A 55,301-nucleotide genomic window follows, 5' to 3' on the forward strand; every position below is an offset into this window, starting at 1 on the left:
TGCCGCTGTAGCCGTAGATTTTGATGTAGGCCCGGCCTGCGGGCAGGAACGTGCCTTGGCTGGCGAGCCAGGTGCCGTCGGCGTTGTTGCCGGTGAGGTCGAAGTTGTAGAGGGTGGTGCCGTTGGCGCTGAGGATGCTGAGTGTGTAGGCGGATCCGGCTCCGAGTCCGGTGGGGAATTTGAAGTTCAGCCCTGCCCTGCCTGCTTTGGGCAGGTCGACAGCGTAGTAGTCGGTGTCGGAGGAGTTTGCGCTGAGGGTTGACCCGGAGATTGTGGTTGCCAAGGGAACCACCGTGGCAGTCGACATGCTGCTGTTGGGCTCAGTCTCCGTCGTCGCAGCCAGAGCCGGTGCAGGCACAAGAAGTGAGAAAAGCACCACAATGAGTGCTGTGAACGCTATGCGGGCCGGACTGAAAACGCGGTCCAAAGCGATGCCCCTATTTGATGCCAATTTATCCCCTGGAATTGTGTGTACACCATATGCAGTCGCCAAAGTATATGGAGCGCTTCCCCGCAGGAAAACGAAGTTCCCGAACTGTCATGAATGCTTTGTCTTAATGACGTGGGTAGTCACTTCAAAACAAAGTCCGTCATGAATATTCGCCCGCAATATCGAGCGGGAACGGACCAGCCGGAAGCAGTCGAGGAATTCCTTTGGGATCTCACCCTCCCGCCAGGCATTAAACGCAGCGAACCCCGTCCCTGACGGGACGGGGTTCGCTGTGAAGAACCGGTTCACTGCCGTGCTGAAGTAAATTCAGCGGGCAGGTGCCGGTCCAATGCACCGGGTGGTGGTGGGTTAGACCTTGTTGGCTGCTTCGGCGTCGGATTCGACCTGGCCGGCGCCGAGGTTGGCGCGGAGTTTGGCGCCGAGTTCGGTGTCGACGTTGGTCCAGTACTGGATGGCGCGTTCCTTGATGCCGGGGTTTTTCACGCCGCTGACTGCTCCGGTGATGGTTTCGAGGAGGCGTGCCTTGGCGCCGTCGTCGTAGACCTCGCGGTAGAGCGCGCCGGCCTGGACGAAGTCGCTGTCCTCGGTGTGGAGGGTGTGCGCGGCGAGGGTCAGTTCGCCGTCGTTCTCCCAGCCACCTGCGGGGGAGGCGGGCTCAACTGCTGCCGGGCCACCCACGGAGTTGGGGGCGTAGACCGGGACGGTCGGGGCGTTGAAGTGGTACCGGCCTGCCCCGTCCTGGCTGTAGTTGTTGACCTGGTTTTTGGGCAGGTTCACCGGGATCTGGGCGTGGTTGGTGCCTACCCGGTAGCGGTGCGCGTCGGCGTAGGAGAAGATGCGGGCCTGGAGCATCTTGTCCGGGGACGCGGCGATGCCGGGCACGAAGTTCGAGGGCGCGAAGGTGGCCTGTTCGATCTGCGCGAAGTAGTTCTCCGGGTTTTTGTTCAGCTCCATGGTGCCGACGTGGATCAGCGGGTAATCGCTGTGCGGCCAGACCTTGGTGAGGTCGAACGGGTTGAACCGGTAGGTTTTGGCGTCCTCGTAGGGCATGACCTGGACGTGCAGTTCCCAGGACGGGAAGTTCCCGGCGCCGATGTTTTCCTGCAGGTCGCGGATGTAGAAGTCCGCGTCGGAACCGGCGAGCTGTTCGGCCTGGTCCCCGGACATGGACTGCACACCCTGGTTGGACTTGAAGTGGTACTTGACCCAGAACCGTTCGCCTTCGGCGTTGATCCACTGGTAGGTGTGTGAGCCGTAGCCCTGCATTTCGCGCCAGGAGGCGGGCAGACCGCGGTCGCCCATGAGCCAGGTGACCTGGTGGGCGGACTCGGGGGACAGGGTCCAGAAGTCCCACTGCATGTCCGCGTCACGCAGGTGCGTGCCCGGCAGGCGCTTCTGGGAGTGGATGAAGTCGGGGAACTTGATCCCGTCGCGGATGAAGAAGACCGGGGTGTTGTTGCCCACGAGGTCGTAGTTGCCCTCGGAGGTGTAGAACTTCACGGCGAACCCGCGCGGGTCCCGCCAGGTGTCCGGGGAGCCGCTCTCGCCGGCGACCGAGGAGAACCGGATCAGCATCTCGGTCTCAACACCGGGCTGCAGGAACGCGGCCTTGGTGTACTTGGAGATATCCGAGGTGGTCTTGAACGTACCGAACGCGCCGCCGCCCTTGGCATGCACTACACGCTCCGGCACGCGCTCACGGTTGAACTGGGCCAGCTTCTCGATCAGGTAGTGATCGGTCAGGATGATGGCACCATCGGCACCAACTGACTGGGAATGCGCGTCGGACGTAACCGGTGCACCTGACTGGGTGGTCGAAATGGCAGTCATTGTTCTCCTATTTCTTTATTTCTGGTGAGGGACGTTCAGAAGGAAGTTGTTGGGACTGCTGGCAGTCCTGGCAGATGCCTTGGTACATCACATCGGCGATCTGGATGGTCATCGGCTTGGCGCCGTCGTTCCAGTGCGGGGTGAGGCAGGGGGCATGTCCGACGGCGCAATCGACGTCCTCCACGCGGCCGCAGCTGATGCAGATGGCATGGTGGTGGTTGTCGCCAACGCGGGTTTCGTACAGCGCCGGGGAGTGGGGCGGCTCGAACCGACGGAGCATGTGCAGGTCCGTCAAGTCGCCCAGCACCACATAAACGGACTGTGCCGTCAGTTCAGGCAGCTCGGCACGCGCAGCCGCGAGGATGCTTTCGGCCGGCGAGTGGGGATGGTTCTCCACGGCTGACAGCACCGCAAGGCGCTGTTTGGTCACGCGGCGGCCATGCGCGCGCAGGGACGCTGCCCATGCGTTGTGGCCATCCAGGTGCTCCGTCATGGCTCCATTGAACCACTTATTATGAACATCTCACAATAAGGCTCCACTTACCTTGCACCCCGCCGGGTTGAGGGGGCGGGAAGCCCCATTAGGGTTGCAAGGTGGGGAAAATACTGGCAGACATCACTCCGTTGCGGGAAAGCCCTGCCTTCCGTCGGCTGTGGCTGGGGTCAGCCGTGTCCGCTGTCGGCAGCCAGCTCACACTCGTCGCCGTCAGCCTGGAGGTCTACCGGCTGACCCAGGACAGCTTCTACGTCGGCCTGCTGGGGATTTTTGCCCTCGTGCCCCTGGTGGTGGGCGGGCTGCTGGGCGGTTCCATCGCTGACTCCCACGACCGCCGCAGGGTTGCCCTGCTGGCCAGCTCCGTCCTGTGGTTGACCACGGGACTGATCGCCCTGCAGTCCTGGTTCCAGCTGGGCAACGTGTGGGTCCTCTACCTGCTGGTGGCGTTGCAGAGCGGCGCCCAGGCCATCAACCAGCCCGCCCGCAGCGCCATTATCCCCATGCTGATCCGCAAGGAACTCCTCCCCGCCGCCAACGCCCTGAGCATGATGTCGTTCGGCCTGGCCATGACCGCCGGGCCGCTGCTGGCGGGCGTGCTGGTGGCCTGGGTGGGGTTTGGCTGGACGTACACCATTGACTTTGCGTCCTTCGCGTTTGTGGTGTGGGCCGTGTACCGGCTCCCGCCCATGCGCCCCGCCGGTGGCAGCGGGAAAGCGGGCCTCCGGTCCGTAGTTGAGGGCTTCAGGTTCCTGCGCACCCGCCCCAACCTGCGCATGACCTTTGTGATCGACCTGGTTGCCATGATCCTTGCCCAACCCCGGGCCCTTCTGCCGGCAATCGGCGCCATCATGATCGGCGGCGGCGAATCCACCGTGGGCATCCTGCTCGCGGCAACCGCCGTCGGAGCGTTCCTGGCCGGGCTGTTCTCCGGCCCGCTGGGTGGCGTCCGCAGGCAGGGCAGCGCCGTGGTCTTTTCGATCATGGGCTGGGGCGCCTCCATCGCCGCATTCGGGCTGGTGGTGCTGCTGGCCGGCCCCTCCCCGGACGGCCGCGTGACACTGTGGCTGGTGCCCGCCGTGCTGTGCTGCATCCTGGCAGGCATCACCGACTCCGTCAGCAGCGTCTTCCGCAACACCATCCTCCAGGCCGCCACCCCGGACCACCTGCGCGGCCGGCTGCAGGGCGTGTTCATCGTGGTGGTGGCGGGCGGACCCAGGGTGGGCGACCTCCTGGCCGGTGGCGGCACTAAGCTTTTGAGTGAGGGCTGGGTCCTGCTGCTGGGCGGCGTGCTGTGCATCGCGGGAGCCTGGCTGGCGTCCGCACTGCAGCCGGGGTTCCGGAAGTACGACTCCCACCACCCGGTCCCGTAGGCCACGAAGGGAAGCGACCATGCACAAACACCATAACGGGATGAAAACGGCGGCTCTTTTTGGTGTGCTCTGGGCCGTACTCCTGGTGCTCGGCGCGCTGATCGGCGCAGGAACCCGCAGCACGGCGCCCATCTGGATCATGGCGCTGGTCGGGGTGGCCACCACCGCCTACGGTTACTGGAACTCGGACAAGATCGCCATCCGCTCCATGCAGGCTTTCCCGGTCACGGAGTCCCAGGCGCCACAACTGCACCAGATTGTCCGGGAGCTGTCCACCCGCGCCAACCAGCCCATGCCGCGCATCTACGTCTCGCCCACCATGAATCCCAATGCCTTCGCCACCGGCCGCAACCCGAAAAACGCCGCCGTGTGCTGCACCGAGGGGATCCTGCAGCTGCTGGATGCCCGCGAGCTCCGCGGTGTGCTGGGCCACGAACTGATGCACGTCTACAACCGGGACATCCTGACCTCCTCCGTGGCAGCTGCCGTGGCCGGTGTAATCACCTCCGTGGGCCAGATGCTGCTGTTTTTCGGCGGCGACCGGCGCAACTCCAACCCGCTGGCCATGATCGCCATGGCCCTGCTGGCCCCGTTTGCGGCCTCCCTGATCCAGATGGCCATCTCCCGGACCAGGGAGTACGACGCCGACGAGGACGGTTCGGAGCTGACGGGAGATCCGCTGGCCCTAGCCTCAGCCCTGCGCAAGATCGAGCAGGGCGTCACCATGGTTCCGCTGCCGCCGGACCAGAACCTGGTCAACGCCTCGCACCTGATGATCGCCAACCCGTTCCGCGGCGGGGCCATGAACAAGCTGTTCGCCACGCATCCGCCCATGCGCGACCGGATTGCCCGGCTGGAACGGATGGCCGGCCGGCCCCTGCAGTAACCCTTCCGGGCGGGTGCAGCCGGGTGGTTAGCTGAACAGGCCGGAGCCCAGGTAGCCGCCCGGCTGGACCCCGCCGGGAACAGCGAACAGGCCCGAGCCGGTGTGCTCCAGGTACTCCACGGCCAGGGTGTCTGTTTTGGCCATGGCCATCTGCATGGGGACGTAGTGGGTTCGGGGGTCGTTGACAAAGGCGATGAAGAACAGCCCGGCATCCAGGTGGCCCAGCCCGTCGGAACCGTCCGTGTAGTTGTAGCCCCGGCGCAGCATCCTGACCCCGCCGTTTTGTGCCGGATGGGCAATGCGCACATGGGCGTCCAAAGGAATCAGCGGCTTGTCCGCACGCCCCGTCAGGGCAAAGTCCGGGTCGGTGAACTCCCCGCCGCCGGACAGCGGCGCCCCGGTGCCCTTGGTGCGGCCGATCAGGCCTTCCTGCTCGCCCAGGGACGTCCGGTCCCAGATTTCGATGTGCATCCGGATCCGCCGGGCCACCAGGTAGCTGCCGCCGGCCAGCCACGCATCCTGCGGCCGGGTGGAGTCCGCCCACACGTGCTCGTCCAGCAGCTGTGCGTCCTCGACCTTGAGGTTGTTGGTGCCGTCCTTGAAACCAAACAGGTTCCGGGGCGTTTGCTGGGCCCGTGACGTGGAGGATGTCCGGCCGAAGCCCAGCTGCGACCAGCGGACACGGGCCCTACCGAACCCGATCCGGGCCAGGTTGCGGATGGCATGGACCGCCACCTGCGGGTCGTCCGCGCAGGCCTGGACCACCAGGTCACCGCCGCTGCGGGCCGGGTCCAGGTCGTCGCCGGGGAAATGGGGCAGGTCGATCAGGGCCTCCGGCCGCCGGCCGTCCAGGCCAAAGCGGGCCACGCCGTCCTTTTCGAAGAGGCTGGCGCCGAACCCGAAGGTCAGGGTCAGCCGGCCTGCGTTGAGGTCCAGCGCCTCGCCGGTGTCCTCGGGCGGGGCGCCGTAGGGTCCGTCGACGGCGCCGGTGGCGCCGGCCGGCAGGCCCTTGGTGAGGGCCTCAGCCGCTTCGGTCCAGTCCTTCAGCAGCGCAATGAGGTCTTCGCGCTTGGTGGTGGTCACGTCGAAGGCCGCCATGTGCAGCCGGTCCTGGGCCGCGGTGGTGATGCCGGCCTGGTGGTCGCCGTGGAACGGCACCACTGAATCGTCCGCGGGCGCGGGGGTGGTGTCAGCGGCCATGGCTGCCACGGTGTCGTGCCCGAAGAAGCCGGCGGCCAGACCTGCTGCTGCGCCGCCCACGCCTGCCAGGCTCAGGAGGTTCCGCCGGCTCAGGCGCGAGGCGGGCAGGTCAGCAGGGGCTGAGTCAGGCCCGGTGGGCGGGTGCCCGCCCATGGGGCAGCCGCTCACAGGACCACGGCCGCGGTGAGTTTGGACAGCGGCTCGCCCAGGGCATCCACCAGCCCGGCGAGGCGCTGGATCTGGTCTTCGCTGAGCTGGTCGTAGTAGGTGAAGCCGTCGCCCTGGGCATGCGTGGCCAGCTCGGCCTGGAGCGCGGCGAACTGTTCGTCGAGGCTTCCGGCGAGGGCAGCGTCTTTTTGGAGCAACGCGGGCTTGAGGTTCTCGAAGGCGATCCGGGCGCCGTCCACGTTGGCCTGGAAGTCCCAGAGGTCGGTGTGGGACCAGATTTCCTCTTCGCCGGTGACCTTGCCGGTGGCCACCTCGTCCAGCAGTTCCTTGGCGCCGTTGCCCAGTTTGTCGGCAGTGAACTCCAGGGTCCGGGTACGTTCCAGCAGGTCCTTGGTGTCAGCCACCATGCGGTCGGCGATGGTGGTCCGCTCGGCGGCGGTCAAGGCGGTGTATTCCGCCGGCGGGTACAGGTCCTTCTCCGCGCGGTGCCAGCCGGTCCACTCCTGGCCGGGCTCAAGGTCCGCCTCGCGGGCGTCCAGCTGTGGGTCCAGGTCGCCGAAGGATTCTGCGACGGGTTCGATGCGTTCCCAGTGCAGCCGCGTGGCGGCGTACAGCGAGCGGGCCTTGTCCGCGTCCCCGGCGGCGAAGGCAGCCGCGAATTCCTCCGTGCCGGCCAGGAGCTGCTCGGTCTGGTCCTTGACGTACGCGGAGTACTGCGCCGTGGCGGTGTCCAGGAGCTGCTGGAAGTCCGCATCCGCTGAGGGTTCGTTGCCGGACTGAGTCACTTCCAGGTCTGCCCGGATCCCGTCGCCCTGCATGCCCGGCTTGCAGGCGGTGGTGTAGGACCCTGCCGGTGCGGTGACCACCAGGTTGCGGGTCAGGCCCGGACCGATGTTTTCCACTTCGCCCAGGATGCGGAGCCCGTCGGACGCCAGCAGGTAGAACTCGGTGACCTGGTCGCCGTCGTTCTTTACGGCGAAGTTCAGGTTTCCGCTGGGCACGCTGCCAACCGAGACCCTGCACTCTGTGCTGGAGCTGACCACCTGGATCACGCCGGAGGCGTCGTCCGCGGCTTTGGTGTTATCGGTGCAGCCGGCCAGCAGCAGCGGGACGGTTACGGCTGCGGCCAGCAGGCCCAGGGGAGTGAAGCGGCGTGCGGATTTAGGCAGGGGGAAGCCGGACATGGTGTTCCTGTTCGTGAAAGGGCAGTGGGGGTTCAGAAAGCCGTGGTGGCTGGGGTGGGGATGGTGCGGGGCGCCGCGGGCGCCGCGGGCGCTGCCGGTCTGCGGTTGACCTTCAGGTAGAGGACCAGCACCGGCACCACGTAGAGCAGCCAGGCGGCAGCTTCCAGCCATGTGGTGGCAGGGGAAAAGTTTAGGGTGCCCTTCAGGAGGGTGCCGTACCAGGACGACGGCGGGATGGCGCCGCTGACGTCGAAAGCCAGCGAGTTCAGCCCCGGCAGGATCCCGGCCTCCTGGAGGTCGTGGATGCCGTAGGCCAGGACTCCGCCGGCGATAACGACCAGGGTGGCGCCGGTCCAGGTGAAGAACCTGGCGAGATTGACTTTGAGGACCCCGCGGTGGAGGAGGTAGCCCAGGACCGCTGCGGTGGCCAGGCCCAGCAGCGCGCCAACAAGGGGCTGCGTGGTTTGGCCGGTGGCCTGTGCTGCGGCCCAGAGGAACAGCGCGGTTTCGAGGCCTTCCCGGCCCACTGCCACCGCGGCCACAACCACCAAACCCCAGCCTGCACCGCCGCTGAATTTGTCGACTTTGGACTTCAGGTCGGTGCCCAGGGTGCGGGCAGTGCGCGCCATCCAGAAAATCATCCAGGTCACCAGGCCGACGGCGACAATCGACAAGGAACCGCCGATCGCCTCCTGCGCCTCAAAGGTCAGCCCGCGCGGGCCAAATGTCAGGAGGGCGCCAAACCCGATGGAGACGGCCACTGCCGCGGCGACGCCGGCCCAGAGGCGGGGGATGAGGTGCCGGCGGTCAGTTTTGACCAGGTACGCCATCAGGAGGACCACCACCAGGGTGGCTTCGAGGCCCTCGCGCAGGCCGATCAGATAGTTGGCTGTCATGGATTTCTTTCGCTTAGGGCGCTGTATGTTAGGCAGGCCTAAGGAAGAGGGTACCGCGGGCAGGCAATTACGCAAACCAAATATGCGCTAATGCGTGCAGGTTACGCCATGACGGCCCGGGGGGTTCCCGGGGCCGTCATGGGCGCAGAATCAGCTGCGGAAGTTCACAAACTGCAGGTCGGCCTCGTCGAAGTCCTTCAGCAACGCCATAACGGCCTGGAGGTCGTCGCGGGATTTGGAGGAAACGCGGAGCTCGTCGCCCTGGATCTGGGACTTGACGCCCTTGGGGCCTTCGTCGCGGATCTTTTTGTTGATTTTTTTGGCCAGGTCCTGCTCGATGCCTTCCTTGATGGAGGCTTCCAGACGGAATTCCTTTCCGGAGGGGAAAGGCTCTCCGGTGTCCAGGGACTTCAGTGAGATGCCGCGGCGGATGAGCTTGGACTGCAGGACATCCAGGACTGCCAGGACGCGTTCCTCGGAGTTGGCCTTCATCAGGATCTTCTCACCGCTGAAATCCACCTCCGCGCCGACGCCCTTGAAGTCGTAGCGCTGCACCAGTTCCTTCTGCGCCTGGTTCAGCGCGTTGGCCACTTCCTGCTTGTCCACTTTGCTTACGACGTCGAACGTTGACTCGCCTGCCATGACTCTCCTTTTGATGGTTATCACCCTGCGCACAGGGCACGGAACTCTGCCAGCAAGCCTAGTACGGATGGTCCTGCCGAGGGGGTGGGCTTTTCACAGTTCCCTCACAGCGGACGCAGGGCGGGAACGAAGCCGGCGCGGACAGAGTTGGACTCATTGGGAAGTTTGCTCGAAGGGAACACCATGCACCGCAAGGCCGTCGCCTATGTCACCCGCACCACTTCGGCTGCCGTAGGCGCAGCCGCAACCTCAGTGGCTGCCGCCGCTATTGCCGCGTCCGTCATTTTCACCCCGGTGGCGGATGCCTCCGCCCGCATGAGCGGTGTGAGCGATGACCTGCTGCGGGCCGTCCAGTTGAACCAGATCACCGAGGAACAGGCCGTCAAGTTCGAGGCCCGGCTCGCCGGCCGGATCCTGGGCGGAGCCTGACCCGCCCCACCCTGGGTCGCCGGGCGGTGGATCGCTTGCCGTTTTTCCCGCCGTTCCGCGGGTTTTCTGCCCGCGCCGCGCCCGATTCGATTCTTCGGCGGAAGTTCTGTAAAGTTGTCTTGCCCGCGGTTACTGGGAGCGGAACGGTTCACGCCGGTCCACAAGCTGCAGCCGGGGGTGATCTTCTTTTGAAGTTCGGCAGATTACCCGAGCGGCCAAAGGGGGCTGACTGTAAATCAGCTGGCAACGCCTACGGGGGTTCGAATCCCTCATCTGCCACATTTTGAAGAAAAACACCCTGGTCTTCGGACCGGGGTGTTTTTCTTTGCCCTGATTACCATGGGCTTTTTCCTGCAGATATGACCAAGGACCGGACGGGACAGGTCCTGGCCTTGTCCGCAGATCCCACCCAGGCCGGGTCCGGATCCGCGGACAAGCTGGGGATGCTTCAGTTCAGCGCAATCAGCAGCATCTGGCTGGTTCCCGGGATGCAGGTCTGCAGGATGGCCCGGGGGAAGCCGCCGAAGACGTTGACCACATCGTTGGTGGTGCCTGGATTCGGTACCTGCCCGCGCCCGGTCACCGTGTACGTGCCGTAGCCGGGAATGCTCACGGTTTCTCCTACGCTGATGCCGGAGAACCGGCCCCAGCCGCCGCAGAAGTCATGTTCGGTGATGAACAGCGAGTAGCCGTCATTCGGGGTGAAGTGGATGGGGCCGATGCAGGCATCCACCATTGACTGCCCGCCGGCGCCGGCCACGTAGATGGTCCGCACAGCGGGAGCGGGTGCCGGAGCCGGGGCGGCCGCGGGTGCAGGGGCGGAAACGGCGGCGGTGAATTGCGCCGCTGGGGGAGCGCCCGGGGCCTGGATAACCACCGGAGCCTCCGGGACCGGCAAGGCGGGGCCGGTGAGGAGCAGTGTCTGGCCTGGAACGATGAGGCTGTAGGCGGCAAGGCCGTTGGCCGCGAGCATGGCATTCATGTCCACGCCGTGGCCGGCGGCAATCGCACCGACCGTGTCGCCGGGCCGGACGGTGTACAGGTTGGGGTCGCCCGCAGGAGCGGGTGCCGCCTCCACTGGTGCCGGTTCCGCAGCCACTGGTTCAACCGGCGCAGCTTCAACCGGTGTGGGAACGTCGGCCGCCGGGACGTCGGCAGCCGGCGCGTCAGCGGCGGGAACGTCGACTGCGGGTCCCGCCGGGTCCGCCCCCGGACCGGTGTCGTTCGTCCCGGCACCGGCCGCCGCATCAGCGGCCGGTACGTCGGAAACGGTAGCCGCCGCCGTCGTGCGTTCCGGGAACCACGTGGGGGCGTTGAGGGCCCCAACGCCCACCACCGCCATCACGGCGGCGGTGGCGACGCCGGCCCATAATTTCCGGTGACCGGCAGGTTTGCTGGAAATCAGGTCGGTCCGGGGTTCGTCGGTGACGAAGCTCCGGCTTTCGGCGTCGGGGACGGCGGGGTTTGGCTGGTTCATGTGGTGTGTCCATCCGGGTCCAGTCCTGCACGGCACCGCGGACGCGGGGCAGCCAAAACGGAGAATCATGTGATGCGCCGCCGGGCGCCGGTGCACGCCGGATGCCAGATGGTGCGGGATGGAGCATCCGCAACCCAGAAAAATACGGAGGCCCTGCAGGGAGGCGGGACCGCGGGGAGCCAACCCGGGGGACCCGCCAGCGCGTCAATCGGTCCTAGGAATCCCGAGTCTAGGAACCGGGCGCGGGGACCAGCACCAGTAGGAATTACCCGACTTTCGGCGGGGACTACTGGTGTTGGCTACTCAGGCGGCGGCGTTGCACTACCTGACCTGCGGACTTTGCTACGGCGTGGGGTCATCCCGCAGGCCGGCAATTTCGCGGCGGAGCAGGGCGATCTGGGCCGTCAGGTCGGCAACCTCGGCCCGCAGCGGCTCCTCAACGGCGTTGGCGGCGGTTTCCGCGGTGTCCTCCACACGCTGCACCAGCCAGGACGCGATCGATGCGGTGACCACGCCCAGCACGGCGATGCCGCTCATCATCAGCGCGGCGGCCACCATCCTGCCGATGGGGGTGACCGGGTACAGGTCGCCGTAGCCCACCGTGGTGATGGTGGTGATGGCCCACCACAGCGCGTCGCCAAACGTCACGATCTTGGCGTCCGGCGCGGACTGCTCAACGTCCAGCACGGCGAGCGAGCCCACAAAAACCAGCAGGGCGGCGGAGCCTGCCACATACGTGACCACCCGGCCGCGGAGGGTTTCACCCACGGTCCGGTGCAGGACGGACAGCAGCGTCACCAGGCGGAGCAGGCGCAGGGGGCGGAAGAACGGCAGCGCCACAATGATCAGCTCGTGCAGGTTGCGGAAGAACCAGCGGCGGCGGTCCGGCGCGAGCCGGAGGTTTGCGGCGTAGTCCAGGGCGAAGACGACCCAGGTGGCCCACATAAGGGCCTCGAGCCAGGCGGCGCCACTGCCTTCGACGCGCCCGATCACCTGCCATGCGTACGCTGCCAGGAACACCAGGGCCGTCGCCATCAGCGGCCACTCCGCAAGGTCCCGGTAGCGTTGTTGCGTCATGCAGGAATCCTACGCGGCGCTGCGCGCAACAACGGGCACGCGATGTTACCGGCGGGTAGCATTGTGGCATGCACCTGCTTCTGAGGACCCTGCTCCTGCTGCTCCGTTCCACCCGACGGCCGCCGCTCACCGTGTGGGACGCCGGCTCGCTGAACCTCCGGGTCCTGCCCACGGACATCGACATTGCGCTGCACGTCAACAACGGCATGTACCTGTCGCTGATGGACCTGGGCCGGTTCGACCTGATGGTCCGCAGCCGGGTGTGGAAGCGGATGCGCCGCCGCGGCTGGGGCCCGGTGGTGGCCAGCGAAACCATCACCTTCCGCCGCTCCCTGCAGCTGTGGCAGCGGTACAGCATCGAAACCCGCATCATCGGACTGGACGCCAAGGCCATCTACTTCGAACAGCGGATGGTGGCCGACGGCGAAATTTACGCCAGTGCCTACATCGCCACCCGGCTGGTCACCAGGGGCGGCCCCGTCAGCCAGGAAGAGATCCTGAAGGAATTCGGCGAACCTCCCGCAGACCTGGTCCTCCCCGAATGGATTCCCGCATGGCGGGCCGCCAGCGCACTGCCAGGGGCCCGCACCCCGGCCCCGCACGCCTGGGCAGGCCGGGACTAAGCGCCCACGTCGCGGCGGTCCAGCGCGACGGCGGCCAGTGCCACCAGGGCAGCGGAAAGGCCCCACAGCAGGCCGGCAGCACCCCAGTCCGCGCCGTTGGTGACCGGCGAGTTCCCGTAGGCCCAGTGGTACGGGCTCAGGGTCAGCAGCCACTCCACGTCCGGTGACTGACGGCCCACGGCATTAAAGACATAGCCCAGCACCCCCACGGCGGCACCTGCGGCCAGGCCGTAGGTCCGGCGCCCCGACACGGCGCCCGCGCACAGGGCTGCCGTCCCGCTCAGCAACGCCAGCCCGGCGAACAGGACCGCCGCCCCGGCCACGTTGCCGGCGTCGATCCCCAGCTGGGCCGGCCCGTTCAGCCCCAGCACCAGCAGCAGGACCAGGACGGCCAGCAGCACCACGCGCAGCAGCAGCGCCAGGGCCCGTTCCAGGACCACCTGGATCCGCCGGACGCCGTGGGCCAGGGTGAGTTCCAGCTGGCCGGACTCCTCATCCCCGCCCACGGCCGCCGCGCCCCAGCCCACCGACGCGATGGTCATCAGGAGGAAGCCGAGCAGGCCGAACAAGGTGGCCTGCGTATACCCGGGACCGGTGGCAATCTGGTCGTAGTTGAGGGCCTTTGTCATTTCGGCGGGAAGCGCGTTGATCATGTCCTGCATCTGGGCGCTGCCGCCGATGGAGGGGTACAGCGGCAGGTACAGCAGCGCCGCCCCCGTCAGGCCTGCCGCCCAGGCCAGGGTGGAACGCCATGAATCGAAGAAGGCGCGGCGGAACAGGGGGAGCGTTGTCACCGCGGCTCCTCCTGTCCGCCTTCGTAGAGTTTCAGCACGGCTTCCTCCAGGTCCGGTTCCCCGATCACCAGGTCCGTCAGCGGAAGCTGCCCCAGCGTCCGGACCAGCGGCTGGATGGCCCCCTCCAGGACGGCGGCGAGCGTCACCCCGCCGTCCGACTCCAGCACCTGCACCTGCCCAACCCCGGGCACTCCCGCCAGCAGCGCCACGGCGTCGTCCGCTGTAAGGCCCGACGCCGTGCTGGCGGTGAGCCGGATCCGTCGGATTGCCCCTGCCTGGAGGCCGCCCACGGATTCCACCGCGATGATGCGCCCGTCCCGCAGGATGCCCACGGTGTCCGCCGTCTGCTGGATTTCGCTGAGCACATGGGAGCTGAGGAAGATGGTCTGGCCGCGGTGCCGGGCCTCCCGGACCATGCCGTGGAACTCCTGCTGCACCAGCGGGTCCAGGCCGCTGGTGGGCTCGTCGAGGATCAGCAGCTCCGGCTGGTGCATAAAAGCCTGCACCAGGCCGAGCTTCTGCTTGTTGCCCTTGGAGAGCTTGCGGGTGTGCCGGTCAAGGTCAAGGCCCAGGCGTTCCGCGAGCGCATCGATCCGGCCCGGCGGGACCGGCCCGCTGATGGCCTGGTAATGCGCCAGCAGTTTCCGGCCCGTGACCCGGCCCTCCAGGAACAGTTCACCGGGCAGGTAGCCGATGCGGCGCCGGAGCCCCGGACCGCCCGTCCTCGGGTCCACCCCCAGTACCCGGACCTGGCCGCTGCTGGGCCGGATGATATCCAGCAGGCAGCGCATGGTGGTGGTTTTGCCCGCGCCGTTGGGCCCGATCACGCCGAACACTGACCCGGCAGCCACCGAGAAGTCCACACCGTGCAGGACCTCCCGGCGGCCGAAACTCTTGGTCAGGGACTGCGCCGAAACCGCCACGGACATGGGCCCTCCTGGGTGCGCTCAACTGCGCTGCTGACCCCAAGGGTAGGCGCCGGAAGTGCTTATGTATACGGTGGTGGGCACGTTATTCCCGATCACGCGGGGAGCGAACAACAGGGGGCCCGCCGCGACGCGCACGCCCATCGCGCGTACCGTAGTTCCATGGCTACCCTTGACATCACCGGAGAACAGTTCGCATCCACCATTGAGGGCAACGACATTGTCCTGGTAGATTTCTGGGCCGAATGGTGCGGCCCGTGCAAGCAGTTCGGCCCCACGTACTCGTCCGTCTCGGAGAAGCACCCGGATGTCCTCTTCACCAAGGTGGACACCGAGGCTGAGCAGCAGCTCGCCGCCGAGGCCGGCATCTCCTCCATCCCCACCCTGATGGCGTTCCGCGAAAAGGTGCTGGTCTTCTCCCAGCCCGGTGCCCTGAACGCCCAGCAGCTGGAACAGGTGGTGGACGCGGTGAAGGCCCTGGACATGGACGAGGTGCACGCCCACGTGGCGCGCTCGCAGGCCGAGGCCGAGGCCGGCAACCAGGCCGGCACCACCCAGTCGGGCCCCCAGGACGGATCGCAGATCCCGGGCGCCTAAGCCGCCAGCATTGACAAAGCCTCCCCCTCCACCGGAATCCGGTGGGTGGGGGAGGCTTTTTTTGCTGACTGTGGGCTGGCTAGATGCGTTCCACCTTGGCGGGTTCGGCCAGCAATGCGCTGAGGGACTCATTGAGGTCCTGGACCGCAATGCCCTTGGAGTGCTTCGCCAGGTCCTCCTCGGAAGCCCACTGCTCCGTCAGGACCAGCTTCTCCTCCGTGGCTTCGGTGAGTTCGTACCGGATGCAGCCCGGTTCGGTCACCACCTCGTCAATGGCGATTTCCAGGGCCAGCTTCACGCGGAAGAACTCGCCCTCGTTGGGGATGAACGTTGCCTGCAGGTCGATCGGTGCACTCATGCTGCCCACATTACCGGCCGCGGCAGCTGGCCGTGTTCTGTTGCGCCGCGCACCGCCTTGCGAAACGGGCCGGATGCTTTCAAAGCCGCAGGCCTGTTGGTAGCGTGCCATCATGCGCGCTTACACAGCCGGGGACACTGACGTTCCGCTGCTTGAGGAAACCATCGGCCAGCAGTTCGAGGGCGTGGTGGCCAGGTTCCCCTATCACGACGCGCTGATTGAGGCCGCGCCGGTGCCGGGCGCGGACGCCCGCCGCTGGAGCTACGCCAAAATGAATGACGACGTCGACCGGCTGGCGCGTGCGCTCCTCGCCCTGGGCATCGCCCGAGGGGACCGGGTGGGGATCTGGAGCCCCAACTGTGCCGAGTGGACGCTGCTGCAGTATGCCACCGCCAAAGCCGGGGCCATCCTGGTGAACGTCAACCCCGCGTACCGCAGCCACGAACTGGAGTTTGTGGTCCGGCAGAATGGGATGCGGCTGCTGGTGACCGCACCCTCGGACCGGACCAGCGACTTTGTGGCCATGGCCCGGCAGGCGCTGGCCGGCTGCCCGGACCTTGAGCAGCTGGTTTTCCTGCCCGCCCCCGGCGGCGACGGACCTGATTCGGTGGCCCCGCTCAGCGACGCGGAACTGACCTACGCCGAACTGCTCAAGCGCGCGGACGCCGTCGGGCATTCCGCCTTGAAAGCCAGAATGGCGGAACTGGACCCGCACGATCCCATCAACCTGCAATACACCTCAGGTACCACGGGCTTCCCCAAAGGCGCCACCCTTACGCACCACAACATCCTCAACAACGGCTACGCCATCGGGGAGTTGCTGGGCTACACCGAGCACGACAGGGTGGTGATCCCGGTGCCGTTCTACCACTGCTTCGGCATGGTGATAGGCAACTTGAACGCGCTCAGCCACGGTGCTGCCACGATCATTCCCGGCCGCGGATTCTCACCGGCGGCGGCGCTCGAGGCAGTGCAGGACTTCGGCGGGACGTCCCTGTACGGGGTCCCCACCATGTTCATCGCCGAACTGGCCCTGCCCGACTTCGCCTCCTACGACCTGTCCACCCTGCGCACCGGGGTCATGGCAGGGTCAGTGTGCCCCATCGAGGTGATGAACCGGGTGATCACCGACATGAACATGGTGGACGTGGCCATTTGCTACGGCATGACCGAAACGTCGCCGGTGTCCACCATGACGCGGCACGGCGACACGCTGCAGCACCGCACGGAAACCGTGGGCCGGACCATGCCGCACCTGGAGAACCGCATCACCGACCCCGTCACCGGGGCAGACCTGGACCGCGGCGGGATCGGCGAGCTGTGCACGCGGGGCTACTCCGTGATGTCCGGGTACTGGGGCCTGCCCGGGGAAACCGCCGAAGCCATCGACGCCGACGGCTGGATGCACACCGGCGACCTGGCCCGGATGGATGCCGAGGGGTACGTAGCCATCGAGGGCCGGATCAAGGACATGGTGATCCGGGGCGGCGAGAACGTGTATCCCCGCGAAATCGAGGATTTCCTTTTCACCCATCCCTCGGTGCAGGACGTCCAGGTGATCGGCGTCCCGGACCCGCGCTACGGCGAAGAGCTGATGGCGTGCATCATCCTCAAGCCCGGCGCCGCGCCCCTCGACGAAGCCGGGGTGGCCGAGTTTTGCCGCGGCCACCTGGCCCACTACAAGATCCCTCGGTACGTCGATGTCCGGGACAGTTTCCCCATGACAGTTTCCGGGAAGGTCCGTAAGGTCCAGATGCGGGAGGAAGCGGCCTCCCGGCTGGGCCTGTAGCTACGCCAGGTGCCGGCTGAGGGACAGGTTTCAGTGCCCCCGGTGGTCCTGGATGGTCATCCGCGGACCGAACGTGGGCTTCCTGTAACCGGTGCTCTTGATCATCCGGACCACCCGTTGCCGGTGCCCCCGCCACGGTTCGAGCAGCCGGATCATGCCGTCGTCGTCCGTCCGGCGGCCGGTGAGGGCCGCGCCCACGTAGGCGGCCAGGTGATAGTCGCCCACCGCGATGGAGTCAGGGCAGCCGTGTGTCCGCTGCACCACTTCCGCGGCGGTCCACACCCCGATCCCGGGGATGGTCTGCATCTTCAGGCCGGCCTCCGCTGCGGGCAGCGCGGCGAGGCGCTCCAGCGCGGCGGCGGACCGCAGCGCCCGCATCACGGTGGCGGACCGCTGCGGGCCCACTCCCGCCCGGTGCCATTCCCAGCTGGGGACCTGCAGCCACTGCGCGGCGGTGGGTGCCACGGTCAGTCCCGGGGGCGTGGCTGCGCCGGCCTGCGGGGCGGGTGAGCCGAAGCGGTGCATCAGGTAGCGGTAGGCGCGCCGGGCCTCAATGACAGTGACTTTCTGCTCCAGGATGATGGGCACCAGTTGGTCCACCATCCGCCCGCTGGCAGGCAGCCGGAGGGACAGGTTGCGGCGCCGCGCCTCCCGGACCATGTCCGGCAGCGTCGCGGAAAAGCCGGGCTCGTCAAAACCGGACCAGTCGTCGTCCACGCCCAGCAGCCGCGGAACCGTGGCCAGGGCAGCTGCCGCCCCCGGACCCCACGCCTGGACGTCCACCAGGGGTTCCGTCGCGGTGCCACCGGCCGGGCTGAACCGGAGCGTCGCAGGGCCTTCCGTGGTGGTGAAGGCGTTCCAGATGTCGTTGCCCTGGCTGCTGAAGGAGGGGTCGCTGGCACCCCTGAGCAGCGGCCCGAGCGTCCGGGCAAGGCTGTACGGGCCGCCCGGATACCAGCGCAGGGCTGCGTCCGCCGCGGCGGCGAGCCGGGGGGAAGCCTCTGCGATGGTCATGCCTTCCATGGTCCCACGCTCCGCCGACACCGCCCTGCGCCCCCTCCCAACTAGGTCGCAGTTGTTGTCGTTTTGAGGGCTCATAACGACAACAACTGCGACCTAGTTGGGCCGGGAGGGGCGGCGGGTCAGTGCTTCGGCGGGTCCTGCGGCACTGGGGGTTGGATGGCCGCCGGGGGCATGAGCCGCGTGCGCGGCCGCAAGGCACCCCGGAGGAGGGCCGTCGTGATGAGGCTGGCCCGGTTGCGGACGTTCCAGGTGCGCATCGCGCGGCCCAGATGCCACTTGACCGCGTGCGGGCTGTACGCGGTGGCCTGGGCGATTTCCTCGTTCGAGCGGCCCTGCGCAGCCAGCAGCACCATGTCGAGGTCGGCGTCGTCCAGATGTCCCGGCACCGCGACGAGGTCCGGGACGTGCACTTCAGTGTCCGCACCGGCAGGAACGCCGGCTGCCGGCTCCGACGATCCTGCGGTGGACGCGGCGGTGGACGCGGCACGGGACGGTGCGCTGGACCAGGCGTGGGCCCAGCAGGCGCCCAGTTCCGTGGCCACCACTGACGCCCGCCCCAGGATCGACGCCAGCTCGGCGCTGGTGAGCCGCGAATGATGCGGTTGCAGGAACGCGGCAAACACCCGTAGGGCAGGAATTCCGCCATGAAGGACAGTGTGCAGCGGCACGCGGCCGGCCAGGATTCCCTCCGCCGAGGTCCGCACTGCCGCCACGCTGCGCGGGGCGAGCGGCTCCCCGGTGTCCAGGCAGTGGAGCACATCAGGCAGGATCACGGGGACGATCTCCCGGTAGCGTTCCGCCAGCCATTGTCCGCTCGGGGATGGCTCAAAATTCTGCGGGTGCAGGAGTGAGGATTCCAGTTCACTGCAGTGTTCGACCAGGAAGCCCATCGCTGCGTTGCCTGCCTTCAGTTAGTCCGTCCCCCGGCACGAGTCTAGGGCGGGGCCGGGATGTTAGCCATCCGGCTAACCCTTCACCGCAGCCGTTGCCGGACCAACCCGAGGCGGGGAAGAGTGGTGGCAGTGCCAGAGGGTACGCAGGAATGACTAATGGGGAGTTGAAGAGCATGTCCAATCGAATGAAGAAGATCGGCTCACGAACCGGAATCATCACCGCAGCGGCGCTGCTGGGCGTCGGGTTCCTCGGACCCGTTTCGCCGGCCCAGGCCGAGGATCGGCCGCCGACCATTGAGGAGCTGCAGGGCGACTGCGACGGAACTGCCTACCTCCCGGACGGTCACACCACGGGCAACACCATGGCCCTGGACGGTTGCACGTTCGAAGAGGAAAGCAGCAACACCTTCCTTGACTGGAAGGCCGTGGGCGAGACTGTCACCAACTGCACCTCCGACAGGGGAGTGATTGACCAGGCTCTCACAGGCAGCGAATCGTGGTCATCAGGCGGTTCGATCGGCGGCACCGCCAGCGCGGTCAAGAGCTTCTTCACCGGCGGGCTGTCCGGCGAATACAACTGGAGCCATACCGTCACCGAATCAAACGCCTCCACCATCCACATCGAGCCGGGCCGCAAGGCCACGCTGACCGCTGGTGCCGAGATCCACGAGAAGAAGGGCCGGATCCGGGTCAACTACTCATCCCAGCTGGCCGGGCACTACATCTGGTACATCAACGATGTCACCATCAGCACCCCCACCGGCTACACCGAAAGGGGCCAGGACAACAAGGACTGCAGCGAAACCCTGCTCAACGGGCGCTGAGCACCCAAAAAGCCCCTGCGGCGGACCAGGACGGTCCGCCGGCAGGGGCTTTTGTGCCGGGCCTGGCCGGTGCAAAACGTCAGCTGGGGCCGGTGAGTGACGCGGTGGCCAGCAACGCGGCAGCGGGACCGCCGGCCCAGGCGCCGGTGAGGGCTGCGCCGAGATGCGTGCCGTCGTCGTCCGCCAGGGACCGGACCACGGCGATGCTGAGGCCACCCGAGCGGATGGTGGTCACCCCGCCAACGGTATGCGCGGTGACGGACTGGACGGCCGGGACGGCTGTCCCCAGGGTTCCGGTGCTGGTGAGCGTGATGGTGGCCGGCAGCGGGATCCGTTCTTCGCCGCGGTGCTCCACCTGGTTGGCCTGCGGGTCCCCGGCCAGCACGGCGCCGGCAAGGGCTGCCGCATAGAGGGGATCCCCGGTGGCGTCGTACACCCAGCGCGTACCCAGCACCGAGTGCAGAGTGGTGCCCAGCAGGAAATCTTCCGCACCTGCCAGCGGTTCGTTCCGGTACGCCAGCGGCACCTGGTACGTGTGCGCACCGGAGCGGATCAGCAGCGTCTCCATCCCCACCTGCCCGGCAGGATCGTCAAAGCGGAAGGATGCCACCCGCTCCAGTGCCAGCGGCTCCGTGCCGGTGAACCAGTCCTGCTGCGGCAGCCACGCCGCCATCATGTCCAGCTTGGACGGGGTAATGGTCGCTTCGTAAATGATTGACATGGGCCAAGCCTAAAGGCGTCGCCTGCCCCTTATCCTGGCGCCGTGCCGGGACTAGACTCCTTGCTGTGGCGCGGAACCGCCGCGCTGGACACACGGAGGGCCAGGTCAGGCGATGGGCGCAGTGGTGCATTTCGAAATTCCGGCGGACGACGGCGAGCGCGCCAGGGCGTTCTACGAACAGGCGCTCGGCTGGAGGATCGATCCGGTTCCCGGGATGGACTACAGCGCAATGGTCACCACGCCCATGGACGAAAAAACGGGCCAGCCCACCGTCCCCGGTGCCATCAACGGCGGCATGATGACCCGGGCCCAGGACCTCCAGCACCCCGTCATCACCGTGGACGTCCCGGACATCGACGCCACCCTCCACAGCGTGGAAGCCGCGGGCGGCTCCGTGGTGCGGGTCAAGGAAACCATCCCCGGAATGGGTGCCTTCGCGTACTTCCGCGACACGGAGGGTAACGTCATGGGCCTCTGGGAGAACCTGCCGGCGGAAGAGTCCGGGCCCGCGGACGGATAGGGCCGTCACAAAGCGGTAGTTTGGTGGTTATGAAGTATGCCCAGTCCATCCTGGACCTCATCGGCAACACGCCGCTTATCAAACTCAACCACGTCACGGGTGACACCAAGGCCACCGTCCTGGTCAAACTCGAGTACCTGAACCCCGGCGGCTCCATCAAGGACCGCATCGCCGCCCAGATGATCGAGGACGCCGAGCGGGACGGCAAACTCCAGCCTGGGGCCACCATCGTGGAACCCACGTCCGGCAACACCGGGGTGGGACTGGCGCTGGTAGCCCAGCAAAAGGGCTACAAGTGCGTTTTTGTAGTCCCGGACAAGGTGGGCGAGGACAAGCGCGCCGTGCTGCGCGCCTACGGGGCCGAGGTGGTGGTCACGCCCACCGCCGTGCCGCCCGACAGCCCGCAAAGCTACTACGGCGTCTCGGACCGGATCGTGCGCGAGACCCCCGGCGCCTACAAGCCGGACCAGTTCTCCAACCCCGCAGCCCCGGAGAGCCACTACCGCACCACCGGGCCCGAAATCTGGAACGATACGGACGGCCGCGTCACCCACTGCGTGATCGGCGCCGGCACCGGCGGTACCATCACGGGCACCGGCCGGTACCTCAAGGAAGTCTCGGCGGACCGGGCAGCGGCCGACGGCGGCCGGGTCAGGATAATCGGCGCGGACCCGGAAGGTTCGGTCTACTCGGGCGGTACCGGACGGCCGTATTTCGTCGAAGGCGTGGGGGAGGACATGTGGCCCGGAAACTATGACAAGTCCATCCCGGACCAGGTGATCGCCGTCAGCGATGCCGACTCGTTCGACATGACCCGCCGGCTGGCCCGGGAGGAAGGCCTGCTGGTGGGCGGCTCCTCGGGCATGGCTGTGGTGGCCGCGCTGAAAGCCGCGAAGGACCTGCCCGAGTCTGCCGTCGTCGTCGTGATCCTGCCCGACTCCGGCCGCGGCTACCTGGCGAAAATCTTCAACGACCAGTGGATGCGCTCCTACGGCTTCCTCTCCGGCGGCGAGGAAACCTCCGTGGGCGAGGTCATCAAAACCAAAAACGGCGAACTGCCTGACCTGGTGCACATCCATCCCAACGAATCCGTCCGCGATGTCATCAACATCATGAACGAGTTCGGCGTCAGCCACATCCCCGTCCTGTCGCAGGAACCGCCGGTGGTGATGGGCGAGGTCCTCGGTGCCGTGGACGAACGGACCCTTACCGCCAAGCTGTTCCGCGGCGAGGCGAAGCTCGCGGACAAGATCTCCCAGCACATGGGCCCCAAACTGCCGGTGATCGGGTCCCTGGAAACCATCTCCGCGGCCAGGGAGATGCTCTCCGACGTGGATACGGTCATGGTCACGTTTGTGGGCGCGCCGGTGGGCATCCTCACCCGGCACGACCTCCTGGCCTATCTCAGCAACTGACCTGCACCCGAAAAGGAGCAACATGTCCCTCCCGGAAAACCAAGGCTTCAACACCCGCGCCGTGCACGCCGGCCAGGCTTTCGAGCCGCGCACCGGCGCCGTGGTCCCGCCCCTGCACTTCAGCTCGACCTATGCGCAGGACGGCATCGGCGGCCTCCGCGCCGGCTACGAATACGGCCGCGGCGGCAACCCCACCCGCGACGCCCTCCAGGAACAGCTCGCTGCCCTGGAACGCGGCACGCACGCGTACAGCTTCAGCTCAGGGCTCGCCGCAGAGGACTCCCTGATCCGTGCCCTCACCCGCCCTGGCGACCATATTGTGCTCGGAAACGACGCCTACGGGGGCACCTACCGGCTCATCAGCCGGGTGTTGGGCGACTGGGGAATCGGAAACACCCCGGTGGACATGGCCAACCTGGACGCCGTCCGGCAGGCCGTCGAAGCCAACAACACCCGGCTCCTCTGGGTGGAGACGCCGTCGAACCCCATGATGAAGATCACGGACATCGCCGCGCTCGCAGAGATCGCCCATGCCGCGGGGATCCTGCTGGTGGTGGACAACACGTTCGCGTCCCCCTACCTGCAGACCCCGCTGGACCTGGGGGCTGACGTGGTGGTCCACTCCACCACCAAGTACATCGGCGGCCACTCGGACGTGGTGGGCGGTGCGCTGGTGGTGAAGGATGCGGAGCTGGCGGAAAAGATCGGTTTTGTGCAGTTTGCCGTGGGCGCGGTGTCCGGACCCATGGATGCCTTCCTCACCACGCGCGGGCTCAAAACCCTGGGCGTCAGGATGGACCGGCACAGCGACAACGGCCAGGCCGTGGCCGAGTGGCTGCTGGGCCGGCCCGAGGTGGAGGCGGTCCTGTACCCGGGCCTGCCGGACCACCCAGGGCACGAGCTGGCCCGGAAACAGATGCGGAAGTTCGGCGGCATGGTTTCGGTGCAGTTCAAGGGCGGCGAGGCGGCGGCGCGGAAAGTGGCCGAGTCCACGTCCGTCTTCACCCTCGCCGAGTCCCTGGGTGGCATCGAGTCGCTGATGAACTACCCGTCCGAAATGACGCACGCCTCCGTGAAGGGGACCGAACTTGCCGTCCCGGTCAACCTCCTGCGGCTTTCCTGCGGCATCGAGGACGCCGAGGACCTGATCGCGGACCTGGAACGGGCCTTCGCCACCCTGCGCTGACAACGGGGCCCGCCCGGACCGTCTTGTGATCGACTCTGGCTTTCTTCAAGAAAGTCAGCTACGGTGCCGTCATGGTACTTCGATCCGACCTTTCCGGGCGGGCCTGCAGCATGGCCCGGGGCCTGGACATCCTGGGTGATCCCTGGAGCGTTTTGGTCCTGCGTGAGGTGTTTTTTGGCAACGGCCGCTTCGGCGCCATCAAGGCCAAGGTCCAGGTGGCAGACTCGGTGCTCACCCGGCGTCTGACAGGCCTCGTGGCTGCCGGGCTGCTGGCCAGGCAGGAGTATTCCGACGGCGGCCGCACCAGGACAGAGTACGTCCTCACGCCCATGGGCGAGGACGCCCTCCCGGTGCTGAACGCCGTCGCGATCTGGTCGGAGAAGCACCTTCCGGCGCCGGCTGCCGACGCGCACATGTACGTGGTCCATTCCGGTTGCGGGCAGCGCACCGTATCGGCAGACACCTGCACCGCGTGCGGGGAACCGCTCACGGCCGCCACCACCAGCTGGCACAGCCTGTCCCGGTCCGCTCAGCCCACCGGGCTGGCCACTGCGGCCTCCGGTGCACCCGCGTGAGCACGCCGCCGAAAGACAGGTCCCAACCCGGCGCCGCCGTGGGCAGGCGACAGCTCCATCCGGCCTGGATTGTGGCCGCCGTCGCGTTCCTGGCGCTGGTGGGGGCCGCAGGGTTCCGCGCCGCGCCCGGCGTGCTGATGGTTCCCCTGCAGCAGGAGTTCGGCTGGTCCCTGACCGTCCTGTCCGCAGCGGTCAGCATCAACCTCGTCCTGTTCGGGCTCACGGCCCCTTTTGCCGCTGCGCTGATGGAACGCTTTGGCATCCGGGGCGTCACGGCTACGGCCCTGGTGCTGATCGGCCTCGGCAGTGCCCTGACAGTGTTCGTCAACCAGTCCTGGCAGATCCTGCTGACCTGGGGCGTCCTGATCGGGTTGGGGACCGGCTCCATGGCGCTGGTGTTTGCGGCCACCATCGCCAACACGTGGTTCGTCAAAAGCCGGGGCCTGGTGATTGGCATCCTCACGGCCGGCAGCGCCGCGGGCCAGCTGGTGTTCCTGCCGTTCATTGCCATGCTGGCGCAGGATCCCGGCTGGCGGCAGGCCTCCCTGCTGATTGCCGCCGGAGCCCTGGCCGTGGTGCCCCTGGTGCTGAAGTTCCTGAAGAACTCCCCGGCGGACGCGGGGGTGCTGCCTTACGGCCAGGACCCGGCCGCCGTACAGGAGCCGGCGCCGCAGGACGGGCCACGGGTCAACGCCGCAGTCCGGGCACTGCAGGCACTGCGCCGGGCCAGCAGGGTCCGGACATTCTGGGCGCTGGTGGCTGGCTTCGCCATTTGCGGTGCCACCACCAACGGCCTGATCGGCACCCACTTCATCCCCTCAGCCCATGACCACGGCATGCCGGAAACCACCGCGGCGGGCCTGCTCGCCGTCGTCGGCATCTTTGACATTGTGGGGACCATCGCGTCCGGCTGGCTGACCGACCGGTTCAACCCGCGGGTCCTGCTGGCCGTCTATTACCAGTTCCGCGGAATTGGCCTGCTGGTGCTGCCGCTGCTCCTGAACGCGGAAATCCAGCCCAGCATGATCGTGTTTGTGGTGATCTACGGGCTGGACTGGGTGGCCACCGTGCCGCCCACGGCCGCCATCTGCCGCGAGACGTTCGGCGCGGACGGCAGTGTGGTGTTTGGCTGGGTCTTCGCGGCGCACCAGCTGGGTGCCGCGGCTGCGGCGCTCGGTGCCGGGGCCATCCGCGAAGCCACCGGGCAGTACACCTACGCGTGGCTGGGGGCGGCAGCGATGTGCACGGTGGCTGCGGTCATCAGCGCCACCATCAGGAAGCCTGCGCCCAGCCGGGAGCCCGAGCCCGCCCCCACCCCCTAGTTGCGCTATCACTTATGGTCCCTAAACCGGGGGTTTAGGGACCATAAGTGATAGCGCAACGGGAGGGGAGGGGGGTTACTTGACCGAGCCTTCCGTCAGCCCGCCGCGCCAGAACCGCTGCAGGACCACCATGGCGATGCCCAGCGGGATGATGGACAGCAGGACGCCGCCGGTGGTGAGTTCGTAGAACTCGGGCAGCCTGTCAACCTGGCTGAGCCAGTTGTTCAGTCCCAGGGTGATGGGATAGAGGCCGGAATCGGAGAGCATCACCAGGGGCAGGAAGTAGTTGTTCCAGATGCCCACCAGCTGGAACAGGAACACGGTGACCAGCGCCGGGGTCAGCACCCGCAGGCCGATGGTGTGGAAGATCCGCAGCTCACTGGCCCCGTCCAGCCGGGCGGCTTCGATGAGGGACGTGTCCACAGTGGCTTGGGAGTAGATCCGGCACAGGAACAGCCCGAATGGCGAGACCAGGGAGGGCAGCAGCACGCTCCAGTAGGTATTGGCGATCCCCATCTGGCTGAACAGCAGGAACAACGGCAGTGCGGTGGCCGTTCCCGGGACGAGGACGCCGCCCAGGATGGTGCCGAACACCAGGTTCCGGCCGCGGAATTCGTACTTGGCCAGGGCGTACCCGCCGGCGGCAGCGAAGTAGGTGGCTGCCAGGGCGCCGACGCCGGCATACAGTACCGAGTTCAGGAACCACTGGAGGAAGATGCCGTTGTCGTAGGCCAGGACGCGGGAGATGTTTTCCCACAGGGAGAACGTGGGGGCGAACCAGAAGCCGTTGGTGCCGAACAGATCCTCGGTGGATTTGGTGGCGGCAACCACCACCCAGTACACCGGGACCAGGAAGTAGAGGGCCACCACCACCAGCAGGGAGGTGACGATGATGGTGGAGGATCGCCGCTTGCCGGCGGAACGGTCCGGTGAACTGGCTGGCGCGGTCAGCTTGCGCGGGCGGGTGGCGGTGGTGGTCATGATGACTTCCTGTTCGAGAATTTGAGGAAGGCGAAGGAGAGCGTAAAGGCGGCAATGGCAATCAGGACGGCCTGGGCTGCGGCGACGTTGTAGTCGTTGTAAGCGAAGGCAGTGGTGTAGGCGCTCAGGTTGGGCGTGTACTGGCTGTCAATGGCCGGTGCCACGGTCTTGAGCACCTGGGCTTCGGCGAAGAGCTGCAGGGTGCCGATGATGGAAAACACGGTGGTCAGGACCAGGGCCGGCCGGATCAGGGGCAGCTGGATGCTCAGCGCCACCCGGAGCGTGGAGGCTCCGTCCACTTTGGCGGCTTCGTAGAGTTCCACGGGGATGGACTTGAGCTGGGCCACGATGATCAGCATGTTGTAGCCCGTGTAGCTCCAGATCACGATGTTGGCGATGGACCACAGTACGGTGTCAGGGCCCAGGAAATCCGGTGTGAGCCCAAAGGTTCCGGCAAGGTCCACCAGCGGGCTCAGGCCCGGCACGTAGAGGAAGGACCACAGGATGGTGGCGATCACGCCTGGGACGCCGTACGGGAGGAAGTAGGCCGCCCGGAAGAATCCGGGCCATTTGGCGGAAGCGGATTCCAGCATGAGTGCCAGCACGGTGCAGAGGACAATCATCACCGGGACCTGCACCACGCCGAAGAGCAGCATGCGCCCGATCGAGGCGACGAAGCTTCCATCGGCCAGGGCCTGGGCGTAGTTGCCGAACCCGGCGAAGCTGGTGGTCACACCGGCCTCGCCGAAGAGTCCGCCGCGGGTCACCTTGGTGAAGCTGGACCCTATTGCCACAACGATGGGCAGCAGGAAGGTAAGGATGAACAGGGCGAGGAACGGTGCCAGGAGGAGCCAGGGTGCCCGCGCTGCTGCGCCATTCCGGCGGCCGCGGCTGGGCACGGGCGAGGGGGTGGCTGCCGGGGATGCCCGGCGCTTCTCGGTCTGCGGCGTCGCGGTCATGACGCCTCCTTTCGGATGCTGAGGCCCTTGTTCCGGAAAACGGTCATGATCTGCTGTTCAGCGCTCACCACGGAATCCACCAGGCTGATGCCTGAGGGTTTCCTGCGGAACCCGTCGCTGAGGATGTTGAAGGACTGTTCGGTGACCGGCCACCAGGACCAGTCCTGGTTTTGCCGGGTAGCGGCGGGGAGGAAGACTTCCTCGTTGTAGCGCTGGCCGCTGAAGAACGGCGACGGTTCAAGCCGCGGGCTGCCGATGAAGCCGGGGGAGGGGGACCAGCCGATGCCGCTGTTCTTGATCTCGGCGTCGATGCCTTCCTTGGAGGAGGTCATCCAGACGGCGAATTCCAGTGCCTCCCGGGGGTGCTTGCTGTTGGCGAAGACCGCCGCGGTGGAGCCACCCAGGAAGGTGGAGCCGAACCCTGTGGTGCCCCACGTGGGCATGGGCGCCACCCGCCATTTGCCTTCGCCGCCGCTGACGCCCTGGACCAGGGCATCACCCCAACTGCCGGAGGTGGCCGCAGCGATGGTGCCTTTGGACGCCGCAGCGAACCAGCCGGGAGTGAAGGCGCCGAATCCGGTTTCCACGAGGTCATCCGTGATGGCTTTGTCGAAGAAGCGGGCAGTGTTGAGGGTGGCGTCGTCCGTCATGTTGATGACCCAGCCGTCCTCCTCCGCCCGGAGCCACCTCGCGCCGGCCTGGGTGGCGAACGCGGTGAACACTGACGCGTCGCCCAGCGGGAAGGTTTCCAGGTAGGCGCCGCGGCTGCGCAGTTCACGCGCGACGGCGGCCCACTCGTCCCAGGTGGTGGGCGGCGTGGCACCCACGGTTTCCAGGACGGCCGGCTGGTAAAACGTGGCCATCGGACCGGAGTCCTGCGGGATGCCGAAAACGCCGCCCGCGTAGCTGACCTGGCCCCAGAGGGTGGGGTCGTAGCGGGGAGCGAATTCCTGAGCGCCGTACCGGGAGATGTCCACCAAGCCGTTGACCAGCATAAATTCCGGCAGGGAGCGCAGCTCAACCTGCCCCAGGTCCGGTCCGCCGCCGGCTGCGAGCGCTGAGTACAGCTTCTGGTAGCCGCCCACGTTGCCGCCGGGGATCCATTCCACCTTGACCTGGACGCGGGGGTTGGCGGCATTCCAGATGTCCACAACGTTCTGGATGTCCTTCAACCAGGCCCAGTAGGTCAGGGTGATGGTTTCCCCGGCAGCGGCGGGAATCACCGGCTGGGTGTTCACGGATGCGGTACCCGGTGTTGCGCAGCCAGTGAGGAACGCCATGGTGGCGGTCCCCAGGCCAGCTCCCAGGAGTTGTCGTCGCGATAGTTGTTGCGCCATCTGCCTTCACCTCGTTGTGTCCGAAAAAGGGCCCTCGAGTGTGAAGTGCAGCACCCCCGGTGGCAAGTGGAAGACACGCTAGCACAAATTCGAGTAGCCGCTCGAATTTCGCGGGGCACCTTTTGCTGCGCGCCTGTACACTCGCTTTTTATGAGCACAAAGACGGGCAGCGACCCTGCCCGGCGCGGCCCTTACGCGAAATCCACCCAACGGCGGGAGGCCATCCTCGCCGCCGCCCACTCGGTGTTCGCTGCCCGGGGCTACCGCGGTGGGACCCTGCAGGACGTCGCGGACCGGGCAGGGATGAGCCAGACCAGCCTGCTGCACTACTTTCCGTCAAAGAGCAGCCTGCTGATGGCGGTGCTCACCTGGCGTGACTTCATCAGCGGGGACGGGACGCCGGTAGCCGGCCTCGAGGAGACCATCGTGGATGCGGTGCTCCGGCAGGTCCGGTTCAACGAAGGAGTGCCCGGCGTCCTGGAGCTCTACACGGTCCTGTGCGCGGAGTCACTGACGGACGCCAACCCGGGCCGGCAGTTTTTTGTGGACCGGTTCGAGCGGCTCCGCAGCAGCTATGCCCGCCAGTTCAACGGACTCGCCGCGGACGGGCGCCTCCGTCCGGGGGTGGACCCGGAGGTTGCGGCAGCGTCCCTGATTGCGCTGTGGGACGGAATCCAGACCCAATGGCTGCTGGCCCCGGGCAGCGTAGATATGTCCGAGTGCCTCAGCGGGTACCTCCGGCTGGTGATGCTGCCGGACTGACGGCCGGGCACCGAACGGCCACGCGCGGTCCTACTAGGCTGGAACCATGGACTCTCCCGCAGAAGGCGCCCTCCGCAAGACTGCCCTGGTCACCGGCGCGGGAAGGCTGGCAGGCATCGGCGCCGGCATCGCCCGGCAGCTCGCGGCTGACGGCTGGGACCTGGTGCTGTCCTACTGGCAGGCGTACGACGCCCGGATGCCGTGGGGCAGCGAACCGGAGGATGTGGTCCGGCTGACGGCGGAGCTGGAGGCCATCGGAGCGCAGGTCCACCTGCTGCCCGTGGACCTGGAGGATCCGGCCGGTCCGGGACAGCTGATGGCAGCGGCCGTGCAGGCTGCCGGGCCGCTGCAGGGGATGGTGCTCAGCCACACCGAATCGGTGGACTCCGGAATCCTGGACACCACTGTCGAGTCCTTCGACCGACATTTCGCCGTCAACACCCGCGCCAGCTGGCAGCTCATCGCGGCGTTCGCCCGGCAGGCACCGGACGACGGCGGCGCCATCGTTGCCCTGACCAGCGACCACACAGCGTTCAACCTCCCCTACGGGGCATCCAAGGGCGCCCTGGACCGGATCGTCATCGCCGCCGCCCGCGAACTCGGTGCGCAGGGCATCTCAGCGAATGTCCTCAACCCCGGCCCCGTGGATACCGGCTGGATGGACGACACGGTGCGGGACGCCGTCGTGCGTCAACAGCCCACCGGCAGGCTGGGCACCCCGGCGGACGTCGCCGGGACCGTGGCGTTCCTGCTGTCGCCGGCGGGCCGGTGGGTGTCGGGCCAGCTGATCAAGTCCGACGGCGGCTTCTCGGCGTAGCCACCCAACTGGCTCGCAGTTGTTGTCGTTTTGAGCCCCCAAAACGACAACAACTGCGAGTTACTTGGGGCGGGCGGACCCCGTGAAGTACCCCCGCGTCGACGGCAGGAACCGGCACACCACGGCCAGCACCACACCCAGGGCCAGCAGCACCACGCCGCTGATGAAGGCGCCGCCGACGCCGAAGATGCTGGTGTCGCCATACGCGGGGTCCCACATCTGCACCGCCGAGATGAAGAACGCGGCGGTCAGGACCAGTGCGCCCAGCAGCGGCAGGATGCCGCGGAACCACAGGTTCCGGGCCGAATCGGGCAGGGTGCCGCGGAAGTACCAGAAGCAGGCGAAGCCGGTGAGCGCGTAGTAGAAGGCGATGAACAGGCTGATGGCGCTGATGGAATCGGCCAGCAGGTTCTCGCTGAGGAAGCTCATGGCCACGTAGTACACCGCCGCCGCGCCGCCCATCACCTGGGTGGAGAATCCGGGCGTCTGGTTCTTCGAATGAACCTCGCCGAATTTCGCCGGCAGCGCCCCGTGCACACCCATGGACAGGGTGCCGCGCGCGGTGGGCAGGATGGTGGTCTGCGTGGAGGACAGCACCGACGCCAGCACGGCCACCACCATCAGCCAGCCCCACGGCCCCAGCACCACGTCCTTCATGGCAAGGAAAACATCCGCCTGGTTGGCTTCGTTGCCCAGCCCGATGCCGTCCGGGCCCACCGTCGCATACATCATCACCAGCAGCGCCACGGAGACGTAAATGGCCACCAGTACGACGGCGGAAATCACCGCGCCGCGGCCCGGTGTGGTGGCGGGGTTCTCGGTTTCCTCGTTGACGGCCAGGCAGGTATCCCACCCCCAGTAGATGAACAGGGCCAGCAGGGCGCCATGCACCACGGCCCCTGGATCGGCAAAGGCGCCGGCCGGGTTGAACCACTCGAAGTCGAACGCCTGGCCCTCCGGCGGACCGGCCGTGATGCGGATGACGATGGCCAGGGCGAAGATGCCCAGCGCGATGTACTGGACGTAGGTCAGGACCCGCTGGACGTGTTCGCCCAGCCGGATGCCGCGGTAGTTCACCAGGGTCATCAGGACGATGAACAGCAGGCCGGTGCCCGTGACCACCACTTTGTTGCCCGCCAGGGAGCCGTCGCCGATCAGCAGCCACAGGTACTGCCCGGCCACCTGGGCCAGGTTGGCCAGGACCACAATCCCGGCGAGCGCCACACCCCAGCCGCCCAGCCAGCCGGCCCAGGGCCCGAAGGCATGCCGGGACCAGGTGAAGGTGGTGCCGCAGTCCGGCATGGCGCTGTTCAGTTCCCGGAACGCGAAGGCGATGAACAGGACGGGGATGAACCCCAGCAGCAGGATCAGCGGCGTGTAGTTGCCGTTGATGGCCACGATGAGGCCCAGGGTTGCGGCCAGGGAGTAGACCGGGGCCGTGGACGCCAGCCCCAGCATGACGGAGTCGCCCAGGTCCAGGATGCCTGCCCGGAGGCCCTTGGCGGGGACGCCGGCGCCGGGCGCACCGCCCGGGCCTCCCGCCGTCGTGGTTTCCGTGCTCATAGTGCGATCCCTGCCTTGCTGGTGTTGGCCTGGGCCGAAAGCGGCGCGGGCGCGTCGATGGTGTTGGGCACAAAGCGGCAGAAGTAGTCGGTGATGGGGCCGTCCGATTCGCGGATGCCGCAGCCCACCGATTCGCCGTCCACCACCCACAGGCCCAGGACCGGGTGGTTGCCGTCAAAATCCGGGAGCTGGTGGTACTGCTGGTAGCACCAGCCCTCACGGCCGTAATCGCCGGGCTGGTCCAGGCTGATGCCGTTGGCCTGGATCCGGATGTTGTCCCCTTCGCGGCCGTGCAGCGGCTTGGCCACCCACTCCTTCAGCGGGCCGGGCCCGTCCAGGTAGGCCGGGAGCAGGTTGGGGTGGTCCGGGTAGAGATGCCAGAGGGCGGCCAGCAGGGCCTTGTTGGAGAGCAGCATCTTCCACGCGGGTTCCACCCAGCGCGGGTTGTGCGCGCGTTCCAGCAGGCGGTGCCCGAACGGCTCCTTCATCATGAGCTCCCAGGGGTACAGCTTGAACATGGTGCTGATCATGAAGTTGTCCATGTCCACGAACCGGTTCAGGTTGGGGTCCCAGCCGATGTCCGACATGTTGATGCCGATGGTGGTCCACCCGGCCTGGCTGGCCACGTCCCGCATGTACGCGGCGGTCATCCAGTCCTCACCGGATTCCTCCACCTCGGAATGGGCAATGTGCAGGGTGCTCATGCCCGTGCGGTACTGCACCTTTTTCCACTGCCGGATGAGGGCCTCGTGGATGCCGTTCCACTGGTCCTTGGCAGGGAACACGTCCTGCAGCCAGAACCACTGCGCCACGGATGCCTCGATCAGGCCCGTGGGAGTGTCGGCGTTGTACTCGAGCATCTTGGCCGGTCCGCCGCGGCCGTCATAGATGAAGTCGAAACGGCCGTAGACGTCCACGTCCGCGGCCAGCAGCGACTCGCCGGCAAGCTCGAGGGCCTGTTGGCCGATGCCGATCCCGCCCATGGCACCAGTGGCCAGGTACTTGGCGGCTTCCAGGCACATCCGGTGCATTTCTTCGGCAGTGTTTTCGAGGGTTTCCACCTCGTCCGCGGTGAACTCGTAGTACGCGGACTCGTTCCAGTATTCGATCTTCCGCCCGTCGTCCATGGTGGTGGTGGAGAAAACCAGGCCCTGCTCCTCGATCTTCTCTTTCCAGCCGGGTCGGGGCACGGAGGCAATCCGCCGCACGTTCAGCCGCCCACTTTGGTGCCGCCGCTTTTGGCGGAGGTGCCGAATCCGCCCCGGTCAACGGTCCCGCCGCTGGACTTGTAGCCCGTGGCGGCCTTGGCGCCGCTGGGAACGGTGCGCGTGTAGTTGGGGGCGGTGGACCGGTTCTGGCCCACCGACGGGACGGTGGCCCCCCGGGAGTAGAAGTACCAGGCGTAGATCCCGCCGCTGCGGCCGGCAGAGCTGTCGCAGCTCCTGTCCTCCACGCGCTCGCCGGTTTCGTCGTTGAAGCAGACCTGCGCGTATTCGGGATCGTCCTGGTTGCTGGCCACCACGGCGGTGATGGTGCCGGCCAGCAGCGCGGTCACGCCCAGGCCCACCACCACGGTGCGCCGCTGGGACCGCTTCTTGCGGGCGGCGCCCTCCTTGGCTTCCTTCTCCCGGTCCTGCGCAAACGGGTCCACCGTGGCCACGGGTTCGTTCAGCAGGTCGGGGCGAAGCTCAGGCTTGGGGACCTGCCACGGCGGTGGCTTGGGGGAGCTGCCCTTGCCGGCCTGGGCGTCGCCGCCACCAGCCTGGCCGGGTTCCGGATCTTTGTTCGGGTCCAATGGTCCCCCTCTGTAGTCCACGCGAAACGGGCACAGCGCTGCACCCCCAATAGCAATCCTGAAATCAGCGTAGTCCCTGGGGGTTCAGGCGGCGAGCAGGAAACAGGGGAGAACTGCCCATAGTTGCCGGGACCTACACTGGAGCCATGGAAACCCCGTCCCTCCTTGCCGTGTGCCGAGTCCATCAGCTCCTGCCCGACGCTTCAAGTGTTGGCGTGACTGCCATCGACAAGCGGGCGGCGGACGGCCCGGTCAAGGTCCACCGGCTGGGCCTGCAGGGCGACATCCAGGCCAACCGGGTCCACCACGGCGGCCCGGACCAGGCCCTTTACGCCTACTCCCAGGCGGACGCTGACTTCTGGGCAGACGAGCTGCAGCGGGACATGCCGCCCGGAGTTTTCGGCGAGAACCTGCGGGTGGCGGGCCTGGACGCCACCGGAGCCGTGATCGGCGAACGCTGGAAGATCGGCCTGGATGTTGAGGTGGAGGTTACCTCCCCCCGCACGCCCTGCGCCACGTTCCAGCGGCGCCTGGGCGAGGCCCGGCTCGTCAAGCGGTTCACCGAGGCGGGCCGGGTGGGCGCGTACCTCCGGGTCCTCCGCACCGGCACCATCCAGGCGGGGGACCACATCCACCGCACTTTCATCCCCACCCACGGCATCACGGTGGGCCAGTGGTTCAGCGCGCCGGACGCCGAGGCCATGGAGGCCTTGAAGGATGCAGACGCCGACGGCGAGATCCGGCTCCAGCAGCCCGAGTTCAGGAAGAAGTTCGAGGCGCTGCAGCGGCAGCTTTCGTCCTGACTCCGCCCCCCTCCACTGCGCGAGATGGCACTTCGCGGCAATGTCCGCGCCGGACATTGCCGCGAAGTGCCATCTCGCGGGCGTGAGGCGGGGCGGCGGGCTGCGCCGGGACCCTGCCGCAGCCGTGTGGCCAAGCTCACCGGCGCCGTCGTGCCCGCTGATTACCGTACCTGCGGGTCCGTCCCGTACACTTGAAATATCCCCCACTCCGGAAATCCCTTATTCCTGCCCAATTTTTGAGGCAGGACTGGCAAGTGTTGGGGCCCGCGCAAGCGATGCGGGCATTTTCATAGGGAGAGCCGGCTAAAGAAAACGCTGTACAGACTGCTGGGATAGCAGCCAAGAGATGCAGCGGGAAGTCCTGCCACGGGATTGCGAAAGCGCCGGACTTCCAGTGACCGGCCGGTCAACGTTTGCCCGGCCGCATCGTGTCACACGCACTGCGGCTCCGCTCACCTCGGGTTGTGCCGCCTGGCCCCCTATGGATGAGGAACACTTCCCTATGCCCGAAAATCACAACGAACACGTCGACGCCGCTGCCACCTTCATCGAAGCCGGCGACGCCCCCGCGTTGAACACCCCCGCCGCTGAAGAAGCACCGGCTGCTGAAGCACCGGCCGCCGAAGAGGCACCGGCCGCTGAAGAAGCACCCGCTGCCGAAGAGGCTCCGGCTGCACAGGCACCCGTCGAAGAAGCGCCGGCTGCTGAAGAAGCGCCGGCCGCTCAGGCTCCCGTCGCCGAAGAGGCCCCCGCCGCCGCCCCGGAAGCCGGCGACGACGAGGACGGCATCAAGTTCGCCGACCTCGGCATCGACGGCCGCGTCCTGGCCGCCCTGCAGGATGTTGGCTACGAGAAGCCCTCACCCATCCAGGCCGCCACCATCCCGCTGCTGCTCGAGGGCCGCGACGTTGTGGGCCTGGCGCAGACCGGTACCGGCAAGACTGCAGCATTCGCAGTGCCGGCCCTGTCCCGCCTTGCTGAACTGCACGACCTGAACGGCCCGTCCCGCAAGACCCAGGCCCTGGTCCTGGCACCCACCCGCGAGCTCGCGCTCCAGGTTGCCGAAGCCTTCACCTCCTACGCCAAGCACATCGACGACTTCACCGTCCTGCCCGTGTACGGCGGCTCGGCCTACGGCCCGCAGCTTGCCGGCCTGCGCCGCGGTGCCCAGGTTGTTGTGGGTACCCCCGGCCGCGTGATCGACCACATCTCCAAGGGTTCCCTGGACCTGTCCGAACTCCAGTACCTGGTGCTGGATGAAGCCGACGAAATGCTCCGCATGGGCTTCGCCGAGGACGTTGAGCAGATCTTCCAGCAGACCCCCTCGGACCGCCAGGTGGCTCTGTTCTCCGCCACCATGCCGAGCCAGATCCGCCGGATGTCCAAGCAGTACCTGAACAACCCGGCCGAGATCTCGGTGAAGTCCAAGACCACCACCGGCGCCAACACCCGCCAGCGGTACCTGCAGGTCATGGGCCCGCACAAGCTCGATGCCCTGACCCGCATCCTCGAGGTTGAAGAGTTCGACGGCGTCATCGCCTTCGTCCGCACCAAGATGGCCACCGAGGACCTCGCCGACAAGCTGAAGGCGCGGGGCTTCCAGGCCGCCGCCATCAACGGTGACATCCCGCAGCAGCAGCGCGAGCGCACCGTTGACGCACTCAAGGAAGGCCGCATCGACATCCTTGTGGCCACCGACGTCGCCGCCCGCGGGCTTGACGTGGAGCGCATCAGCCACGTGGTCAACTACGACATCCCGCACGACACCGAGTCCTACGTGCACCGCATCGGCCGCACGGGCCGTGCAGGCCGCTCCGGCGACGCCATCCTGTTCATGACCCCGCGCGAGAAGTACCTGCTGCGGTCCATTGAAAAGGCCACCCGCCAGCCGGTGGAGCAGATGCACCTGCCCACCGCCGAGACGGTCAACACCCTGCGCCTGGGCAAGTTCGCCGAAAAGATCACCGAAACCCTGGCGTCGCAGGACGTCTCGGCCTTCCGCGACCTGATCTCCTCCTACGAGGAAGAGCACAACGTGCCGGCAGCGGAGATCGCCGCTGCACTGGCCGTTATGGCACAGGGCGGCCAGCCGCTCCTGGTCAAAGAACTGCCCGCAGCTCCCGAGTTCCAGAAGCGCGAACGCGCCAAGGACGGCTTCGGCTCCCGCGGCCCCACCCGCACCCTCACCGAGGGCAACGCCACCTACCGGATCGCCGTGGGACGCCGCCAGCGCGTTATGCCCGGTTCGATCGTTGGCGCCATTGCCAACGAAGGCGGCATCTCCTCCGCACAGATCGGCGGCATCGACATCCGCTCGGACCACTCCCTGGTGGAGCTCCCCGCAGACCTCAGCGCCGACCAGCTGAAGGCACTGTCCCGCACCCGGATCGGCGGCGAGCTGATCCACCTCGAACTGGACAACGGACGTAAGCCGTCCGGCGGCGGCGAGCGAGGCGCGTACCAGGGCAACCGTGGCGGCGACCGCGGCGGTTACTCCGGCGGCGGCAGCGGCGGCGGAAACTTCAAGGGCAACGGCGGGTTCAAAAAGGACTTCCGCAAGAACGACGGCGAGCGCTCCTCCGCTGACCGTGGCGGCCGCACGTACAGCGAGCGTTCGCAGAGCTCCTTCGGTTCCGAGTCCGGTGCCAGCCGCGGCCAGGCCAGCGACTCCCGCTTCGGCGGCCACGGCGACGGTTCACGCAAGCCGCGTGGCGAGGGCGGCCAGCGCGATTTCAACCGCAAGGGCAAGTGGTAAACGCCAGCTAGTCTGACGCTGCCAGGATGGGCCGGCTTTCGAGCCGGCCCATCCTTTTGCGTTAAACCAGATCTTCAAGCGGCCGACGGCGCCCTGCCGCGCGGGTGCCGGGGCACGGGCACCCGGCGGCTCGGTGTGTGGCTCGCCACATCCCGCGGCCGGATCGCCGCCGTCGGACGTCTTTTGACGGCGCGGCACGTCGGTGCGGGGCGCCACCAGCGGTCCCGAACGCCTGTATTGGCGCGGAAAGCGGGCCCAAGGCAGGCCGCCGGCGCGACTGTTGCGGACCCGGGGGACGGGTCCCGATGCCGATTTGTTGGGAGCTGAAACTTCCGGTAGAGTATTTCTTCGTTGCCCCCCTAGCTCAGTGGTAGAGCGCGTTCTTGGTAAGAACGAGGTCACCGGATCGATTCCGGTGGGGGGCTCTGAATGAGGGCCTGTGTCAAGGCGGTTTTGACCGGCTTGGCGCAGGTTTTTCTCATTCGTGGCGGTGTAGCTCAGTTGGTTAGAGCGCACGACTCATAATCGTGAGGTCGGGAGATCGAGCCTCCCCACCGCTACAGGACAAGACCCCCGGATCCGTCAAGGATGCCGGGGGTTTTTGCTGTCCGGCCGGAGCCGCAGCCGTGACAAGCGCCCGGATCCGCAGTAGCTTGGCAGCAACCGGCGGCGGGGGGACTGGGTGGACTTTGCTGATGCGGTGCTGGCGCCGTTCAGGTGGCTTGTATCCGGCGCGTTGCTGCTTTTTCACGACGGCCTGGCCGCCGTGGGGCTGCCGGCAGAAAGCGGCTGGACGTGGACCCTGGCCATCATCGGTGTGGTGCTGGCGCTCCGGGCGGTTCTGCTTCCCTTGTTCCTGGCCCAGGTCCGGGCGCAGGAGGGGATGCGAGAACTGCAGCCACGGCTGAAAGCCCTCCAGGACGGCTATGCTGGCCGCACGGATCCGGCCTCCCGGCAGGCGCTGGCAAAGGAGCAGATGGCGCTCTACAAGGAGCACAGCACCAATCCGTTTGCGGCGTGCCTGCCGTTGCTGCTCCAGGCGCCCTTCTTCCTGGCAGCATTCCAGGTGCTGTCCGGGATCCCCGTTGCAGCACGCAGCGGGGCAGGACTCGCAGCGCTGGACGCCGCGCGAGTGGTCCAGTTCGATGCCGCCGCCATTTTCGGTGCTCCGCTGTCCGCGTCCCTCCTTCATGGTGGCGGTGCGGCAGGCGCCGTTGCCCTGCTTGCTGTGGGCATGATCGTGGTGATGGCCGCCTGCCAGGTGTTGGCCCAGCGTGCTGTCCTCTCCAGGGCGTTGCCTGGCAGTGCCCTGGATCCGGCCGGGCGGCTGCAACGGCGCCTGCTGTTTGTCCTGCCTCTGGTGTTCGCCGTGGGCGGGGTGTACTTCCATCTCGGAGTGCTGGTGTACTGGACGGCTTCGAACGCCTGGACCCTGGCCCAGCAGCTGGTGATGGCCCGCAGGGCCTGAGGCGGGCACAATGGGCGCATGGGCCAGCTGATCTACTCCACCATCGCCTCCCTGGACGGCTACACCGCGGACCGGCAGGGCAAGTTCGACTGGGGCGCCCCGGACGCCGAGGTTCACTCCTTCATCAACGACCTTGAGCGGGAGGTGGGGACCTACCTCTTTGGCCGCCGCATGTACGCGGTCATGTCGGTCTGGGAGGACATGGGCGGCCCGGCGGATGCACCCCAGATCCAGGACTACGCCCGGATCTGGCAGGCGGCGGACAAAACCGTGTACTCGGCCACGCTGGACGCCGTGACCACCGCCCGGACCCACCTGGAGCGGGAGTTCCGCCCGGACGACATCCGCAGGCTCAAGGACGCCACGGAGGGGACCATCGGCATCGGCGGGCCCACCCTTGCCGGTGCGGCGCTCTCAGCCGGGCTGGTGGACGAATGCCGGTTCTTCATTGTTCCGGTGGCCGTGGGCGGCGGGCTGCCGTTCCTGCCCGCAGGCCTGGCGGCCTGGTTTGAGCTGCTGGAACAGCGGCGGTTCGCCAGCGGCGTACTTTATCTGCGCTACGCTGTCCGTCCCTGAGGGCAGAATGGGTCAATGACCCGAATCGCAATCATCGGCGGCCACGGCAAAGTGGCCCTCCACCTGTCCACCCTCCTGGCGGCCGAAGGCCACACCGTCACCTCATTCATCCGCAACCCCGACCATGGCGCCGACGTCGAGGCGACGGGCGCAACGCCGTCGGTCCTTGACGTTGAAAACTCGACGACGGCGGACCTCGCCGCCGCGTTCCAGGGCCTTGACGCCGTGGTCTGGTCCGCCGGGGCCGGCGGGGGCAGCCCGGAACGGACCTATGCGGTGGACCGTGATGCCGCCATCCGGTCCATGGACGCGGCGGCGGAGGCCGGCGTCGACCGCTACGTCATGGTGTCCTACCTGGGCGCCGGCAAGGACCACGGCGTCCCCGAAAGCAACAGCTTCTTCGCTTACGCCGAGGCCAAGGCGGACGCTGACGAATACCTGCGCGGCACGGAGCTGGCCTGGACCATCCTGGGCCCCGGCACCCTGACTGAAGGCCCCGGCACCGGCCGGATCGAGGTGGATCCGGATCCCGAGGGCGGCGGCGACACGTCCCGCACCAACGTGGCCATCGTCGCGGCCGCCGTACTGGACCTGCCCGCAACGGCCAAGCGGACCATCAGCTTCCGTGACGGCTCACTGCCCGTGTCCTCGGCGCTGGAGTCGGTGGACTAACCACCGGCGCCCCGGCCCGGCGGATAGGGTGGACGGGGCGGCCGGAGGTTCCACCGCCTGCAGGCAGCCCCGGCTGCAGGAAGTGGGCACATGGGCCAGTTGGCACTTATCATCGGACTTCTGCTGGCCACGGTGCTCGCTGTGGGACTGGGCGACAGGCTGCGACTTCCCTACCCGGTCCTGATGCTCCTGCTCGCCGTGGGGCTGACGTTCATCCCGGGGTTCCCGGACCTGGACATCGCGCCGGAACTGATCCTGCCGATCTTTTTGCCGCCCCTGCTGTTCGCCACCGCCCAGCGAAGTTCGTGGGCCGTTTTCCGGGTCCGCTGGCGGACACTCATCATGATGGCGGTGGCCCTGGTGGTCATCAGCACCGCCGTGGTGGCCGGCGCCGCGTGGCTGATGATCCCGGGCATCGGCATCCCCGCCGCGATCGCCCTGGGCGCCATGGTGGCCCCGCCCGACCCGGTCGCCGTTGAATCCGTGGCCGGCCGGGTCCACATGCCACGCCGGCTCATCACCGTCCTGCAGAGTGAAGGCCTCTTCAACGATGCCGCCGCCATCGTCATCTTCCAGGCCGCCGTGGCTGCTGCCGTGGGCGGCACCCGGATATCGCCCGACGTCGTCCTGCAGTTTGTGATCGGTGCGGCACTTGCGGTGGTGGTGGGCGTCGCCATGGGCTGGCTGATTGCCCTGGTCACCAGGCTGGTGACCTCCATGGTGGCCCGCACCGCCGTCACCCTGGTGGTGCCGTTTGCCGCCTACATCCTCGCGGAGGAGGTGCACGCCTCGGGTGTGATCGCCGTGGTGGTCACGGCCCTGGAGATGCAGCGGCATTCCCGGCCGCAGGACGCCGCTGAGCGGGTCACCCGGACCGCGTTCTGGGACGTGGTGGAACTGCTGGTCACGGGCCTGGCGTTCGGGCTGGTGGGGCTGGAGATCCGGCAGGTCATCCACGCCGAGGGGTCCGCCATCTACGGGATGCTGGGGGTGGCCGCCGTGGTCTGCGTCCTGGTGTTTGCTGCCCGTTTCCTGTGGCTGGCCATCCTGGCCATGGGGGCCCGGAAACGGCAGAACCTGCTGCAACCCACTTCGGCCAAGGAAGTCCTGATCCTCACCTGGTGCGGCATGCGTGGCCTGGCCACCCTGGCACTCGCCCTGGCCCTGCCGCTGACCCTGGCGGACGGGACGCCGTTCCCGGCCCGGGACCACCTGCTGGTGATTGCCTGCGCCGTGCTGCTGGCCACCCTGGTCCTGCCCGGGCTGACGCTGCCGTGGCTGATGCGGGTGCTGAACGCCTCCCAGGACGGATCCGAGGAGCGGGACGCCGCCCGGGTGCTGGCCAAGCGGGCCCAGACGGCCGCCGTCGCTGCCCTGAAGCAGCACGACCTGATGAAGGACCTGCCGCCGGAGAAGGTGGCACTGGTCCGGGAACGGATGAAGCGGCTGCACGCCGAACTGCTGGACGGCAGTTTGCGCAACGAGCCGCTGGCGGACAAACGCGAACGTGGGCGGGAGCTGGCCATCGCCGTGCAGACCATCGCCCTGGACGCGGCCCGGCAGGAAGTGGTGCTGGCCCGGAACGAGCCGGACATGGATCCGGAAGTGGCGGACAGGGTGCTGCGGCAGCTGGACCTGCGCACCATGATCATGCCCGAATAGGACTTGATCGAATGAGGCCCGGGCGGGCTCAGGCTCCGATGTTTGCCGCCAGCTCCAGGTCCAGGGAGTTGGACTCCACATGGTCCAGGGCGCAGCGCACAGCACCCACGGTGACGATCGCGTCGCCCAGCGGCGAGACGGCCACCCGCGGGGGAGTGGCGGTGAATTCCGCCAGCCGCTCCGTGATGGGGGCCAGGAGTACACCGGCCGAGCCGGCCACGGCACCGCCGATGACCACCAGCTCGGGGTTCAGGAATGTGCCCACGGCGCCTACCACCCGGGCCATCCGGTCTGCGATCCGGTCCAGGATTAGTACCGCCACGGCGTCCCCCGCCGCAGCGGCGGCGAAAACCTGCTCCGCGCCGGCATGCCGGCGCAGGCTGGTGCTGGCGCCGGCGGCCAATTCCGCCGCTGCCCAGTCCCTGGCGAGGGCGGCGATGCCGAACGTGTCGCCCACGCCTTCCACCATGTCCAGGAACGCCAGCTCGCCGGCGCCGCCGGACAGGCCGTGCAACAGCCGCCCGCCGTCCACAATGCCGGCGCCCAGCCGCTCGCTGCCCAGGATGACCACCACGTCCTCCACGCCCATGGCTGCCCCGCGCCACCGGTCGCCGAGTGCCGCGAGGTTGGCGTCATTTTCCAGCAGGACCTTCCAGCCGTGCCGGTCGCGCAGGGCGTCGCGGAGCCCGACGTCGAACAATCCCCAGAACCGCTGGCTGAGCAACACCTCACCGTGGCGGTCCACGGGGGCGGCGATGCCGGCGCACACGGCCAAGACCGAGTCCGGGGTGGCGCCCACGGACTCGAGAACCCGCAGGGCGGTGCTGTCAATGACGGCGATGCGTTCCCCGGCGGAGATTTCCGCCCCGGCAAAGGCCGAGGTGGCACGGCCCAGGACGTTACCGCGGAGATCGGCCACCACCACGGTGGCTTTGGAGATACCTACGTCCATGCCCAGCACGCAGCCGGCTTGTTCATCCAGCTCGAAGCGGCGGGCAGGCCGGCCTTTGCGGTAGTCCCCGTGGGCGCGCTGGTTCTCGAGTTCCCGGAGCCAGCCGCGCTGGACCAGCTCGTCGCACACGGAGATGGCCGTGGCCCGGGTCAGGCCGGTGGCGGCCATGATCTCGGTGACGGTCACGGCGGCCGAGGCGCGCATATAACCGAGGACTGCTCCGGAGCTGACGCGCCGCAGCAGCTGGGGCGTCGCCGCTGTGCTGTCCATCATCGTCTTGACCTTCCGATTGCCTGCCCGCCATAATACTTGAACAACTAAATTTAGAATCAAAATAAATCGTTGGCCGCGGGATGGTGCTGACTCTGGCCAGGGCCCGGCCCGCGTCCTTAAGCCGTTTCCCGATGGTTTACAGCCCGCCCGCGGATAGGTACTGTCCGAAGAGACGGCAAAGCCACCACATAACCCCCACTTAAGAATAGGAACCTCCCTTGCCCACCACCGCCACGCTGGCAACCCTGACCGACTCCGATCGCCTGACTGACGCGAACTGGTGGCGCCAGGCGTCCGTGTACCAGATCTATCCGCGCAGCTTTTCGGATTCGAACGGTGACGGGCTGGGGGACATCAAAGGCATCACGGCCAAGGTTCCCTACCTCAAGGAACTGGGCATCGACGCCGTCTGGCTGAGCCCGTTCTATCCCTCCGCCCTCGCTGACGGCGGCTACGATGTGGACGATTACCGCGATGTGGATCCGAAGCTGGGCACCCTGGCGGACTTCGCCGAAATGTCCGCTGCCCTGCACGGCGCCGGCATCAAGCTGATCGCAGACATCGTCCCCAACCACTCGTCCAACCGGCACGTATGGTTCCAGGAGGCGCTTGCCGCTCCCAAGGGTTCAGCCGCCCGCGACCGCTACATCTTCCGCGACGGGTTGGGCGAAAACGGCGACCTCCCGCCGTCGGACTGGGACTCCGTCTTCGGTGGCCCCGCCTGGGAACGCATCACGGAACCGGACGGCACCCCGGGCCAGTGGTACATGCACATCTTCGCCAAGGAGCAGCCCGACCTGAACTGGTCCAACCGCGAAATCCGGGACGACTTCCTGAAGACCCTCCGGTTCTGGTCTGACCGTGGCGTGGACGGCTTCCGCGTGGACGTGGCGCATGCCCTCACCAAGGACCTGACCGAACCGTTGATCGCCAAGGCGGACCTCTCCGAGGCAAACTCGGGCACGGACGGGTTCCCGGATGGCTCGCACCCGTTCTGGGACCGCGACGAAGTCCATGAGATCTACGCCGAATGGCGTGCGGTGTTCAACGAGTACAACCCGCCGCGCACCGCTGTGGCCGAGGCCTGGGTGCACGCCACCCGCAGGGCCCGCTACGCCAGCCCGGAAGGACTGGGTCAGGCCTTCAACTTCGACCTCCTGCAGGCCGACTTCGACGCCGACGAATACCAGGCGATCATCACGCGGAACCTGGCCGAGGCCGAGGCCACCGGCGCATCCTCCACCTGGGTCTTCTCCAACCACGACGTGGTCCGCCACGCCACCCGCTACGGCCTGCCGCAGGTCTCCAAGGGCAAAGACCACGCCAAGGGCCAGGACGGCAAGGGCTGGCTCCTGGCCGGCGGACCGGAAGCAGACCTGGACATGGCCCTCGGTGAGCGCCGGGCCCGTGCCGCGACCCTGCTGATGCTCGCGCTTCCCGGTTCCGCCTACCTGTACCAGGGGGAGGAACTCGGGCTGCAGGAAGTGGCAGGCATTCCGGACGCCGAGCGCCAGGACCCCACGTTCTTCCGCAACAAGGGTGTGGAGATTGGTCGCGACGGCTGCCGCGTCCCGCTGCCGTGGAAGGTGGAGGGGACCTCCTTCGGCTTCGGTGACGGCGGCGCCCACCTGCCGCAGCCGGACTGGTTCAGCTCCTACGCCGTGGAGGCCCAGGACGGCACCCCCGGCTCCACGCTGGAGCTCTACCGGACCGCCCTGAAGCTCCGCCGCGAACTCCAGGGTGCCGAGGAACTCACCTGGCACAAAACCGGCAACCAGGAGGTGCTGCACTTCAGCCGTCCCGGCGGCTGGCAGTCGGTCACCAACTTCGGGGATACCGCCGTCGACCTTCCCGCCGGTACCGTGCTGGTGGCCAGCGGCCCGCTCGAGGACGGCAAGCTGCCCGCCAACACCACCGCCTGGCTGCGCTGATGCCTGCTGTGCGCCGGCGGCGGGGAGCCTGATGCAGGAACTGATCTACGGCTGCATGGGTCTGGGCGGCAGCTGGTCCGATGACCCGTACGGCCCGGAGCAGGTAGCGGAGGCCTCCGCTGCCGTCCAGGCCGCGCTGGCTGCTGGCATCACGCTGTTCGACCATGCCGACATTTACCGCAACGGCAAGTCCGAGCAGGTGTTCGGCGAGGTCCTGGCCGCCACGCCGGGCCTGCGGGACCGGATCCGGCTGCAGACCAAGTGCGGCATCAGGCTGAACGAACGCGGCCTGGAAACGCACTACGACCTGAGCCGGGACGCCATCCTGGAACGGGTCAACGGCAGCCTGGCCCGGCTGCAGACGGACTACGTCGACGTCCTGCTGCTGCACCGCCCGGATCCGCTGGCGGACCCCGCGGAGGTGGCGGCCGCCGTCGGGCAGTTGATGGCAGAAGGGAAAGTCCGGCACCTGGGGGTGTCCAACATGTCCGGGGCGCAGATCGGTGCGCTGCAGGACCGGCTGGACACCCCGGTGGTGGCCAACCAGCTGGAGCTGAGCCTGCTGGCGCGGGGTTGGCTGGAAAGCCAGGTGCTGGTCAACCATCCGGAGGACCTGGCCTACAGCTTCCCGCGCGGCACGCTGGAATACTGTGCCGCCCACGGCGTGACCCTGCAGGCCTACGGTGCCCTGGCGCGTGGGCTGTACACGGGTGCCGCACCCGCGGATGCCAGCCCGGCGGACCTGGCCACGGCAGCACTCGTGGCGGACCTTGCCGCGGAACTGGACACCACGGGGGAGTCCGTCCTGCTGGGCTGGCTGATGAAGCACCCGGCCGGGATCGCACCCGTGATCGGCACGGTGAACCCGGCCCGGATCCAGGCCTGCGCCGACGCGGCCCGGGTGGCGGCTGCCATGACCCGGGCGCAGTGGTACGGCCTGTGGGTCACTGCGCGGGGCAGCAACATCCCCTGACCCTCCCCAACTGACTCGCACTTGTTGTCGTTTTGACCGCCCATAACGACAACAACTGCGAGTCAGTTGGGTGGCGCGCCGGTCACATTCGGTTTTGTTCGTATTGGTCGGTCCGCGGGCCCATAATGCTTCGCGCAGGGCGCCCCCCGCCAGATACGGTAGAGGCATGACGTCTACCATTTCCACCGAAACCGTAAGGTCCGAACGGAATATCCCCGCTGAAATCGCCCGCTCCTGGCTGCTTGTCAACGCCATGAAGACCGAGCTCTTCGACCAGTCCGCGGTGTCGCGGGCCGACTCGATCATCCTGGATATTGAAGATGCCGTTGACCCTTCGCAGAAGGACCAGGCGCGCGGCCACGTGATCGACTGGCTCACCGGCGGCGGCAAAGCCTGGGTCCGCATCAACGATGCCACCAGCCCGTTCTGGGCCGATGACCTCGCCGGCCTCCGCGGCACCCCCGGACTGCTGGGCGTTATGCTCGCCAAGACCGAATCTGCGGACCAGGTCACCGAAAGCTTCCACCGCATGGACGGCAAGACCCCGGTGATCCCGCTGGTGGAATCCGCCATCGGCATCGAGGAAGCCAACAACATCGCCAAGGCCCAGGGCGCCTTCCGCCTGGCCTTCGGCTCCGGCGACTTCCGCCGCGACACCGGCATGGCAGCCACTGCCGAAGCCATGGCCTACCCCCGCGCCAAGCTTGTTGTGGCCAGCCGCGTGGGCAACCTGCCGGGCCCCATCGACGGTCCCACCGTGGGCACCAACCACCCCATCCTGCGCGAGCAGACCGGGATCACCGTGATGATGGGCATGACCGGCAAGCTCTGCCTGGCCATCGACCAGACCCCCGTCATCAACGAAGTCATCAGCCCCACCCCGTCGGACGTCGCCTGGGCCACCGACTTCATGAACGACTTCGAGGCCAACGGCCGCGTCATCCGTGACGGCTCCGACCTGCCCCGCCTGGGCCGCGCCGAAAAGATCATGAAGCTCGCCGTGGCCTTCGGGGTGCAGCCGGCGCTGTAATGCCCTCCACCGCACCTTCCCAAGACCCCGTGGCCCCGTACCTGGTCCACGGGGTCTTTTGGGATGGGCCGCCGGCAACCGGAACAGCGGCCGACGGCGGCACTCCGGTCCTGCGCCTGCAGTCACCGGAGGGGGACTTCCGCAACGTGGGGCTGGCTCCGGGGAGCAGGCTCGGTTTCCGGGTCGCGGCTCCGGGCCGGTTCTGCCTGGGCCACCAGGTGGTCCACTCCGCCGGATCACGCACGCACGTCCGTTGCGCCAAGGCCAGCCCGGCCACCAAGGGCAAACAGTGCGGGCAGTGCTTTATGCTGGACGACTCCCGGCTGATCCACGACTTCCACCGCGGCGGCCGGGTCCCGCCCGGGCTGCGGAGCTACCTCATGCAGGAGCACTGGCTGTACGTGGCCACCTTCGCCGGCGGCGCCACCAAAGTGGGCACCGCCTCCGGCCCGCGGAAGTGGAACCGGTTGGCGGAGCAGGGCGCCGTCGCAGCCCGCTACGTAGCCCACACGGCCGATGGCCGGGCCGTCCGCGTCCTGGAGGACCAGGTCACCGCGGACCTGGCCCTCACCCAGCAGATCCGGTCCGCAGCCAAAACCGAAGCGCTGCTCCAGCCGCTGGCCGCGCCGGAGATCGACGCCATCAACGCCCGCCGCGCCGGTGAGGTGCGGACCCTGCTGGCGCGCGCCGCCGTCGAGCCCTACACCCCTGTGGCGGAGCGGTGGATCCGGCCGGCGCAGGCCGCGCCCCTCTACGCCGCGACGCCCCGGCACGCCTATCCGCACCCCCTGGACGGCGGCGGGCACGGCTTCCGGTTGGCCGGGCTGAGCGGGACCAACGCCCTGGCGCACCTGGCGGGTTCGGACGCCGCTTTTGTGGTGAACCTTGGCAGGCTCGCGGCCCGGACCGTGGTCCTGGGCAGCTTTGCCTCCGAGGTCCCGGCCATCCAGGAACAGCTGTTCTGACAAGGCCCGGTAAACTGGGACGGTGCTGAACGAATTCTGGGCCACGGCGCCCACCTCCTACAAAGTCATGGTCTTCAGCGCGATGGGACTCATCGCCATCGGCATCGTCCTGAACCTGGTGGGCAACACCAGCGGCAACCAGGGCCTCGCCACCGCGTCCCTGCCGGTGATCGGCCTGGGCCTGGTCCTGCACATCGTGGCCATGGTGGTCCGCGGCCAGTCGATCCGCCGGAACCTGCGGCGCTGACGGGCCTGCCGCCGGGCTGGCGATAGGCTGGAGTCCATGACTATCAATCCGGACCTGCAGGGCCGCAGCTACCCTGCCGCCGAGGTGTACGACGTTGGCCGCGAGAAGATCCGCGAGTTCGCCCGCGCCGTCAAGGCCACCCACCCCGCCCACTTTGACGTTGACGCCGCCACCGCCCTGGGCCACCCGGACCTGGTGGCGCCGCCCACGTTCGCCATCATCATCGCCCAGCGCGCCGACGCCCAGCTCATCGAGGACCCGGAGGCCGGCATCGACTTTACCCGCGTGGTCCACGCCGACCAGCGCTTCACGCATCACCGGCCCATCTTCGCGGGTGACCGGCTCGTCGCGGAACTGCACGTGGACGGCGTCCGGGCCATGGGCGGCGGCGCGATGCTGACCACCCGCTCCGAGATTTTCGCCCTCGACGCAGCAGGCGGCCGCGAACAGGTCACCACCACCACATCCTCCATCCTGGTCCGCGGAGAGGGACAGTAACCATGAGCCCCACCTTCAGCGAACTCAGCGCCGGCCAGGAAATCGGCAGCCGCACCCTTGAGGTCAGCCGCACCGACCTGGTCAAATACGCGGGCGCGTCCGGCGACTTCAACCCCATCCACTGGAACGAAGCCTTCGCCACCGGCGTGGAACTGCCCGGCGTGATCGCGCACGGCATGTTCACCATGGGCGCCGTGGTGCAGCTGGTCACCGACTGGGCCGGCGACCCCGCCGCCGTGATGGACTTCCAGACCCGCTTCACCAAGCCCGTGGTGGTCACCGACACCACCGGCACGGCCGACGCCGGGGCCACCATCGAGGTCACCGGCACCATCGGAAAGCTCGACGCCGAGGCCCGCACCGCGCGCGTGGACCTCACCGTCACCGCCGCCGGACAGAAAGTCCTGATGAAGGCCCAGGCCGTCGTCCGGGTTTCCTGAGCCGACGGCTTTGACCACCGAAGCCACCACCACCCAGGTCAGCTCCTGGCGCAACGCCGTTGTAGTGGCGTACGGCGCCAGCGGCCTGGCCTTCGCGTCCTGGGTGTCCCGGCTCCCTGCCATCCGCGACGGCCTGGACCTGACACCAGGCAACATCGGCCTGCTCCTGCTCTGCATGACCCTGGGCTCGTTTGTGTCAGTCTCTGCATCGGGACTGATTGTGCTGAGGCTGGGATCCAAACGCACCATCCGGACAGGCAGCATCATGGTGGGCTGCGGCTGCTGCTGGCCGGCTTCGGGACCTCCGTGCTGGCCAGCCCCGTGGCTACAGCCGCCGGCCTGGCAGTGATCGGGTTGGGAACAGCCAGCTGGAACACCGCCTCGAACGTGGAGGGGGCCGCCGTCGAACGTTCCCTCGGACGGCACATCATGCCCCGGCTGCACGGTGCGTTCAGCCTGGGCACCGTGGCGGGCGCCGGGTTGGGCGCGTGGGCGGCCGCAATCTCCGTTCCCGTGTTCTGGCACCTGGCCGCAGCCGGCGCGGTGGTGGCCGTTTCGGTGGCGACGGCGGCGTCCTGGTTCCGTGCCGACATTACCCCCGTAGCGGGGGAGCGGACCTATGCGGCGGACAGCTTCGGCGATCCCGCCACAGGGCCCATCCCGGTGCTCGCCCCGGCCGGCCAGCCGGAGCCGGTGGACGCACCGCTGGACAGCAAACGGCAGATCGCCCAGGCCTGGCGGGACCGGCGGACCCTGCTGCTCGGCGTGATGGTGCTGGGGCTGGCGCTGGCCGAAGGTGCCGCCGGCGACTGGGTGGCCCTGGCCCTCGCGGACGGCCACCACCAGTCAGACGCGGCCGGTGCAGCCGGGTACGGCCTGTTCGTCACCTTCATGACCATTGGCCGGTTCGCCGGGACGCTGGTCCTTGACCGGTACGGCCGGGTGCCGGTGATGCGCTGGTGCGCCGCGATGGCGGTTCTCGGCCTGGGCCTGTTCGTTTTCGCCCCGGTCCCGTGGGTGGCGTACGTGGCCTTGGCCATCTGGGGCCTCGGTGCGTCGCTGGGCTTCCCGGTGGGAATGTCCGCCGCTGCCGACGACCCCGCCAAGGCCGCCGCCAGGGTCTCCGTGGTGTCCACGATCGGTTACGGGGCTTTCCTGTGCGGCCCGCCGCTGCTTGGCCTGCTGGCCGAACATGTGGGCATCCTGCATTCCCTGCTCGCCGTGATGGTGGTGCTGGTGGTCAGCTTTGTGCTCTCACCCGTGGCCCGGAAGGCCGCCTGACTTTCCCTAGTATTGTGGATGGGTGACTCCCACCCTGCTTTCCCAGCTCACCACGGCCGCTGTCGGCGGCCCGGCCGGCACCTTCATTGAAGCCCGCACCGAGGCGGAGATCATCGACGCCGTCCGCACCGCAGATGCCGCCGGCGCCCCGCTGCTGATCATCAGCGGCGGCTCCAACCTCCTCGTGTCCGACGACGGGTTCCCCGGAACCGTCCTCCGGATCGCGTCGGAGGGGTTCACGGTCAACGCCGAGGACTCCTGCGGCGGCGTGGCAGTGGCGGTGCAGGCGGGCCACAACTGGGACGCCCTGGTCCGGCACGCGGTGCTGCACGCCTGGTCCGGGATCGAGGCGCTGGCCGGGATTCCAGGCTCAACGGGCGCGACGCCGGTCCAGAACGTGGGTGCCTACGGCTCGGACGTGTCCCAGACCATCGCCGCCGTGCGCACCTGGGACCGGCAGCGCAACGCCGTGCAGACCTTCACCAGCTCCGAACTCAAGTTCGGTTACCGGGACTCCATCCTCAAGCAGACCACCGTTAACGGCTCGCCCCGCTACGTGGTGCTGACAGTGGAGTTCCAGCTGCCCCTGGGCCGGATGAGCGCCCCCATCCGCTACGCGGAACTGGCCGGTGCGCTGGGTGTGGAACCGGGCAAGCGCGCCTACGCCAACGACGTCCGCCGTGAGGTCCTACGGCTGCGCGCGTCCAAGGGCATGGTCCTGGACCCGGCCGACCCCGACACCTCCTCCACAGGTTCCTTCTTCACCAACCCCATCGTGTCTGCGGACCTCGCAGCGGCACTGCCGGCCGATGCTCCCCGGTACCCTGCGGGCGAGGGCGGGCTGGTCAAGCTCTCCGCTGCCTGGCTGATCGACCAGGCAGGCTTCGGCAAGGGCTTCGGCCTGGACCCTTCAGGTGTCTCCGGCGGGCGGGCGTCGCTGTCCACCAAGCACACGCTGGCCATCACCAACCGCGGCGCAGCCAGCGCCGCGGACATGGTGGCCGTGGCACGCGAGGTGCGGGCCGGCGTCGAACGCCGTTTTGGTATTGCCCTGCACCCCGAGCCGCTGCTTATCGGCCTGGAACTCTAGCTCCGGCACGCAGTGGTTCCGGCTGGTCCTGCCGGGCGGCGGCCGAGGCGCCGATGATGGCCGTGGCCCAGCCGGCCAGGGCCAGGTAGACGCCCATAAACATCCACACCAGGACGCCGGGGGCCAGGGGATTCACTGTCCCGGCAGCGATGCAGGTGCCCAGGCCGGCCACGGCAACGGCCAGCGAGAGGATCCACAGGAACCTGCCCGTCCGCGGATGCCTCCGCCAGTTGCGGTGGATCCGGACGTTGCAGCGGCTGGCGCTGATGCCGGGGAAAAGCACCGCGTAGCCGCCGCCAAGGCTCAGGGCCATGGAGGGGAGCAGCGCCAGCGGTTCGGACGTGCCGCTGTCCACAAATGAGGCCAGGGAAAGCAGCCCCAGCGTCGTCCCCGCCAGGACGGCCAGCGTCCCGCCCGCCATCCACAGCCGTGTCCGGCGCGCAAGCAAAAGCCACAAACTCCCCAAAGTCATACGTCCAGCCTAACTGTCCAAGTCAGGTGCCCCTCGCCGCGTGGTCCGGCGCATGCCTAGGATGGGGCCATGGCAGCAGCGGCGGGGTACCGGCTGGACGGCAGGAAAATGGGCAGGCTGCGGCTCGCCGCCCAGGGCCTGGCCGGGGCTCCCGGCCCGGCGCCCGGCGCGGGCGGGACCGGTTTTGCCACGGTCCCGGACGCGGTCCGCTGGATGACGGCCATGCAGGCGCAGGACCTGCCGGCGGCCATGTGGGCTGTGGGGGTCCGGGTACCCGGCGCAGGGCTGAATGATGTGCGGGCAGCGCTGAACGCCGGCACCGTGGTCCGGTCCTGGCCCATGCGCGGCACCCTGCACCTGGTGCCGCCCGAGGACCTGGGCTGGATGCTGGAGCTCACCGCCGACAAACTGACGCGCAGCATCGCAGCCCGGTTCCGGGAGCTGGATATCACCTGGCGGGATATTGAAAAGTCCCGCGACGCTGCCCTGGCACGGATCAGCGCGGGTGGGCCGGTCAGCCGCACGGACCTGTTCAAGGAGTTCGAGGCCGCAGGGCAGCCCACGCAGGGCCAGCGGGGGATCCACCTCCTGGGGACGCTGTGCCGGCACGGCTGGCTGGTCCAGGGCCCGCTGGCCGGAAACCAGCAGCTGCTGGTGGCCTTTGACGACTGGATCCCGGTCTCGCGCCGGCTCTCCCGGCCGGAGGCCGTGGCGGAGTTCCTGCTCCGGTACCTGCGCAGCCACGGGCCTGCAACGGTCCGCGACTTTGCCTGGTGGACGCAGATCCCGCTGACGGAAGTCCGGGCAGCGCTGGCAGGAATCCGGAGCCAACTGGTTCCGCTGGAGTTCGGCGGGACGGAGTATTGGCTGTCGCCGGAAACTGCGTCACTGTTGGACAGCGGCATCCCGGGCGGGCGCTCCCTGCTGCTGCTGCCGGGTTTTGACGAGTTCCTGCTGGGCTACCAGGACCGCAGCCTGGTCCTTCCCCCGGAGTACGCGGACCGGATCGTGCCCGGCGGCAACGGGGTGTTCAAAAAGACAGTGGTGGCCGGGGGAGAGGTGATCGGTACTTGGGCGCTGGCAGGTACTGGGCCGGGTGCCGCCGTCGTTCCTGAACCTTTTGACCCCGTCAGGTCCCTCGGTCCGGCAGCGAAGGCGGCCTTGGTGAAGGCTGCCAATCGCTACCGGGACTTCCTGGCAGGCTGACCACTACCGGCGGCTCAAACCCGTTTGAGCGGCCCCGCCCAAGGCCGTCCACACGGGACAGGGCCGCAGAAACCGGGGCTACAGGTTGCCGGTGGCGATGTTGAGCATGCGGCGCAGCGGCTCGGCGGCGCCCCAGAGGAGCTGGTCGCCCACGGTGAAGGCGCTGATGTACTGCGGCCCCATCTCCATCTTGCGGATCCGGCCCACCGGGATGTCCAGGGTGCCGGACGCGGCCACCGGAGTCAGGTCCGCCATGGACGCCTCCTTGGTGTTGGGCACCACCTTGGCCCACTCGTTGTCGGCGGCCAGGAGCGACTCGATCTCAGCTACTGACAGGTCCTCGCGGAGCTTCAGGGTCAGCGCCTGGGAGTGGGAACGCATGGCGCCGATCCGGATGCAGAGGCCGTCCATGATGATCCGGTTTTCCTCGGCGGTACCCAGGATCTTGTTGGTCTCCACCCCGGCCTTCCACTCTTCCTTGGACTGCCCGTTACCCAGATCGGCGTCGATCCAGGGGATCAGGGAGCCCGCCAGCGGCACGCCGAACTGGGTGGCGTCGATGTCGGTGCGCTGGTGCGCCAGGACCTTGCGGTCGATCTCGAGGATCGCCGATGCCGGATCGTCCAGTTCGGTGCTGACCTCGGCGTTGAGCGTGCCGAACTGGCTGAGCAGTTCGCGCATATGCCGCGCACCGCCGCCGGACGCCGCCTGGTAGGTCATGGACGTGCCCCATTCCACCAGGCCGTTTTTGAACAGCCCGCCCAGGCCCATCAGCATGCAGGACACGGTGCAGTTGCCGCCGATGAAGTCGCGGGTGCCGTTGACCAGGCCCTTGTCGATCACATCGCGGTTGATTGGGTCCAGGACGATGATCGAATCATCGTTCATCCGGAGCGTGGAGGCGGCATCGATCCAGAGGCCGTCCCAGCCGCGGCCGCGCAGCTCGCTGTGGACCCGCTTGGTATAGTCCCCGCCCTGGGCGGTCACGATAATGGGCAGCTTGGCCAGCGTGTCGACGTCGAACGCGTCCTCAAGCTTGCCGGCACCATCCGCAAAGGACGGGGCGGCACCGCCTGCGTTCGACGTGGAGAAAAACACCGGGTTGATGTTGGCGAAGTCGCCCTCGTCCTGCATGCGCTGCATGAGGACGGAGCCCACCATGCCGCGCCATCCGACCAGGCCGACAGAAGGGGTAGCTGCTGTAGTCATTCGTCCAGTTTAGACTTCACGGCCGGGAGTCGGCAGTCGGTTACGTCACTGCCGGGGTTTCGTGAAAACGCGGACGACGGCGGCACCCGGCGGGGTGCGCCCGGGACCTGGCAGCGGCGCGGTTCAGTCGAACTGCCTGGCACTCGGCTCGGGGACCCCGCGTTCGGTGCGGAGGCGCTTCGCTTTGGCCGCAATCCCGGCCAGCCGGCCCGCGTAGGCCACACCACCCAGGCCTGCCGCGGTGAGAACCAGGGCGCCCCACATCGGGTCGCCGCCGCGGGTGGCGGGACCGGTCACCAACAGGATGGAAAAGGCTGCCACCGCAGCGAAGAAGACGGTCATCACCAGCAGGCCACCGGCTGAGCGCACTGTGGGGTGGGAACTGGCGGTCACCACGCCGAGCTCGTCCCGGGCATAGCTGTGCAGCCGGCCTCCGGTGGTGCGCATCAGGACCCGGTTTTCGCCGTGTGCCACTGCCTGCTCATGGTCCGCCCGGACCTGCTGGTCGGCGGCGGTTGGGCTGTTGCTGTTGTCCATCTCAGTCCTGCCGGATCGAACGGATGCGGTCAAGGACCTGGGTGTCTGTGAGTCCGGGCTCTTCGCGGATGGCTTCCGCCGGGCCGTCCAGCACGCCGTAGCCCACTGTCCAGCCGGTCCCGGTGCGCTTGATCAGCAACTGGTTGGCGGCGGGATCCTCGAGCAGCCGCACCGTGGCCCCGCCCGAGGGGTTGTCCTCAAGGTGTTTGCGGATGATAAAGAAGGTGGCCTCGGCCGGGGTGATGTCCGGCCGCTGGGCCATGGCGAACCAGCTGAGGTAGGCCCTGGGCTGCAGCAACATCCGGTAGTCGGCGGACTCGATGGCCAGGACGTTGTCCACGGCATCGGCGGTCAGGAGATTGACCTGCACCCTTT

At 67.7% G+C, this 55,301-nt stretch carries 55 protein-coding genes, 3 tRNA genes and 1 pseudogene (1 of these 59 running past the window's edge); 33 read left to right on the forward strand and 26 right to left on the reverse strand.

Annotated elements, in window-relative coordinates; all coding sequences use genetic code 11:
- From QRN07_RS05820 to QRN07_RS05830, 3 genes are all read right to left on the reverse strand, one after another.
- Positions 1-283: hypothetical protein (locus QRN07_RS05820; RefSeq protein ID WP_285240607.1), on the reverse strand; the 283-nt coding region annotated here is incomplete at its 3' end.
- Between the two features lie 516 nt (positions 284-799).
- Entirely contained in the window at positions 800-2,281 is a 1,482-nt protein-coding gene (locus QRN07_RS05825; RefSeq protein ID WP_285240608.1) for a catalase, read from the reverse strand.
- Between the two features lie 7 nt (positions 2,282-2,288).
- On the reverse strand, positions 2,289-2,774 hold the full coding sequence (locus QRN07_RS05830; RefSeq protein ID WP_050683652.1) for a Fur family transcriptional regulator: 486 nt from the start codon (positions 2,772-2,774) through the stop codon (positions 2,289-2,291).
- 101 nt (positions 2,775-2,875) lie between these two features.
- On the opposite strand from QRN07_RS05830, the gene QRN07_RS05835 reads away from it, so the two are divergent.
- Together QRN07_RS05835 and htpX are read left to right on the forward strand one after the other, a co-directional pair.
- Positions 2,876-4,147: an MFS transporter gene (locus tag QRN07_RS05835; RefSeq protein ID WP_285240609.1), complete on the forward strand. Its 1,272-nt coding sequence runs from the start codon at positions 2,876-2,878 to the stop codon at positions 4,145-4,147.
- A 19-nt stretch (positions 4,148-4,166) separates the two neighbouring features.
- A complete protein-coding gene (gene htpX, locus QRN07_RS05840) occupies positions 4,167-5,033 on the forward strand; it encodes a zinc metalloprotease HtpX (protein ID WP_050683650.1) in 867 nt (288 codons plus the stop codon).
- Positions 5,034-5,060: 27 nt separating this feature from the next.
- Here htpX and efeB read toward each other — a convergent pair whose 3' ends face one another.
- From efeB to QRN07_RS05860, 4 genes are all read right to left on the reverse strand, one after another.
- Positions 5,061-6,386: an iron uptake transporter deferrochelatase/peroxidase subunit gene (gene efeB, locus QRN07_RS05845; protein ID WP_285240610.1), complete on the reverse strand. Its 1,326-nt coding sequence runs from the start codon at positions 6,384-6,386 to the stop codon at positions 5,061-5,063.
- 11 nt (positions 6,387-6,397) lie between these two features.
- Positions 6,398-7,585 carry an iron uptake system protein EfeO gene (efeO, locus tag QRN07_RS05850; RefSeq protein WP_285240611.1) on the reverse strand — a complete coding sequence of 396 codons (1,188 nt, stop codon included), beginning with the start codon at positions 7,583-7,585 and terminating at the stop codon, positions 6,398-6,400.
- A gap of 32 nt (positions 7,586-7,617) precedes the next feature.
- On the reverse strand, positions 7,618-8,481 hold the full coding sequence (gene efeU / locus QRN07_RS05855) for an iron uptake transporter permease EfeU (RefSeq protein ID WP_056596873.1): 864 nt from the start codon (positions 8,479-8,481) through the stop codon (positions 7,618-7,620).
- A gap of 150 nt (positions 8,482-8,631) precedes the next feature.
- The gene (locus QRN07_RS05860) at positions 8,632-9,123 is read right to left on the reverse strand and encodes a YajQ family cyclic di-GMP-binding protein (protein WP_050683646.1); all 492 of its coding nucleotides are present in this window, start codon (positions 9,121-9,123) and stop codon (positions 8,632-8,634) included.
- Positions 9,124-9,306: 183 nt separating this feature from the next.
- Between QRN07_RS05860 and QRN07_RS05865 the strand changes: the two genes are divergently transcribed.
- Positions 9,307-9,552 (forward strand): hypothetical protein, encoded by a 246-nt coding sequence (locus QRN07_RS05865; RefSeq protein ID WP_050683645.1) that lies wholly within the window; start codon positions 9,307-9,309, stop codon positions 9,550-9,552.
- Between the two features lie 197 nt (positions 9,553-9,749).
- Positions 9,750-9,831 (forward strand) — tRNA-Tyr (locus tag QRN07_RS05870).
- 169 nt (positions 9,832-10,000) lie between these two features.
- On the opposite strand, the gene QRN07_RS05875 is transcribed toward QRN07_RS05870, so the two are convergent.
- Both QRN07_RS05875 and QRN07_RS05880 read right to left on the reverse strand, forming a co-directional pair.
- Complete coding sequence (locus QRN07_RS05875) at positions 10,001-11,029, reverse strand: LysM peptidoglycan-binding domain-containing protein (RefSeq protein WP_285240612.1); 1,029 nt, start codon at positions 11,027-11,029, stop codon at positions 10,001-10,003.
- Positions 11,030-11,371: 342 nt separating this feature from the next.
- Positions 11,372-12,106 carry a potassium channel family protein gene (locus QRN07_RS05880; protein ID WP_056596878.1) on the reverse strand — a complete coding sequence of 245 codons (735 nt, stop codon included), beginning with the start codon at positions 12,104-12,106 and terminating at the stop codon, positions 11,372-11,374.
- A gap of 68 nt (positions 12,107-12,174) precedes the next feature.
- On the opposite strand from QRN07_RS05880, the gene QRN07_RS05885 reads away from it, so the two are divergent.
- Positions 12,175-12,729: a thioesterase family protein gene (locus QRN07_RS05885; RefSeq protein ID WP_285240613.1), complete on the forward strand. Its 555-nt coding sequence runs from the start codon at positions 12,175-12,177 to the stop codon at positions 12,727-12,729.
- On the opposite strand, the gene QRN07_RS05890 is transcribed toward QRN07_RS05885, so the two are convergent.
- Together QRN07_RS05890 and QRN07_RS05895 are read right to left on the reverse strand one after the other, a co-directional pair.
- A complete protein-coding gene (locus QRN07_RS05890; protein ID WP_050685361.1) occupies positions 12,726-13,523 on the reverse strand; it encodes an ABC transporter permease subunit in 798 nt (265 codons plus the stop codon). The two genes, QRN07_RS05885 and QRN07_RS05890, sit on opposite strands and share 4 nt — an antisense overlap.
- Positions 13,520-14,452 (reverse strand): ABC transporter ATP-binding protein, encoded by a 933-nt coding sequence (locus QRN07_RS05895; RefSeq protein WP_050685360.1) that lies wholly within the window; start codon positions 14,450-14,452, stop codon positions 13,520-13,522. Before QRN07_RS05895 ends, QRN07_RS05890 begins: the two co-directional genes overlap by 4 nt.
- Positions 14,453-14,611: 159 nt before the next feature.
- Here QRN07_RS05895 and QRN07_RS05900 point away from each other — a divergent pair, with 159 nt between their 5' ends.
- Positions 14,612-15,046, forward strand: coding sequence for a thioredoxin family protein (locus tag QRN07_RS05900; RefSeq protein WP_050685359.1), 435 nt, complete (start codon positions 14,612-14,614; stop codon positions 15,044-15,046).
- Positions 15,047-15,125: 79 nt separating this feature from the next.
- On the opposite strand, the gene QRN07_RS05905 is transcribed toward QRN07_RS05900, so the two are convergent.
- Positions 15,126-15,404: a putative quinol monooxygenase gene (locus tag QRN07_RS05905; protein ID WP_050685367.1), complete on the reverse strand. Its 279-nt coding sequence runs from the start codon at positions 15,402-15,404 to the stop codon at positions 15,126-15,128.
- 112 nt (positions 15,405-15,516) lie between these two features.
- On the opposite strand from QRN07_RS05905, the gene QRN07_RS05910 reads away from it, so the two are divergent.
- Entirely contained in the window at positions 15,517-17,193 is a 1,677-nt protein-coding gene (locus tag QRN07_RS05910) for an AMP-binding protein (protein WP_285240614.1), read from the forward strand.
- Positions 17,194-17,223: 30 nt separating this feature from the next.
- Here the strand turns inward: QRN07_RS05910 and QRN07_RS05915 are convergent, their stop codons facing one another.
- Together QRN07_RS05915 and QRN07_RS05920 are read right to left on the reverse strand one after the other, a co-directional pair.
- Positions 17,224-18,207, reverse strand: a complete 984-nt coding sequence (locus QRN07_RS05915; RefSeq protein WP_056596891.1) for a DNA-3-methyladenine glycosylase family protein — start codon at positions 18,205-18,207, stop codon at positions 17,224-17,226.
- Positions 18,208-18,335: 128 nt separating this feature from the next.
- A complete protein-coding gene (locus tag QRN07_RS05920) occupies positions 18,336-19,106 on the reverse strand; it encodes a helix-turn-helix transcriptional regulator (protein WP_285240615.1) in 771 nt (256 codons plus the stop codon).
- A gap of 176 nt (positions 19,107-19,282) precedes the next feature.
- Between QRN07_RS05920 and QRN07_RS05925 the strand changes: the two genes are divergently transcribed.
- Entirely contained in the window at positions 19,283-19,933 is a 651-nt protein-coding gene (locus QRN07_RS05925) for a hypothetical protein (RefSeq protein ID WP_285240616.1), read from the forward strand.
- Between the two features lie 79 nt (positions 19,934-20,012).
- Here the strand turns inward: QRN07_RS05925 and QRN07_RS05930 are convergent, their stop codons facing one another.
- A complete protein-coding gene (locus QRN07_RS05930) occupies positions 20,013-20,654 on the reverse strand; it encodes a CG0192-related protein (protein ID WP_285240617.1) in 642 nt (213 codons plus the stop codon).
- A gap of 112 nt (positions 20,655-20,766) precedes the next feature.
- Between QRN07_RS05930 and QRN07_RS05935 the strand changes: the two genes are divergently transcribed.
- From QRN07_RS05935 to QRN07_RS05955, 5 genes are all read left to right on the forward strand, one after another.
- Positions 20,767-21,174: a VOC family protein gene (locus tag QRN07_RS05935; protein ID WP_285240618.1), complete on the forward strand. Its 408-nt coding sequence runs from the start codon at positions 20,767-20,769 to the stop codon at positions 21,172-21,174.
- Positions 21,175-21,203: 29 nt separating this feature from the next.
- Positions 21,204-22,589, forward strand: a complete 1,386-nt coding sequence (locus QRN07_RS05940) for a cystathionine beta-synthase (protein ID WP_056596894.1) — start codon at positions 21,204-21,206, stop codon at positions 22,587-22,589.
- A gap of 22 nt (positions 22,590-22,611) precedes the next feature.
- Positions 22,612-23,775, forward strand: coding sequence for a cystathionine gamma-synthase (locus QRN07_RS05945; protein WP_050685351.1), 1,164 nt, complete (start codon positions 22,612-22,614; stop codon positions 23,773-23,775).
- 71 nt (positions 23,776-23,846) lie between these two features.
- Positions 23,847-24,350 (forward strand): winged helix-turn-helix transcriptional regulator, encoded by a 504-nt coding sequence (locus QRN07_RS05950; protein ID WP_056596897.1) that lies wholly within the window; start codon positions 23,847-23,849, stop codon positions 24,348-24,350.
- A complete protein-coding gene (locus QRN07_RS05955; protein ID WP_050685349.1) occupies positions 24,347-25,672 on the forward strand; it encodes an MFS transporter in 1,326 nt (441 codons plus the stop codon). Before QRN07_RS05950 ends, QRN07_RS05955 begins: the two co-directional genes overlap by 4 nt.
- Before the next feature lie 75 nt (positions 25,673-25,747).
- On the opposite strand, the gene QRN07_RS05960 is transcribed toward QRN07_RS05955, so the two are convergent.
- Genes QRN07_RS05960 through QRN07_RS05970 form a run of 3 tightly spaced genes read right to left on the reverse strand, consistent with a single transcriptional unit; the run spans position 25,748 to position 28,949 of the window.
- A complete protein-coding gene (locus tag QRN07_RS05960; protein WP_056596902.1) occupies positions 25,748-26,653 on the reverse strand; it encodes a carbohydrate ABC transporter permease in 906 nt (301 codons plus the stop codon).
- Positions 26,650-27,612, reverse strand: a complete 963-nt coding sequence (locus tag QRN07_RS05965) for a carbohydrate ABC transporter permease (RefSeq protein ID WP_050685347.1) — start codon at positions 27,610-27,612, stop codon at positions 26,650-26,652. The genes QRN07_RS05960 and QRN07_RS05965 overlap by 4 nt, the downstream gene beginning before the upstream one ends.
- Positions 27,609-28,949: an ABC transporter substrate-binding protein gene (locus QRN07_RS05970; protein WP_050685346.1), complete on the reverse strand. Its 1,341-nt coding sequence runs from the start codon at positions 28,947-28,949 to the stop codon at positions 27,609-27,611. The genes QRN07_RS05965 and QRN07_RS05970 overlap by 4 nt, the downstream gene beginning before the upstream one ends.
- Positions 28,950-29,099: 150 nt before the next feature.
- Between QRN07_RS05970 and QRN07_RS05975 the strand changes: the two genes are divergently transcribed.
- Positions 29,100-29,711 carry a TetR/AcrR family transcriptional regulator gene (locus QRN07_RS05975; RefSeq protein WP_050685345.1) on the forward strand — a complete coding sequence of 204 codons (612 nt, stop codon included), beginning with the start codon at positions 29,100-29,102 and terminating at the stop codon, positions 29,709-29,711.
- Positions 29,712-29,757: 46 nt separating this feature from the next.
- The gene (locus tag QRN07_RS05980; RefSeq protein WP_285240619.1) at positions 29,758-30,528 is read left to right on the forward strand and encodes an SDR family oxidoreductase; all 771 of its coding nucleotides are present in this window, start codon (positions 29,758-29,760) and stop codon (positions 30,526-30,528) included.
- Between the two features lie 60 nt (positions 30,529-30,588).
- On the opposite strand, the gene QRN07_RS05985 is transcribed toward QRN07_RS05980, so the two are convergent.
- The 3 genes from QRN07_RS05985 to QRN07_RS05995 are packed head-to-tail and all read right to left on the reverse strand — an operon-like array spanning position 30,589 to position 33,886.
- A complete protein-coding gene (locus QRN07_RS05985; RefSeq protein ID WP_285240620.1) occupies positions 30,589-32,091 on the reverse strand; it encodes an APC family permease in 1,503 nt (500 codons plus the stop codon).
- Complete coding sequence (locus QRN07_RS05990) at positions 32,088-33,299, reverse strand: glutathionylspermidine synthase family protein (RefSeq protein ID WP_285240621.1); 1,212 nt, start codon at positions 33,297-33,299, stop codon at positions 32,088-32,090. Before QRN07_RS05990 ends, QRN07_RS05985 begins: the two co-directional genes overlap by 4 nt.
- Positions 33,300-33,301: 2 nt before the next feature.
- A complete protein-coding gene (locus QRN07_RS05995) occupies positions 33,302-33,886 on the reverse strand; it encodes a hypothetical protein (RefSeq protein ID WP_050685341.1) in 585 nt (194 codons plus the stop codon).
- 146 nt (positions 33,887-34,032) lie between these two features.
- On the opposite strand from QRN07_RS05995, the gene QRN07_RS06000 reads away from it, so the two are divergent.
- The 8 genes from QRN07_RS06000 to QRN07_RS06035 all read left to right on the forward strand — a co-directional run bounded on the left by QRN07_RS06000 (position 34,033) and on the right by QRN07_RS06035 (position 41,822).
- Positions 34,033-34,689, forward strand: coding sequence for an MOSC domain-containing protein (locus tag QRN07_RS06000; protein WP_050685340.1), 657 nt, complete (start codon positions 34,033-34,035; stop codon positions 34,687-34,689).
- A 502-nt stretch (positions 34,690-35,191) separates the two neighbouring features.
- Positions 35,192-37,444, forward strand: coding sequence for a DEAD/DEAH box helicase (locus tag QRN07_RS06005; protein ID WP_157407661.1), 2,253 nt, complete (start codon positions 35,192-35,194; stop codon positions 37,442-37,444).
- A gap of 353 nt (positions 37,445-37,797) precedes the next feature.
- A tRNA-Thr gene (locus tag QRN07_RS06010) sits at positions 37,798-37,869 on the forward strand.
- A gap of 61 nt (positions 37,870-37,930) precedes the next feature.
- Positions 37,931-38,004: transfer RNA gene (locus tag QRN07_RS06015), tRNA-Met, on the forward strand.
- Between the two features lie 122 nt (positions 38,005-38,126).
- Complete coding sequence (yidC, locus tag QRN07_RS06020; protein ID WP_285240622.1) at positions 38,127-38,912, forward strand: membrane protein insertase YidC; 786 nt, start codon at positions 38,127-38,129, stop codon at positions 38,910-38,912.
- 18 nt (positions 38,913-38,930) lie between these two features.
- Positions 38,931-39,488, forward strand: a complete 558-nt coding sequence (locus QRN07_RS06025; RefSeq protein WP_285240623.1) for a dihydrofolate reductase family protein — start codon at positions 38,931-38,933, stop codon at positions 39,486-39,488.
- Between the two features lie 15 nt (positions 39,489-39,503).
- Positions 39,504-40,160 carry an SDR family oxidoreductase gene (locus QRN07_RS06030; RefSeq protein WP_050685337.1) on the forward strand — a complete coding sequence of 219 codons (657 nt, stop codon included), beginning with the start codon at positions 39,504-39,506 and terminating at the stop codon, positions 40,158-40,160.
- A 90-nt stretch (positions 40,161-40,250) separates the two neighbouring features.
- On the forward strand, positions 40,251-41,822 hold the full coding sequence (locus tag QRN07_RS06035) for a Na+/H+ antiporter (protein ID WP_056596919.1): 1,572 nt from the start codon (positions 40,251-40,253) through the stop codon (positions 41,820-41,822).
- A 28-nt stretch (positions 41,823-41,850) separates the two neighbouring features.
- Here the strand turns inward: QRN07_RS06035 and QRN07_RS06040 are convergent, their stop codons facing one another.
- Positions 41,851-43,047 carry an ROK family transcriptional regulator gene (locus QRN07_RS06040; RefSeq protein ID WP_285240624.1) on the reverse strand — a complete coding sequence of 399 codons (1,197 nt, stop codon included), beginning with the start codon at positions 43,045-43,047 and terminating at the stop codon, positions 41,851-41,853.
- A 218-nt stretch (positions 43,048-43,265) separates the two neighbouring features.
- On the opposite strand from QRN07_RS06040, the gene QRN07_RS06045 reads away from it, so the two are divergent.
- The 9 genes and pseudogenes from QRN07_RS06045 (at position 43,266) to QRN07_RS06085 (ending at position 51,502) form a co-directional block, all read left to right on the forward strand.
- Positions 43,266-44,978 (forward strand): glycoside hydrolase family 13 protein, encoded by a 1,713-nt coding sequence (locus QRN07_RS06045; RefSeq protein WP_285240625.1) that lies wholly within the window; start codon positions 43,266-43,268, stop codon positions 44,976-44,978.
- Between the two features lie 31 nt (positions 44,979-45,009).
- Positions 45,010-45,951: an aldo/keto reductase gene (locus tag QRN07_RS06050; protein WP_056596924.1), complete on the forward strand. Its 942-nt coding sequence runs from the start codon at positions 45,010-45,012 to the stop codon at positions 45,949-45,951.
- A 166-nt stretch (positions 45,952-46,117) separates the two neighbouring features.
- On the forward strand, positions 46,118-46,981 hold the full coding sequence (locus tag QRN07_RS06055) for an HpcH/HpaI aldolase/citrate lyase family protein (RefSeq protein ID WP_050685332.1): 864 nt from the start codon (positions 46,118-46,120) through the stop codon (positions 46,979-46,981).
- Complete coding sequence (locus tag QRN07_RS06060; protein WP_285240626.1) at positions 46,981-47,946, forward strand: DUF2797 domain-containing protein; 966 nt, start codon at positions 46,981-46,983, stop codon at positions 47,944-47,946. Before QRN07_RS06055 ends, QRN07_RS06060 begins: the two co-directional genes overlap by 1 nt.
- Before the next feature lie 22 nt (positions 47,947-47,968).
- Positions 47,969-48,193, forward strand: coding sequence for a DUF3188 domain-containing protein (locus QRN07_RS06065; protein ID WP_056596925.1), 225 nt, complete (start codon positions 47,969-47,971; stop codon positions 48,191-48,193).
- Between the two features lie 36 nt (positions 48,194-48,229).
- Positions 48,230-48,691, forward strand: a complete 462-nt coding sequence (locus tag QRN07_RS06070; RefSeq protein WP_056596926.1) for an FAS1-like dehydratase domain-containing protein — start codon at positions 48,230-48,232, stop codon at positions 48,689-48,691.
- 2 nt (positions 48,692-48,693) lie between these two features.
- The gene (locus QRN07_RS06075; RefSeq protein WP_050685329.1) at positions 48,694-49,131 is read left to right on the forward strand and encodes a MaoC family dehydratase; all 438 of its coding nucleotides are present in this window, start codon (positions 48,694-48,696) and stop codon (positions 49,129-49,131) included.
- A gap of 10 nt (positions 49,132-49,141) precedes the next feature.
- Positions 49,142-50,412 (forward strand): annotated as a pseudogene (locus tag QRN07_RS06080) (MFS transporter).
- Positions 50,413-50,434: 22 nt separating this feature from the next.
- Positions 50,435-51,502 carry a UDP-N-acetylmuramate dehydrogenase gene (locus tag QRN07_RS06085; RefSeq protein ID WP_285240627.1) on the forward strand — a complete coding sequence of 356 codons (1,068 nt, stop codon included), beginning with the start codon at positions 50,435-50,437 and terminating at the stop codon, positions 51,500-51,502.
- Here QRN07_RS06085 and QRN07_RS06090 read toward each other — a convergent pair.
- The gene (locus QRN07_RS06090) at positions 51,483-51,974 is read right to left on the reverse strand and encodes a hypothetical protein (RefSeq protein ID WP_285240628.1); all 492 of its coding nucleotides are present in this window, start codon (positions 51,972-51,974) and stop codon (positions 51,483-51,485) included. The two genes, QRN07_RS06085 and QRN07_RS06090, sit on opposite strands and share 20 nt — an antisense overlap.
- A 69-nt stretch (positions 51,975-52,043) precedes the next feature.
- Here QRN07_RS06090 and QRN07_RS06095 point away from each other — a divergent pair, with 69 nt between their 5' ends.
- Positions 52,044-53,180: a winged helix DNA-binding domain-containing protein gene (locus tag QRN07_RS06095; RefSeq protein ID WP_285240629.1), complete on the forward strand. Its 1,137-nt coding sequence runs from the start codon at positions 52,044-52,046 to the stop codon at positions 53,178-53,180.
- Positions 53,181-53,258: 78 nt separating this feature from the next.
- On the opposite strand, the gene asd is transcribed toward QRN07_RS06095, so the two are convergent.
- The 3 genes from asd to QRN07_RS06110 all read right to left on the reverse strand — a co-directional run.
- A complete protein-coding gene (asd, locus tag QRN07_RS06100; protein ID WP_050685324.1) occupies positions 53,259-54,389 on the reverse strand; it encodes an aspartate-semialdehyde dehydrogenase in 1,131 nt (376 codons plus the stop codon).
- Between the two features lie 123 nt (positions 54,390-54,512).
- Complete coding sequence (locus tag QRN07_RS06105; RefSeq protein ID WP_056596942.1) at positions 54,513-54,926, reverse strand: hypothetical protein; 414 nt, start codon at positions 54,924-54,926, stop codon at positions 54,513-54,515.
- A 1-nt stretch (position 54,927) separates the two neighbouring features.
- Positions 54,928-55,301: the 3' portion of a hypothetical protein gene (locus QRN07_RS06110; protein WP_050685322.1), read on the reverse strand. It continues 289 nt past the right edge of the window; the window shows 374 of its 663 coding nt (coding positions 290-663); its start codon lies beyond the right edge, outside the window; the stop codon is at positions 54,928-54,930.

Origin of the sequence: Pseudarthrobacter sp. MEB009 (assembly GCF_030208875.1) — a bacterium.
Classification (GTDB): Bacteria; Actinomycetota; Actinomycetes; order Actinomycetales; family Micrococcaceae; genus Arthrobacter.

Coding starts and splice junctions, on each gene's coding strand:
- QRN07_RS06090 (WP_285240628.1), bottom strand. CDS start 51,974: ATGACTTTGGGGAGTTTGTGGCTTTTGCTTGCGCGCCGGACACGGCTG.
- efeO (WP_285240611.1), bottom strand. CDS start 7,585: ATGTCCGGCTTCCCCCTGCCTAAATCCGCACGCCGCTTCACTCCCCTG.
- QRN07_RS05830 (WP_050683652.1), bottom strand. CDS start 2,774: ATGACGGAGCACCTGGATGGCCACAACGCATGGGCAGCGTCCCTGCGC.
- QRN07_RS05925 (WP_285240616.1), top strand. CDS start 19,283: ATGTCCAATCGAATGAAGAAGATCGGCTCACGAACCGGAATCATCACC.
- QRN07_RS06095 (WP_285240629.1), top strand. CDS start 52,044: ATGGCAGCAGCGGCGGGGTACCGGCTGGACGGCAGGAAAATGGGCAGG.
- QRN07_RS05940 (WP_056596894.1), top strand. CDS start 21,204: ATGAAGTATGCCCAGTCCATCCTGGACCTCATCGGCAACACGCCGCTT.
- QRN07_RS05880 (WP_056596878.1), bottom strand. CDS start 12,106: ATGACGCAACAACGCTACCGGGACCTTGCGGAGTGGCCGCTGATGGCG.
- QRN07_RS05895 (WP_050685360.1), bottom strand. CDS start 14,452: ATGTCCGTGGCGGTTTCGGCGCAGTCCCTGACCAAGAGTTTCGGCCGC.
- QRN07_RS05905 (WP_050685367.1), bottom strand. CDS start 15,404: ATGAGTGCACCGATCGACCTGCAGGCAACGTTCATCCCCAACGAGGGC.
- asd (WP_050685324.1), bottom strand. CDS start 54,389: ATGACTACAGCAGCTACCCCTTCTGTCGGCCTGGTCGGATGGCGCGGC.
- QRN07_RS05900 (WP_050685359.1), top strand. CDS start 14,612: ATGGCTACCCTTGACATCACCGGAGAACAGTTCGCATCCACCATTGAG.
- QRN07_RS06030 (WP_050685337.1), top strand. CDS start 39,504: ATGACCCGAATCGCAATCATCGGCGGCCACGGCAAAGTGGCCCTCCAC.
- QRN07_RS06035 (WP_056596919.1), top strand. CDS start 40,251: ATGGGCCAGTTGGCACTTATCATCGGACTTCTGCTGGCCACGGTGCTC.
- QRN07_RS06055 (WP_050685332.1), top strand. CDS start 46,118: ATGACGTCTACCATTTCCACCGAAACCGTAAGGTCCGAACGGAATATC.
- QRN07_RS06040 (WP_285240624.1), bottom strand. CDS start 43,047: ATGATGGACAGCACAGCGGCGACGCCCCAGCTGCTGCGGCGCGTCAGC.
- QRN07_RS05885 (WP_285240613.1), top strand. CDS start 12,175: ATGCACCTGCTTCTGAGGACCCTGCTCCTGCTGCTCCGTTCCACCCGA.
- QRN07_RS05975 (WP_050685345.1), top strand. CDS start 29,100: ATGAGCACAAAGACGGGCAGCGACCCTGCCCGGCGCGGCCCTTACGCG.
- QRN07_RS05875 (WP_285240612.1), bottom strand. CDS start 11,029: ATGAACCAGCCAAACCCCGCCGTCCCCGACGCCGAAAGCCGGAGCTTC.
- QRN07_RS06000 (WP_050685340.1), top strand. CDS start 34,033: ATGGAAACCCCGTCCCTCCTTGCCGTGTGCCGAGTCCATCAGCTCCTG.
- QRN07_RS05950 (WP_056596897.1), top strand. CDS start 23,847: ATGGTACTTCGATCCGACCTTTCCGGGCGGGCCTGCAGCATGGCCCGG.
- QRN07_RS05970 (WP_050685346.1), bottom strand. CDS start 28,949: ATGGCGCAACAACTATCGCGACGACAACTCCTGGGAGCTGGCCTGGGG.
- QRN07_RS05930 (WP_285240617.1), bottom strand. CDS start 20,654: ATGTCAATCATTTACGAAGCGACCATTACCCCGTCCAAGCTGGACATG.
- QRN07_RS05980 (WP_285240619.1), top strand. CDS start 29,758: ATGGACTCTCCCGCAGAAGGCGCCCTCCGCAAGACTGCCCTGGTCACC.
- efeU (WP_056596873.1), bottom strand. CDS start 8,481: ATGACAGCCAACTATCTGATCGGCCTGCGCGAGGGCCTCGAAGCCACC.
- QRN07_RS05910 (WP_285240614.1), top strand. CDS start 15,517: ATGCGCGCTTACACAGCCGGGGACACTGACGTTCCGCTGCTTGAGGAA.
- htpX (WP_050683650.1), top strand. CDS start 4,167: ATGCACAAACACCATAACGGGATGAAAACGGCGGCTCTTTTTGGTGTG.
- QRN07_RS05920 (WP_285240615.1), bottom strand. CDS start 19,106: ATGGGCTTCCTGGTCGAACACTGCAGTGAACTGGAATCCTCACTCCTG.
- QRN07_RS06025 (WP_285240623.1), top strand. CDS start 38,931: ATGGGCCAGCTGATCTACTCCACCATCGCCTCCCTGGACGGCTACACC.
- QRN07_RS06105 (WP_056596942.1), bottom strand. CDS start 54,926: ATGGACAACAGCAACAGCCCAACCGCCGCCGACCAGCAGGTCCGGGCG.
- QRN07_RS05965 (WP_050685347.1), bottom strand. CDS start 27,612: ATGACCGCGACGCCGCAGACCGAGAAGCGCCGGGCATCCCCGGCAGCC.
- QRN07_RS05945 (WP_050685351.1), top strand. CDS start 22,612: ATGTCCCTCCCGGAAAACCAAGGCTTCAACACCCGCGCCGTGCACGCC.
- QRN07_RS06075 (WP_050685329.1), top strand. CDS start 48,694: ATGAGCCCCACCTTCAGCGAACTCAGCGCCGGCCAGGAAATCGGCAGC.
- QRN07_RS06070 (WP_056596926.1), top strand. CDS start 48,230: ATGACTATCAATCCGGACCTGCAGGGCCGCAGCTACCCTGCCGCCGAG.
- QRN07_RS06050 (WP_056596924.1), top strand. CDS start 45,010: ATGCAGGAACTGATCTACGGCTGCATGGGTCTGGGCGGCAGCTGGTCC.
- QRN07_RS05985 (WP_285240620.1), bottom strand. CDS start 32,091: ATGAGCACGGAAACCACGACGGCGGGAGGCCCGGGCGGTGCGCCCGGC.
- efeB (WP_285240610.1), bottom strand. CDS start 6,386: ATGGGCGGGCACCCGCCCACCGGGCCTGACTCAGCCCCTGCTGACCTG.
- QRN07_RS06060 (WP_285240626.1), top strand. CDS start 46,981: ATGCCCTCCACCGCACCTTCCCAAGACCCCGTGGCCCCGTACCTGGTC.
- QRN07_RS05825 (WP_285240608.1), bottom strand. CDS start 2,281: ATGACTGCCATTTCGACCACCCAGTCAGGTGCACCGGTTACGTCCGAC.
- QRN07_RS05935 (WP_285240618.1), top strand. CDS start 20,767: ATGGGCGCAGTGGTGCATTTCGAAATTCCGGCGGACGACGGCGAGCGC.
- QRN07_RS05915 (WP_056596891.1), bottom strand. CDS start 18,207: ATGACCATCGCAGAGGCTTCCCCCCGGCTCGCCGCCGCGGCGGACGCA.
- QRN07_RS05865 (WP_050683645.1), top strand. CDS start 9,307: ATGCACCGCAAGGCCGTCGCCTATGTCACCCGCACCACTTCGGCTGCC.
- QRN07_RS05960 (WP_056596902.1), bottom strand. CDS start 26,653: ATGACCACCACCGCCACCCGCCCGCGCAAGCTGACCGCGCCAGCCAGT.
- QRN07_RS05860 (WP_050683646.1), bottom strand. CDS start 9,123: ATGGCAGGCGAGTCAACGTTCGACGTCGTAAGCAAAGTGGACAAGCAG.
- QRN07_RS06005 (WP_157407661.1), top strand. CDS start 35,192: ATGCCCGAAAATCACAACGAACACGTCGACGCCGCTGCCACCTTCATC.